This is a genomic window from Marinobacter sp., from assembly GCF_041690615.1.
In the GTDB taxonomy this organism is placed as follows: domain Bacteria; phylum Pseudomonadota; class Gammaproteobacteria; order Pseudomonadales; family Oleiphilaceae; genus Marinobacter.
In genome coordinates this window covers 57,672-99,800 of the sequence record NZ_JAWLGY010000015.1, presented here as the reverse complement: position 1 = coordinate 99,800, position 42,129 = coordinate 57,672, and the positions used below count along the sequence as shown (strand labels likewise).

General features: G+C 61.7%; 37 protein-coding genes (1 of these 37 cut by a window edge). 25 read left to right on the top strand and 12 right to left on the bottom strand.

Annotation, left to right across the window (positions count from 1 at the left end; translation table 11 throughout):
• Positions 1-424: 424 nt before the first annotated feature.
• Complete coding sequence (locus ACESMZ_RS11990; protein ID WP_372956720.1) at positions 425-988, top strand: cytochrome b; 564 nt, start codon at positions 425-427, stop codon at positions 986-988.
• Between the two features lie 53 nt (positions 989-1,041).
• Complete coding sequence (locus ACESMZ_RS11985) at positions 1,042-1,626, top strand: YceI family protein (protein WP_372956721.1); 585 nt, start codon at positions 1,042-1,044, stop codon at positions 1,624-1,626.
• A gap of 52 nt (positions 1,627-1,678) precedes the next feature.
• Here the strand turns inward: ACESMZ_RS11985 and ACESMZ_RS11980 are convergent, their stop codons facing one another.
• A complete protein-coding gene (locus ACESMZ_RS11980) occupies positions 1,679-1,915 on the bottom strand; it encodes a hypothetical protein (RefSeq protein WP_372956722.1) in 237 nt (78 codons plus the stop codon).
• A 314-nt stretch (positions 1,916-2,229) separates the two neighbouring features.
• Here ACESMZ_RS11980 and parC point away from each other — a divergent pair, with 314 nt between their 5' ends.
• Positions 2,230-4,527, top strand: a complete 2,298-nt coding sequence (gene parC, locus ACESMZ_RS11975) for a DNA topoisomerase IV subunit A (protein WP_372956723.1) — start codon at positions 2,230-2,232, stop codon at positions 4,525-4,527.
• Positions 4,520-5,743, top strand: a complete 1,224-nt coding sequence (gene serB, locus ACESMZ_RS11970; RefSeq protein ID WP_372956724.1) for a phosphoserine phosphatase SerB — start codon at positions 4,520-4,522, stop codon at positions 5,741-5,743. Before parC ends, serB begins: the two co-directional genes overlap by 8 nt.
• A gap of 69 nt (positions 5,744-5,812) precedes the next feature.
• Here the strand turns inward: serB and ACESMZ_RS11965 are convergent, their stop codons facing one another.
• The 3 genes from ACESMZ_RS11965 to epmB form a co-directional block, all read right to left on the bottom strand.
• Positions 5,813-7,897 (bottom strand): EAL domain-containing protein, encoded by a 2,085-nt coding sequence (locus ACESMZ_RS11965; protein WP_372956725.1) that lies wholly within the window; start codon positions 7,895-7,897, stop codon positions 5,813-5,815.
• Between the two features lie 218 nt (positions 7,898-8,115).
• Positions 8,116-9,945, bottom strand: a complete 1,830-nt coding sequence (locus ACESMZ_RS11960; RefSeq protein WP_372972679.1) for a GTPase — start codon at positions 9,943-9,945, stop codon at positions 8,116-8,118.
• 195 nt (positions 9,946-10,140) lie between these two features.
• Positions 10,141-11,199: an EF-P beta-lysylation protein EpmB gene (gene epmB, locus ACESMZ_RS11955; RefSeq protein ID WP_372956727.1), complete on the bottom strand. Its 1,059-nt coding sequence runs from the start codon at positions 11,197-11,199 to the stop codon at positions 10,141-10,143.
• A 45-nt stretch (positions 11,200-11,244) separates the two neighbouring features.
• Between epmB and efp the strand changes: the two genes are divergently transcribed.
• The gene (gene efp, locus ACESMZ_RS11950; RefSeq protein ID WP_372956728.1) at positions 11,245-11,817 is read left to right on the top strand and encodes an elongation factor P; all 573 of its coding nucleotides are present in this window, start codon (positions 11,245-11,247) and stop codon (positions 11,815-11,817) included.
• A gap of 19 nt (positions 11,818-11,836) precedes the next feature.
• On the top strand, positions 11,837-12,832 hold the full coding sequence (epmA, locus tag ACESMZ_RS11945) for an EF-P lysine aminoacylase EpmA (protein WP_372956729.1): 996 nt from the start codon (positions 11,837-11,839) through the stop codon (positions 12,830-12,832).
• Here the strand turns inward: epmA and asd are convergent.
• Positions 12,795-13,688: an archaetidylserine decarboxylase gene (asd, locus tag ACESMZ_RS11940; RefSeq protein WP_372956730.1), complete on the bottom strand. Its 894-nt coding sequence runs from the start codon at positions 13,686-13,688 to the stop codon at positions 12,795-12,797. The two genes, epmA and asd, sit on opposite strands and share 38 nt — an antisense overlap.
• A gap of 251 nt (positions 13,689-13,939) precedes the next feature.
• Here asd and motA point away from each other — a divergent pair, with 251 nt between their 5' ends.
• Both motA and motB read left to right on the top strand, forming a co-directional pair.
• Entirely contained in the window at positions 13,940-14,791 is an 852-nt protein-coding gene (motA, locus tag ACESMZ_RS11935) for a flagellar motor stator protein MotA (RefSeq protein ID WP_372956731.1), read from the top strand.
• 36 nt (positions 14,792-14,827) lie between these two features.
• On the top strand, positions 14,828-15,787 hold the full coding sequence (gene motB, locus ACESMZ_RS11930) for a flagellar motor protein MotB (RefSeq protein ID WP_372956732.1): 960 nt from the start codon (positions 14,828-14,830) through the stop codon (positions 15,785-15,787).
• Positions 15,788-15,818: 31 nt separating this feature from the next.
• On the opposite strand, the gene rsgA is transcribed toward motB, so the two are convergent.
• Positions 15,819-16,871, bottom strand: a complete 1,053-nt coding sequence (rsgA, locus tag ACESMZ_RS11925; protein WP_372956733.1) for a small ribosomal subunit biogenesis GTPase RsgA — start codon at positions 16,869-16,871, stop codon at positions 15,819-15,821.
• Positions 16,872-16,957: 86 nt separating this feature from the next.
• Here rsgA and orn point away from each other — a divergent pair, with 86 nt between their 5' ends.
• From orn to ung, 4 genes are all read left to right on the top strand, one after another.
• Positions 16,958-17,512 (top strand): oligoribonuclease, encoded by a 555-nt coding sequence (gene orn / locus ACESMZ_RS11920; protein WP_372956734.1) that lies wholly within the window; start codon positions 16,958-16,960, stop codon positions 17,510-17,512.
• A 321-nt stretch (positions 17,513-17,833) separates the two neighbouring features.
• A protein-coding gene (gene prfB, locus ACESMZ_RS11915; RefSeq protein WP_372956735.1) for a peptide chain release factor 2 occupies positions 17,834-18,929 on the top strand; the annotation gives its coding sequence in 2 pieces (ribosomal slippage) (positions 17,834-17,905 and positions 17,907-18,929; 1,095 coding nt in all).
• A 56-nt stretch (positions 18,930-18,985) separates the two neighbouring features.
• A complete protein-coding gene (gene lysS / locus ACESMZ_RS11910; protein WP_372972678.1) occupies positions 18,986-20,524 on the top strand; it encodes a lysine--tRNA ligase in 1,539 nt (512 codons plus the stop codon).
• A gap of 4 nt (positions 20,525-20,528) precedes the next feature.
• Entirely contained in the window at positions 20,529-21,272 is a 744-nt protein-coding gene (gene ung, locus ACESMZ_RS11905; protein ID WP_372972677.1) for a uracil-DNA glycosylase, read from the top strand.
• 38 nt (positions 21,273-21,310) lie between these two features.
• Here the strand turns inward: ung and ACESMZ_RS11900 are convergent, their stop codons facing one another.
• From ACESMZ_RS11900 to nadB, 5 genes are all read right to left on the bottom strand, one after another.
• A complete protein-coding gene (locus ACESMZ_RS11900; protein WP_372972676.1) occupies positions 21,311-22,144 on the bottom strand; it encodes an HDOD domain-containing protein in 834 nt (277 codons plus the stop codon).
• A gap of 81 nt (positions 22,145-22,225) precedes the next feature.
• Positions 22,226-23,215: a YgfZ/GcvT domain-containing protein gene (locus ACESMZ_RS11895; RefSeq protein WP_372972675.1), complete on the bottom strand. Its 990-nt coding sequence runs from the start codon at positions 23,213-23,215 to the stop codon at positions 22,226-22,228.
• Positions 23,196-23,723: a hypothetical protein gene (locus ACESMZ_RS11890; protein WP_372972674.1), complete on the bottom strand. Its 528-nt coding sequence runs from the start codon at positions 23,721-23,723 to the stop codon at positions 23,196-23,198. The genes ACESMZ_RS11895 and ACESMZ_RS11890 overlap by 20 nt, the downstream gene beginning before the upstream one ends.
• Positions 23,707-23,967, bottom strand: a complete 261-nt coding sequence (locus ACESMZ_RS11885; protein ID WP_372972673.1) for a succinate dehydrogenase assembly factor 2 — start codon at positions 23,965-23,967, stop codon at positions 23,707-23,709. The genes ACESMZ_RS11890 and ACESMZ_RS11885 overlap by 17 nt, the downstream gene beginning before the upstream one ends.
• Before the next feature lie 49 nt (positions 23,968-24,016).
• Positions 24,017-25,621: an L-aspartate oxidase gene (gene nadB, locus ACESMZ_RS11880; protein ID WP_372972672.1), complete on the bottom strand. Its 1,605-nt coding sequence runs from the start codon at positions 25,619-25,621 to the stop codon at positions 24,017-24,019.
• A gap of 211 nt (positions 25,622-25,832) precedes the next feature.
• Between nadB and rpoE the strand changes: the two genes are divergently transcribed.
• The 13 genes from rpoE (at position 25,833) to pdxJ (ending at position 39,568) form a co-directional block, all read left to right on the top strand.
• Entirely contained in the window at positions 25,833-26,444 is a 612-nt protein-coding gene (gene rpoE / locus ACESMZ_RS11875) for an RNA polymerase sigma factor RpoE (protein WP_372972671.1), read from the top strand.
• A 27-nt stretch (positions 26,445-26,471) separates the two neighbouring features.
• Positions 26,472-27,032: a sigma-E factor negative regulatory protein gene (locus tag ACESMZ_RS11870; RefSeq protein WP_372956744.1), complete on the top strand. Its 561-nt coding sequence runs from the start codon at positions 26,472-26,474 to the stop codon at positions 27,030-27,032.
• A gap of 155 nt (positions 27,033-27,187) precedes the next feature.
• The gene (locus tag ACESMZ_RS11865) at positions 27,188-28,168 is read left to right on the top strand and encodes a MucB/RseB C-terminal domain-containing protein (RefSeq protein ID WP_372956745.1); all 981 of its coding nucleotides are present in this window, start codon (positions 27,188-27,190) and stop codon (positions 28,166-28,168) included.
• Between the two features lie 11 nt (positions 28,169-28,179).
• Positions 28,180-28,623, top strand: coding sequence for a SoxR reducing system RseC family protein (locus tag ACESMZ_RS11860; protein ID WP_372956746.1), 444 nt, complete (start codon positions 28,180-28,182; stop codon positions 28,621-28,623).
• Between the two features lie 149 nt (positions 28,624-28,772).
• A complete protein-coding gene (locus tag ACESMZ_RS11855; protein WP_372956747.1) occupies positions 28,773-30,221 on the top strand; it encodes a DegQ family serine endoprotease in 1,449 nt (482 codons plus the stop codon).
• Between the two features lie 241 nt (positions 30,222-30,462).
• Positions 30,463-33,189 carry an EAL domain-containing protein gene (locus ACESMZ_RS11850; protein ID WP_372972670.1) on the top strand — a complete coding sequence of 909 codons (2,727 nt, stop codon included), beginning with the start codon at positions 30,463-30,465 and terminating at the stop codon, positions 33,187-33,189.
• A gap of 203 nt (positions 33,190-33,392) precedes the next feature.
• A complete protein-coding gene (gene lepA, locus ACESMZ_RS11845) occupies positions 33,393-35,195 on the top strand; it encodes a translation elongation factor 4 (RefSeq protein WP_372956749.1) in 1,803 nt (600 codons plus the stop codon).
• Positions 35,196-35,206: 11 nt separating this feature from the next.
• The gene (lepB, locus tag ACESMZ_RS11840; RefSeq protein ID WP_372956750.1) at positions 35,207-36,028 is read left to right on the top strand and encodes a signal peptidase I; all 822 of its coding nucleotides are present in this window, start codon (positions 35,207-35,209) and stop codon (positions 36,026-36,028) included.
• A 49-nt stretch (positions 36,029-36,077) separates the two neighbouring features.
• Entirely contained in the window at positions 36,078-36,452 is a 375-nt protein-coding gene (locus tag ACESMZ_RS11835) for a DUF4845 domain-containing protein (protein ID WP_372956751.1), read from the top strand.
• Entirely contained in the window at positions 36,449-37,138 is a 690-nt protein-coding gene (gene rnc / locus ACESMZ_RS11830) for a ribonuclease III (protein ID WP_372972669.1), read from the top strand. The genes ACESMZ_RS11835 and rnc overlap by 4 nt, the downstream gene beginning before the upstream one ends.
• Entirely contained in the window at positions 37,138-38,055 is a 918-nt protein-coding gene (era, locus tag ACESMZ_RS11825; RefSeq protein WP_372956753.1) for a GTPase Era, read from the top strand. The genes rnc and era overlap by 1 nt, the downstream gene beginning before the upstream one ends.
• Positions 38,056-38,062: 7 nt before the next feature.
• A complete protein-coding gene (recO, locus tag ACESMZ_RS11820) occupies positions 38,063-38,785 on the top strand; it encodes a DNA repair protein RecO (protein WP_372972668.1) in 723 nt (240 codons plus the stop codon).
• Between the two features lie 48 nt (positions 38,786-38,833).
• Positions 38,834-39,568: a pyridoxine 5'-phosphate synthase gene (gene pdxJ, locus ACESMZ_RS11815; protein WP_372956755.1), complete on the top strand. Its 735-nt coding sequence runs from the start codon at positions 38,834-38,836 to the stop codon at positions 39,566-39,568.
• A 187-nt stretch (positions 39,569-39,755) separates the two neighbouring features.
• Here pdxJ and ACESMZ_RS11810 read toward each other — a convergent pair whose 3' ends face one another.
• A protein-coding gene (locus ACESMZ_RS11810) for an ATP-binding protein (RefSeq protein WP_372956756.1) crosses the window boundary here: on the bottom strand, positions 39,756-42,129 show its 3' portion. The gene runs 503 nt beyond the window's last position; the window shows 2,374 of its 2,877 coding nt (coding positions 504-2,877); its start codon lies beyond the right edge, outside the window — the gene reads right to left on this strand; the stop codon is at positions 39,756-39,758.

The window sequence follows — 42,129 nt, the reverse complement described above, 5'->3', positions numbered from 1 at the left end:
TTCGGCTTCAGAGCCAATCATGAACCGCCGTGGTACGGAACCGTATGCCCGGTGGTGTGAGAGGACGGGGGAGGCAACTCCCCCTCCTACTCGATTCAGTTGTTGCTCGGCACAACGACAGATTCGTCGAATTCGAGTTCCATGGTCTTCTCCCTGTGCATTCGGGCGTTCCGCCCTGTGAAAGTGATAAATCCATTATATGGTTTCCATAGAGGTTCTGAATCCGTAAAACCCAATACGACCAAGGGGGTAAAGACGGTAGTCTGGAAAGTTATTCAGAAAAACTGAACAGTCCGGGCAGAAATTTGCGGTTGGCTTCCCGCTGCCAGCTTCCTATGCTTGTGATTATCAGGTCTGGTGTAGGGGCACGGTCACGTTTTGTGCTGGTGCCTGGCCCGGAAGCAGGTAAGGATACTCAAGAATCATGCAGTTGCTGAACTCATCCAGGCGCTTCGGCGCCGTCCACGCCACCCTCCACTGGCTGGTAGCCCTCGCCGTGTTCGGTCTCTTTGGTCTAGGTTATTACATGGTGGACCTGACCTACTACGACGAATTCTATCGGCTGGGGCCCCATATTCACCGAAGTATCGGCATTCTTCTGTTTGTGGTGGTTATTCTGCGCCTCATCTGGCGCCTGTTGGATACCACGCCCGCCGCCCTGGGCAGCCATTCTCCGGCGGAGGTCCTGTCGGCACGGCTGGCGCACGGGGTGCTGTATCTGCTGCTGTTTACCGCCATGGTCAGCGGCTATCTGATTTCCACTGCTGATGGTTCGTCGATCCGGGTGTTCAGCTGGTTTGAGGTGCCCTCTGTGACCGGGCGCATCAGGGGTATGGAAGACATCGCCGGCGACATTCATTACTGGGTCACCTGGGGTCTGGTCGTGCTGGCCTCGCTCCATGGCCTGGCGGCCATCAAGCATCATATCGTCGACCGGGACGATACCCTCAGGCGCATGCTGCCTGTGGCCCTGAAGGGCAGGGACTGACCGGTTTCCAAAGCCAACGGATCTCATCAGAGAACATCAAAGGAGAACATTCCATGAAAAAGACCCTTCTTGCCTCGGCAATGACGCTGGCCGTAGCCGGTACTGCCGTCGCCAACGAGCACAGCGGTACCTATGCTTTCGATACAGAAGGTGCACACCAGTTTATTACGTTCGAGGTGTCACACCTGGGCTTCAGCACCCTCTATGGTCGTTTCAATGACTTCGACGGGGAGTTCGTGTTTGATGCGGAGAACCCGGAAAACAGCAAGGTCAACGTAACCATCGACACCTCCAGCGTGGACTCCAATCACGGCGAACGGGACAAGCACCTGCGCAGTGAGGACTTCCTGTTCGTGGACGAGCATCCCGAAGCTACCTTTCGCAGCACCCGGGTCGAGGTGGGTGACGACGGCGAGGAAGCGGACGTAACCGGTGAGCTGACCCTTCGCGGCGTCACCCGGGAAGTCACCCTGGAGGTGGAACTCCAGGGCCATGGTGAAGACCCCTGGGGCGGCTATCGTATGGGCTTCGATGCGGAAACAGAAATCCGGCTGAAGGATTTCGGCATTCCCATGGACCTGGGCCCCGCTTCGGAAACGGTCAAGCTGGAAATCTCGGTTGAGGGTATTCGCCAGTAAGTACTGGTGATGCCGGCCGGGCAGGACCCCGGCAGACTGAAGAACGGGACCCTTACTTGGTAGGGGCCCCGTTTTCGTTCTGGTTGCAGCGGCAGAGTCTGAGTTGCCGGAAGAACTGGGCGACAAAGATCACCAGGGCAACCAGAAGGCCGGCGATCAGAAAGGGTCTTGTCAGTACCAGGCTGCCACTGAGCGAAAACTCCACCAGGAGCATCAATGCCAGGGCCAGTGCGCCGTTGATCATCGCGGTGAAAACCGCCTGACGGCATGCCTTGAGAGTCAGTTTCATAGTGTTCGCTCTGAGTAATGGGCCGGAGCAGGCAGCTGTTCCGGTGTTCAGATGTCGAATCCTTAATCCACAATCCTCGACGAGAATACGGTGACCCGTTGGCCGGAAACATGCGGGAATTCCGCTATTGGAAAAAAGCGCCGGGGATTTCCGACGCAAAATTGGTCTAATGCACCCCGCCTCCATATAATGAGCCTCGCTATACGGCACACCGCTGTGTAACGAGCAGTACAGTGACCTGCCAGCGCGGTACCCGGCGCAAAACTTGTGCAGGCCGGTCACAGGAGAATCCATTTCCGGAGCAAGGGGCATTCATGCCAGAGTTTCAGACCACCGACGAAGGTTTTGAGCGGGTTTCGTTAAGGGACTATACGGAAAAGGCCTACCTGGATTATTCCATGTACGTCATCCTCGACCGGGCCCTGCCCAATGTGGGTGACGGACTCAAACCCGTGCAGCGGCGCATTATCTACGCCATGTCGGAGCTGGGGCTCAAGTCCACCAGCAAGTACAAGAAGTCCGCCCGTACGGTTGGTGATGTGCTCGGTAAATTCCACCCCCACGGTGACAGTGCCTGTTACGAGGCCATGGTGCTGATGGCACAGCCATTCTCCTACCGTTACCCGCTGGTGGATGGTCAGGGCAACTGGGGCTCGCCGGATGACCCCAAGTCCTTCGCCGCCATGCGGTACACGGAATCCCGCCTGTCGAAATTCTCGGAAGTGCTGCTCAGCGAGCTGGGCCAGGGCACGGTGGACTGGGTGCCCAACTTTGACGGCACAATGGACGAGCCCTCCACCTTGCCGGCCCGTCTGCCCCATGTGTTGCTCAACGGCACCACCGGCATTGCGGTAGGCATGGCCACCGATATTCCGCCTCACAATGTGCGGGAAGTGACAGCGGCCTGTGTTCGCCTGCTGGACAAGCCTGACGCGGATGTGGACGAACTGTGCGAGCACATCAAGGGACCGGACTTTCCCACCGGCGCCGAAATTATCACCCCCCGCAGGGACCTCCGCCAGATGTACCACACCGGCCGGGGCAGTCTGCGGATGCGGGCCCGCTGGATCCGGGAGAACGGCGAGGTGGTCATTACCGACCTGCCACACCAGGTGTCCGGCAACCGGGTGCTGGAGCAGATTGCCCAGCAGATGCAGACCCGCAAGCTGCCCATGGTGGCAGACCTGAGGGACGAATCCGACCACGAAAACCCCACCCGCCTGGTGATCGTGCCGCGCTCGTCCCGGGTCGACGTGGAAGGCCTGATGGCCCACCTGTTTGCCAGTACGGATCTGGAGAAGACCTACCGGGTCAACCTGAACGTTATCGGCAACGACGGCCGGCCGGCAGTGAAGAACCTGCACACCATGCTCACCGAGTGGCTGGCCTACCGCAAGACCACGGTGACCCGCCGCCTGCAGTATCGCCTGGACAAGGTACTGGCCCGGCTGCACATCCTCGAAGGCCTGCTGATTGCCTACCTGAACATCGACGAGGTCATCAATATCATCCGCTATGAGGACGAACCCAAGGCGGAACTGATCAAGCGCTTCGGGCTGTCCGCGGAGCAGGCTGAAGCCATCCTCGAGCTGAAATTGCGGCACCTGGCCAAGCTGGAGGAAATGAAGATCCGCGGTGAACAGGATGAGCTTGCCTCCGAAAGGGACGAGCTTCAGGCCATCCTCGGCTCCGAGGACCGCATGCGGGAGCTGATCAAGGACGAATTGCTGGCGGATGCGGAAACCTACGGCGACGACCGGCGCTCCCCCATTGTCGAGCGGGAAGAGGCCCGGGCCTTCTCCGAGGCGGACCTGGTCTCCAATGACCCGGTAACGGTTGTGCTGTCAGAGAAAGGCTGGGTGCGAGCCGCCAAGGGGCACGACATCGATCCCGCCGGCCTCAGTTACAAGTCCGGCGACAGGTTCGCACTGGCGGCGAAGGGACGAAACAACCAGAACGCCGTATTCCTGGACTCCACCGGCCGGGCCTATTCCCTGATGGCCCACAGTCTGCCCTCAGCCCGGGGGCAGGGGGAGCCACTCACCGGTCGCATCAATCCGCCGTCCGGGGCGAGCTTTGCGGGCCTGCTGGTGGCCAATGCCAATGAAAAGTTCCTGCTGGCCACCGATGCGGGTTACGGGTTCGTGGCCAGTGCCGCCGACCTGATCAGCAAGAACCGCAATGGCAAGTCGGTGGTGTCTATCCCGAAGGGGGCGAAGCTGATGGAGCCGGTGGCGGTTCCGCGCCGGGAACAGCCCCTTTACCTGGCGGCCATTTCCAATGAGGGCCGGATGCTGGTGTTCCCGCTGGAACAGCTGCCGGAACTGGCCCGGGGCAAGGGTAACAAGATCATCAGCATCCCCTCGGCCCGGGTCCAGAACCGGGAGGAGTTCGTGGTTGCCCTGACCGTGTTCGGGGAAGATGACCAGCTGGAGATCCGCGCCGGCAAACGCAAGCTCGGCCTTCGCTTCAGCGACCTGGAGCATTACCTGGGTGAGCGCGGCCGCCGTGGTCACAAGTTGCCCCGGGGGCTGCAGCGGGTGGATGGTATTGACGTCATTGCCGCCGCCGGCAGCGACGAGGTGGCGACCGGAGAAGAAGACAGTGAGTGAACTGGTCCTGATCAATGTGTCCGGCCGCGACAAGCCGGGCCTGACTTCTGAAATCACCGGCATCATGGGCCGGTATGATGTGCGCATTCTCGACATCGGCCAGGCGGTGATCCATGACTACCTGACCTGGGGCATCCTGGCTGAAATCCCCGATGAGACCCAGGCATCCCCGGTGATCCGGGAGCTGTTGTTCCGGCTCCATGCGCTGGATCTGCAGGTACGCTTCGCCCCCATCACCGAGGCGGAGTACCAGCAGTGGGCGGAAGGCCGAAACAGGGCGTGCTACATGATTACCTTGTTGTCCCGTGACATCAAGGCGGAGCAGATTGCCCGGGTGTCCGAGATTACCGCCCGTCACGGCCTGAACATCGACAATATCACCCGTCTGTCGGCCAGGCCGTCGCTGGCGCCGAGTGATAACCGGATTGCCTGTGTGGAATTTTCCGTACGGGGTACCCCGGAGGACCTGGAGGCCCTGCGCTCGGACTTTCTGAAAATTGCCGGTGACATGAATGTGGACATCGCTTTCCAGGAAGACTCCATTTTCCGCCGTAACCGTCGCCTGGTGGTATTTGACATGGACTCCACGCTGATAGACGCGGAGGTCATCGACGAGCTGGCCCTGGAGGCCGGCGTGGGTGATCAGGTCTCGGAAATCACCGAGCGGGCCATGCGTGGCGAGCTGGATTTCAGTGCGAGCTTTGCGGAGCGCCTGGCCCTGCTCAAGGGGCTGGACGAGTCGGTGCTGGAGCGCATTGCGGCCCGGCTGACCATGACCGAGGGGGCCGAGTACCTGATCCGTACCCTGCGTTCTCTGGGCTATCGCACGGCCATCCTGTCAGGTGGCTTCAGTTACTTCGCCCGCCACCTGCAGGAACGGCTGGGTATCGACTACGTCTACGCCAATGAGCTGGAAATTGTCGATGGCAAGGTCACCGGCCGGGTGGCTGGCCCCATCGTGGACGGCGCCCGCAAGGCACAGCTGCTGCTGGAAATCGCCGAGCGGGAGAAGATTTCCCGGGAGCAGGTGATTGCTGTCGGGGACGGGGCCAATGATCTGCCCATGCTGAGCCAGGCAGGACTGGGTGTGGCCTTCCGGGCCAAGCCGGTGGTGAAAGAGTCTGCCCGCCACGCCATTTCCACGCTGGGGCTGGATGCCATTCTGTACCTGCTGGGTTACCGTGAGTCCGAAACCCGGCTGGCATCGCCCCGCTGAGTAACGGGCGCCTGCCCCGATGACCGTGCAGGCGCCGGGGCAGATCAGTAAACGCTCGCAGGGCGGCGGTTACTGGTCGCCAAAGTCGTAGTTCATCTCCGGCACTGGCGCCTGCAGGTAGTACCCCTGGATGTAGTTCACCCCGGCCTGCCAGAGTGTTGCCAGCACGGAAGCACTTTCCACCAGGGGAATGATGGTGAGCTTGCCGCTGCTCTGCAGCGACTGGATCATCTCTTTTATCTTCTCCCGCGCCTCGTCGCTCTTCTGAATCTCCTCGGTGAAGGAACCGTCGATCTTCACGTAGTCCACATCCACATGCTTGAGGGTGTTGAAGGGGTTCAGGGCGCAGCCGAACTGGGACAGGGCTATCTTGCAGTGCAGTTCACGCAGGGACTTGCTGAAATCCCTCGCCTGCTTGAGGTAACTGTTGGCGTCGCCTTCCCGCATCTGGAAGATCAGTGAGTCGCCGGGCAGGCGGGCGGCCTTGAGGGCCACACTCAGCCATTGGCTGAAGGTCTGGTCCTGCAGGGTTTCTGCGGTCACGTTCAGGAACAGGCGGGTGTCATGGCCATGGCTGCGATGCTGTGACAGCTGTTTGATGGTCTGCAGCACCACCCAGCGGTCAATCCGGGTGGCCATGTCTGAGGGTCCCGCTGGTGGCAGGAAGTCATAGGGAGAGACTTCCTTGCCGTCCTTGTCCAGCATCCGCACCAGCGCCTCGTAGTGTTCCTCGCCTTCTCCCCGCAGATTGATGATGGGCTGGAACAGCAGGCGGAAACGGTTTTCTTCCAGCGCCTTGGTAATAGCGTCAAGGGAGTTGGAGTCATCGAGCTTTTCATAGCTGGCCGGGTTGTACACCACCACGCCATTGCCGTTTTCATGGCCCGGTTCCTTGCGTACGGCGCCATGGGCAATGTGGGCCCTGCCAAGAAGGTCAGCGGCCTTGGGGGCGTTCTCGGTGATGGCGGCCACGCCGATGGAAACGGTTACCTGGGCGGACCGGCCCTGAATGTCGAACAGGTGGTCATCCACGGCCTTTCGGATCGTTTCGCAGCGCTCGGCCATGACCTGTTCTTCACAGGGCTGGCACAGCAGGCAGAAGGCGTCATCGCTGATCCGCGCCAGCACCATATCGTCGCCGGCGTGTTTTTCCAGCAGGGCGGCAAAATCCCGCAGTAGCAGGTCGGTGCCGGCAATGCCCAGGTCGTTCTTGAAACTGACAAACCGGTCAATGCCAATATAGGCCAGGGCGCCGGTCTGATTCTTCTCGCCGGCGGTGGCCACGGCACGGTTCAGTTGTTCCATCAGGTACTGGCGGTTGTAGAGCCCGGTCAGCAGGTCCTGGTTACTGATCTCACGGATCTTTTCCTGCAGCTCCGCATCATTGTGCTCAGGCTGGATCACCACCTGGACGCAGGCTTCACCATCGAAGGTAGCGGCCGACAGGGTCATGGTGATGCTGATGTCCTGGTCGTCACTGCGACGGGCCAAGGCATTGAGATTCATGCCGTCTTCCCGGGTTTCCGCGAAGGCTTTCATGAACTTGCGCAGGTCGTCCTGACTTTCCGGGGCCAGGGTATCCAGCAGCGGAATGCACATGAGTTCATCCAGGTCGTCGTAGCCAAGGAAGTCCATATAGGCATGGTTGGCATAGACGTGCATGCCGTCGTTGACGTAGGCAATGGCATCCTTGGAGCTTTCCAGCAGCAGCTGGCAGCGTGCCTCGGCTTCCCGCAGGTGGGACTCAAGCACCCGGCGACGGCGGCGCTCATCCAGGTTGGTCAGCTCACGGCGGATCACCAGCATCAGTCGTTCGGTCTCGCTCACGGGACAGGCGTCCTGGGCGCCGGCTCTCATGATTGCCAGTGTGCGTTCCCGGTCTTCGGATTCGGTCAGCAGGACAAAGGGAATGTCCTTGTCGAGCCGGCGGATAGTGGCGAGGGCATCGTCCGGAATGAAATCCGACTGGGTGTCCCTGGCCAGGAACAGGTCCCATTGGCCGGTACGGACCGCCTCGTCCAGGTCTTCCTCGGAAGTGACACGATGGGCGCGGGTGGCCCGGCCGGAATTGCGCAGCAGGCTGACCAGTGACTCCGCATCGTTCTGGGACGGGTCCATGATCAGCAGGTGGACGGTGGTCTTTTGCTTCTGCATTCGCTGGCGGTCTCGCTGTCTGTCTGATGCCCTGAAGTACGGGCAGCTGATGCTTCCTTACACGGGGCCGTCCGTGCCAGTGCTCTGATCCTTGTCGACGGGCCCCGGAGGCGGGTGTCGGACAATAACCCCGAATGATGCAGGGGATAACCGGCAATAACAAGCCTCAGCTGGTCATAGCGGGAGCTGGCACGCAGTTTTGCCGGTCAGGGGGAGGGTCAGAGATCCGGCCAGAGGGAGTCGAAGTCGCTGTCGCTGGTGCCGAAGGAGCTTTTCCGGTTGGTGGCTTCGGTGCCCGGCTCGTCCGGGCGGTTGTACAGGCGCAGCTCGAACTGGCTGATGCTGCCGGTGGCAGCGATCTTGCGGCCCAGCAGGCCCTGGTCCTGGACACCCTGGTGCAGCAGGGTGATGCGGCTGCCGCTCTGGAAGGGCAGCTTCGGGGTCACCAGGCTTTCCGGGAGATGAGCGCCGGGAATTTCCGGAAGCAGCAAACCCCGCAGAAATTCACTACTGTTGCCGGTTTTCTGGATCAGCTGCACGCCACAGGGCGTTGCGCCGGGGGCGATTACCTCAATGCCGATGCGGGTGCCTTCGCCCCGATTCTGTCGCAGCCAGCGGACCAGGGCGATGCTCCAGGGGTGGTTGCGGTGCTCCCGCACCCCCAGAATTTCCCCGGCCTGCAGGGTTGGGGGTATGTTCGCGCTCCAGATCACGCAATAGCCACCAGGGCTGGTGTTGACCACCCGGGTCAGGTATGACCGGGGCTGGTTCCGGGTCTGGGCAGTGTCGCTTTCTACGCCGGGCTTCGGGTAGTTGATCGGTGCGTCGGCCAGCGGGCGAATCCGTTCGTCGGAAATGCCGGCGTCAAAGGCCTCGGACCAGGCATCCTTCCGTGCCGGTTTCATGAACCGGTTATCCCGGTCGGACGGGCCACCACTGGCGTTGCCGACCACAAACTCGGCAAAGGGTTTCTGGCCGGCCACGAAATAGTGCACGGCGGTCAGGCCGGCGCAGATCTCCAGTTGGCCGTCTGTTTCCAGCCGGTTGAAGTTGCGCTGGGCAAGCAGGGCCAGGGCCTGTCCCAGATGGGTCAGCAGTGCTTCGCTGACGCGCGGTATCAGTGGCAGTCCGGGGGCCTGGGTATCTGCCTTGCCAGCCGTCTGCCTGCCGGGCGCTGGCTGGGGCGACTGGCGCAGGTGCTGCTGGATCTGCTCTGCCATGGGACCGGTATCGAATCCCCACCACTGCTCGCTGTCAGCCGTCGGCGCCAGTGAGCGATAGCATGGGGGTTTGTCGCTGTCTGTATCCACGACGAATACCGCTGTTGCAGCCAGTTCCGGTGCGCAGCGGACCCTGGGGGCCCAGAGTTCAAACAGTTCGCTGACCTGTTCCAGTTCATTCTGACGTAGCTGGTTGGCCCGGGCGCAGCCCAGCAACAGGCTTCGGGAATAGGCATCCGCCACCGTGGATCCGGTTCGGTGAGCACGCTGGTCGTCCTGCACTTCAATGTCGTGCAGATTGTTATGCCGGGCAAAACGGAATAACTGGTGGCTTTCATGCCAGCTACCAGAGGGGCTTGTGGTGTAAAGCTGCTGGGCCCGCAGGATGGTGGCACCCAGCTCCGTCAGTGCCCGATGGCAGGCCTGGGCCAGCGGTTTGCGCTGCCGGTCGGCATTACCGGCGTCGAGCATCTCGACGATGGTCAGCTTGTAGCCGGATGCCAGGTGCAGCTGCAAGGCCTGGGACAGGTTGGCGATCTTGCGCTGCTTCTCGGGAAGGGCAATGGCCATGCCCAGATAGTGCCGTGACAGCTCGGCACAGACAAAGTGAATCCGTGGCCGCATCAGCTCCAGAAACTGGAGCCGCTGGGCGGGAGGGCAGAACAGCTGGTTGACTTCGATGATGGCGTGGTAGAGCTGCCGGGACAGTTCCCCGAGGTTCGCCATGGGCAGATGGTCCACCCAGTAGCGGAAGGCCCTGGGAGTCGCCTCGCAAAACGACAGGTGGGCAATCCTGGGCTCGGGTACGGTCAGTTCGGGTTTCTGCATCGTCTTACCAGTGGAACCTGTCGCTCATGCTGCGAATCCTCTCTGCACGCCAGCAGAGTAACAAGGGAGAGTGCCCGAAAGAAATCTCACGGAATTACAAATCGTTATCGGAAGCTCCGGGTAACCATAAAATAGCAAAAACACAGGGGAAAGCCAGAAAACTGTAACATGACAATGTTTGACAGTTGCCTGGCATTACCCACCGGCAGGGCTTTCCATGCCAACATCCAGCAGGGTCTTTCCGGGGCGCTCGGGCACTTCCCGCACCAGCCGTGGTACCAGGTAGCCGGGCAGTCTGGCCTGCAGTTCGCGTACCAGGGCCCTGGCCTCATCGTCTTGGACGTCGAAGTGGTGGGCACCGGCGACCGGATCAAAGGCATGGAGGTAATAGGGCAGCACGCCGGCCCCGAACAGGCATTCACTCAGCTCCGCCAGGGTGTCCGCATGGTCGTTGACCCCCCTCAGTACCACGCTCTGGTTGAGCAGGGTCACGCCCACGCGGGCGAGTTTTGCCAGGGCCTGGCGGACATCGTCGTCAATCTCCCGGGGGTGGTTCACATGTACGACCAGCACCAGTTTCAGGGGACACTCGCTGATCCATTCAAGCAGGGCATCATCGACCCGCTGGGGGATAACTACCGGCAGGCGGCTGTGGATGCGCAACCGGGTCAGTGAAGGCACCGTTGCGAGGGCCCTTGCCCAGCCCGACAGCAGGCGGTCATTGACGGCCAGCGGATCACCCCCGCTGAGTATGACCTCGTTGATCTCCGGGCTGGCCCGGAGCGTGGTGATCACCTGGTCCCGCTGTTCGGGTGAAAGCCGGTGGTCCGGGTAGGGAAAGTGTCGCCGGAAACAGTAACGACAGTTGATGGCACACTGGCCGGTCACCATCAGCAACGCCCGGCTGCGGTATTTGCGGATCAGGCCCGGCGTCGGGCTGGCGTCATTTTCCTGCAGGGGGTCGCGCACATAGCCGTTCTGCTCATCGCCTTCGGCAGCCAGCGGGAGCACCTGGCGCAGCAGCGGGTCGTCCGGATCGCCGGGCCGTATGCGGGCCAGCCAGGGTTCGGGCACCCGCACCGGGAACGCATGGTGGCCGGCTTCCGCCCCCCGCTCGAGTTGTGAGTGGTCCAGCCCCAGGCGGCGCAGCAGCACCCCGGGGCTGGTGACAGACCGTGCCAGCAGGCTTTGCCAGGTAGGCAGGGGGTTATCCGGGTCGTGGGCTTCTATACGGGCGGCGGTTCGCTGTATCATAGCGGACTTTCACATTCCAACAGCGTCATTTCAGGTGAGTGTTTCATGGCTTCTTATTCTACCAACGAATTCCGCGGCGGTCTTAAGGTTTTGCTGGATGGCGACCCCTGCGTCATTCTCGAGAACGAGTTCGTCAAGCCTGGCAAGGGCCAGGCGTTCAACCGCGTCAAGCTCCGCAACCTGATGACCAACCGGGTCTGGGAGCGTACCTTCAAGTCCGGCGAGAGCCTGGAAGCAGCTGACGTCATGGATCAGGACATGGAGTACCTGTACACAGACGGTGAGTTCTGGCACTTCATGAAAACCGACGGTTCCTTTGAGCAGTACCCGGCCGATGCCAAGGCGGTGGGTGATACTGTGAAGTGGCTCAAGGAACAGGATGTGTACACGGTCACCCTGTATAACGGGGCGCCACTGTCGGTAACGCCGCCGAACTTCGTCGAACTGGAAGTGGTGGAAACCGACCCGGGCATGAAAGGTGACACCGCCCAGGGTGGCTCCAAGCCGGCCACCCTCTCCACTGGAGCGGTGGTTCAGGTGCCGCTGTTTATCTCCATCGGAGAGGTGCTGAAAGTCGATACCCGTACCGGCGAGTACGTCAACCGGGTAAAGAGCTGATCAGGGGTTGATGATGGGCATGGACCAGTCGCTGTCAGAAACAGCGTCGTCCTGGCAGCCCACTGCCACCCGGCAGACTCTCGAAAACCGCGCACGCCAGCTGGGCTGGGTGCGCGGTTTTTTTGCGCAAAGGGGTGTGCTGGAAGTGGAAACCCCGGTGCTGGGACAGTGCGGCGTTACCGATGTGAATATCGGCAGCATTGCCGCCACCCCGCATCCGGTGGCTGGCTGGCCGCATCCGACCGGCTGGCTGCAGACATCACCGGAATACCACATGAAACGCCTGCTGGCTGCGGGCAGCGGCAGTATCTACCAGGTCAGCCGTGTGTTCCGGGACGGCGAGCGGGGGCGCCGTCATAATCCTGAATTCTCACTGCTGGAGTGGTATCGCCCCGGCTGGGATGACGGCCAGCTGATGGGTGAAGTGTCCGACCTGGTGAGTGGCTGGCTGGGTACTCCGGAACCTGAACGGATTCCCTACCGGTCATTGCTGCAGGAGTACGCCGGACTGGACCCGATGACCGCCGGCATCGCAGAGCTGCGTGAAGCCTGTTATCCGCTGGCCGGTGATGCGGACATGGTTGATCAGCTGGACCGGGACAGCTGCCTCGATCTGATCATGAGCTTCAGGGTTGAACCGGCCCTTGGCTTTGATCGCCCGGTCTTCGTGACCCGCTACCCCGCCAGCCAGGCGGCACTGGCCCGTATCAGCGAAGAGGGGGGGCACCCGGTCGCCCATCGTTTCGAGCTGTACGTGCGGGGTATCGAGTTGTGCAACGGCTATTGGGAGCTGACGGATGCCGGCGAGCAGCGCCGCCGGTTCGAGGCGGATAACGCCCGCCGTCGTGAGCTGGGCAGGCCGGCAATGCCAGTGGACGAGCGGCTGCTGGCGGCACTGGAATCCGGCCTGCCGGAGTGTGCCGGCGTCGCCCTGGGGCTGGACCGGCTGTTGATGCTCAGGTGCGGGGTGGACGATATCAGTGAGGTGCTGGCGTTTCCGGCTGAGCGGTCGTAACGGAGCCGAGCGCCTGGCCCAGGCGCACCCGTTCCCGGGACTGCAGGGTGTCCTGCCAGTGGGCGGCCCCTTTCGGGAACACCAGGATGACGGTGGAGCCAAGTCGGAAGCGACCCATTTCGTCACCACGGTCGTACCGGACGCCAGGTGACTGATGGCGATAGTCGGAAGTGGTCACTTCCCGTTTGCCGCCGGACGGCGCGATAACCCCGCCCCAGCGGGTTTCCACGCTGCCGACAATCATCGCACCGACCAGTACCATGGCCATGGGGCCGGCGTCTGTGTCGAAGATGGTTACAACCCGCTCGTTGCGGGCGAACAGCCCCGGCACGGCTTCCGCCGTCACCGGGTTGACCGAAAACAGTCTGCCCGGCACGTAGGCCATCTCCTGCAGTTTGCCCGCCACCGGCATATGGATGCGGTGGTAGTCGTTGGGGGCCAGGTAGATGGTGGCGAATTCGCCGCCTTCAAACGGCTTTGCCCGGTCAGTGTCGCCGCCGAGCAGTTCGGTGAGGCTGAAAGACTGGCCCTTGGCCTGGAAGATGCGGTCGCTGCTGACTTGACCGAGCTGGCTGATGGTGCCATCCACGGGACTGATCAAGGTTTCGTTGCCGCCGGCAAGGGGGCGCATGCCGGGTTTCAGCTCACGGGTGAAAAAGGCGTTGAAGGTGGGGTAGCTGGCCGGGTTTTCGTCCGCTGCTTCGCTCATGTTTACGCCATAGCGGCCGATAAACCAGCGTATCACCGCGGTCAGTATGGATCTGGGCGGCCGGGTGTCGGCCAGTTTCCCGGCCAGCCGGGAAATCAGAAGCTGCGGCAGAATGTATTGTACCAGGACAAAAAGCCGGTCAAGCATAGGTCAGGGGCCTTCGCAAAAACGAGGCGTGAGTTTACCAAAATCCGGCTTATTGGTAGAAATCATTTATTGGTTTTCCGGTTACAAAATGTCATTGCTATCGTGACTGGCTAACGAATAACCTGCCAGTCCTGGTGTCCCGTTTGGTTAATTCGCCGCAGGTCAACGCATTAACCGGGCTGCGCACGAGTGGTACTGCTCACCGGCAGTGTTCGACAGGTTACTAATAACAGGCAGATGGTCAGGAATCCATGGGTCTAATAATCGGTAGTATCATCGTTGTGGTCTGTGTACTGGCAGGCTACGTGCTTCACGGCGGCAACCTGATGGTGTTGTGGCAACCAACGGAGGTACTGATAATCGGCGGTGCGGCCGTCGGCTCCTTTATCATTGCCAACCCGTTCCACACCATCAAGGAGGTCTTTGCCGGGGTCATGCGGCTGATTACCGGGTCCCCGTACAACAAGGCGTTCTACATGGACCTGCTGAGCCTGTTGTATGACATCTTCGACAAGTCCCGCAAACAGGGTGTGATGGCTATCGAGGAAGATATCGATAACCCGGAACAGAGCCAGATCTTCACCCGCTACCCGGCGGTGATGAAGTCAAAGCACCTCACCGCGTTTGTCACCGACTACCTGCGTATCATCAGCTCCGGCAACATGGCCCCCCACGAACTGGAAGGCCTGATGGACCAGGAGCTGGATACCCGGCAGCACGAGCTGGAAGAGCCGTCCCACGCCGTCAACAAGATCGCTGACGCCTTGCCGGGTCTGGGTATCGTGGCCGCGGTACTGGGTATCGTCATCACTATGAACTTCATGACCGAGGGCCCTGAGAAAATCGGCCTGAGTGTCGCCGCCGCCCTGGTGGGTACCTTCCTGGGTATCTGGCTGGGTTACGGGTTTGTGGGGCCGACATCCATCGCCCTGGAACATCACGCCAAGTATGAGCTGCGGGCCTATGAATGTGCCAAGGCCTCCATCATTGCCACGGTGTCCGGCCAGGCCCCCCAGATGGCCATCGAGTTCGGCCGCAAGGCCCTGCCCAGTGACAAGCGGCCCAGCTTCCAGGAACTCAACGACCATGTCCGTTCCAAGTAACGCCCGGCAGAAAACCGGCCTTGCGCAGGTGTTGTAGTGGCTGACGAACCGATTATTGTAAAGCGCGTCAAGAAAAGGGCTGCCGGCCACCATGGTGGCTCCTGGAAAGTCGCGTTTGCTGACTTTGCCACCGCCATGATGGCATTCTTTCTGGTGCTGTGGCTCACCACCAACGCCACGCCCGAGCAGAAACTGGCCGTTGAGGGTTACTTCAAGGACCCGGTGGGCTACACCGAGGGCGGCAGCCAGAATCCGGTGGACCTGGGTGGCAGTGCCTCGGTAATGGAAGCCAGTGATGCGGACCAGGCCGACAGCACCATCTCCGTGGATGAGCAGCGTATCGAAAGCCTGGCGGATCAGCTGGAGCAGCGTCAGATGGAAGAGCTGTTCCAGGACCTCAGGGAGCAGATCGAGAACAGTGACACCCTGAGCGAGTTCAGGGACCAGCTGCTGATCGACATCACCGACGAGGGGTTGCGCATCCAGATCGTGGACCGCTCCCAGCGGCCCATGTTCGACAGCGGCAGCGCCCAGCTCAAGACCTATTCCCAGGACATTCTCTATGAACTGGCCAAGCCCCTGAGTTCCGTCAGCAACAAGCTCTCCATCACCGGCCATACTGACGCCACGCCGTTCAGTGGCCGCCCCGGCTATACCAACTGGGAGCTGTCCGCTGACCGCGCCAATACGGCACGCAGGGCCCTGGTGACCGGCGGCGTCCGGCCGGCCCAGATTGGCCGGGTAGTGGGTCTCAGTGACTCGGTATTGTTCGACAAGGAAAACCCCACCGCACCGGTGAACCGCCGGATCTCCATCATTGTCCTCAACAAGAAAGCCGCCGGTGAGATTGAAGGCCGGGCAGGGCGGTCCGGTGAACCGCTGATTGACCTGACCCGGCCGTCAGAGGCGGAGCAGGAGGCGGCCCGGGAGCAGCTGGAAAGCGGTGACTGGGCCGAAGGTGAAGAACCCGTTCGCCCGGATGAACTGAACTGGTAAGAGCGCACTCCCGTGCGAGCAGCGCGCTGGATCAACTGAGCTTCAGGCCCCTTGCCTGTTGCTCCTCCATGGCCTGCAGGATGCGCCGGAAACTGTGCAGCCGTTCCGGCGTGATGCTTCCGTCTGCCACCGCAGCGTCCAGGGCGCAGCCCGGCTCCCCCTGGTGGCGGCAATCCCGGAACCGGCAGTGACCAATCACCTCCCGGATTTCCCGGAACCCGAACTCGATTTCCGCAGTGGTCATGTGCCACAGACCGAACTCCCGGATACCGGGTGAGTCAATCAGGTCGCCGCCGCAATCCAGGTGGAACAGCCGGGCGGTCGTGGTGGTATGGGTGCCTTTGCCGGTGCTCTCCGACAAGGCTCCCACCTTCAGCTCCCGGTCCGGTACCAGGGTCTGGATAATGGATGACTTGCCCACACCGGACTGTCCCACAAACACGCTGGTGCGGTCCTTCACCAGGGCGGTTATCGCGCCGCCATGGGCATCCGGATGGTGGGCGGAGGCCTCTACAACCTCATAGCCCAGGGCCCGGTAGCGGTCCAGCATGGCCCCGATACGCCCCCGGTTCTCATCCGTCAGCAGGTCAGCCTTGTTCAGCAGCAGTACGGCAGGAATGTCAGTGTTCTCCGCCGCCACCAGGTACCGATCAATCAGGTTGTCATGGGGTTCCGGCTCTGGCGCAATCACCAGCACAATATGGTCGATATTTGCCGCCACCGGCTTCAGCTGCCCGAAGTTATCCGGCCGTTGCAGCAGCGAATGACGCTCCTGCCGGGCCACAATCACCCCGGTATTGTCGGCACCCTCGCACCAGGTCACCCGGTCGCCGGTCACCAGGCTGTCAATATTGGCCCGTACAAAACAGCGGAACAACCTGCCCCGGTGGTCACCCTCCAGCGCCTCCACATCCAGCTGCTGGCCGTAATGGGCAATCACCAGCCCGGACTGTTCAGGCCCCAGCTCCCCGGCTTCCCGCTGGGCATCAATGGCCTGCTCCCGCTTGCCGGCACGGCGGGTGCGCTCGGCCTGGATCTTCTGGATACGGTGTTGCTGCTGCTTGCTGAGGCGGCGTTTCGCCATGGGAATCCTGATTGTTCTGGAAGTTGGGATGCTTCATCATATCAGACCTTGCCTCACACTCTGTAAAACACTGGAGACACGCCGCCATGGCCGAAGAAAGCAACGACCGCCTGGTCTGGATAGACCTGGAAATGACCGGCCTGGACCCGGACAAGGAACGGATCATCGAAATCGCCACCATCGTCACCGACTCTAACCTGAAGGTCATCGCCGAAGGCCCGGTACTGGCCATTCACCAGAGTGACGAGGTGCTCGACGCCATGGACGAATGGTGCACCCGCACCCACGGTAACAGCGGCCTGACCCAGCGGGTAAAAGAAAGCCCCATCACCGAATCCGCCGCCGAGGAACAAACCCTCAACTTCCTCGCCCAGCACCTGGAACCGGGTACCTCCCCGTTGTGCGGCAACAGCATCGGCCAGGACCGACGTTTCCTGGTCAAATACATGCCCCGCCTGGAAGCCTTCTTCCACTACCGCAACCTGGACGTCAGCACCGTCAAGGAGCTGGCCCGCCGCTGGCGCCCGGACGTACTGGACAGCGTCCGCAAGAAAGGCTCCCACCTGGCCCTGGATGACATCCGGGACTCGATTGCGGAACTGCAACATTACCGGGAGACGTTTTTTCGGTTGGAGAAGTAGGGCTGCAATCTATAGCTGCTTATGAAATTTGACCTGTCACGGCCAAGCCAGGGTGTAGGGTCATGGGGTAGTCCAATTACCGGAGCGGCAAGCACGGCGTCTCAGCGAGTGGACGGGTAAGGCTTTCCGGGATCGTGAGGAGCCATGGATGGCGGAGCCCGAGCGTACAGGGATGTATTCACAGCGTATCCCGGAAAGCCTTACCCGGCCGCTTGCCTTTGCCCAAAGTTCGAACGCCTGCAATGGCTGAACTAAAAAAGGAATTCCGGTAGAATTCCGCCTCTGTTTTCAGCCATCGACCAACATGAGCAAAAGGGTCCCATGGAAATCAATCCCATAGTTACGAAGATCAAGGAACTTCGTGAGCGCACTGAAGCGCTCAGGGGGTATCTTTGACTACGATCAGCGCAGTGAACGCCTGACCGAAGTCGAACGCGAACTCGAACAACCCACCGTCTGGGACGACCCCGACCGGGCCCAGGCCCTGGGCAAGGAACGCGCCGACCTCGAACTGATCGTACGCACCATCGACAACCTCACCACCGGCCTCGACGACGCCGACAGCCTGCTGGAAATGGCCGCTGAAGAAGAGGACGAAGATACCGTCGCAGACATCGAGAATGACCTCGAGAGTCTCGACAAGGAACTCGAAAAACTCGAATTCCGCCGCATGTTCTCCGGCGAAATGGACGCCAACAACGCCTACCTGGACATCCAGGCCGGCTCCGGTGGTACCGAAGCCCAGGACTGGGCCAACATGCTCCTGCGCATGTACCTGCGCTGGGCCGAGCGCCGTGGCTTCAAGGCCGAGATCGTTGAACTCCAGGAAGGAGAAGTGGCCGGCATCAAGAGTGCCACCATCCACGTCCAGGGCGACTATGCCTACGGCTGGCTGCGCACCGAAACCGGCGTCCACCGCCTGGTGCGGAAATCCCCGTTTGATTCCGGCAACCGTCGCCACACCTCCTTCTCGTCGGTGTTCGTATCACCGGAAGTGGACGACAGCTTCGAAATTGAAATCAACCCCGCCGACCTGCGGGTGGACGTATACCGGGCCTCTGGCGCCGGCGGTCAGCACGTCAACCGGACCGAGTCCGCTGTGCGACTGACCCACAACCCCACCGGTATCGTCGTGGCCTGCCAGGCTGGCCGCAGCCAGCACCAGAACAAGGACCAGGCCATGAAACAGCTCAAGGCCAAGCTGTTCGAGCGGGAAATGCAGCTGCGTAACGCCGAGAAGCAGAAGCAGGAAGATGCCAAGTCCGACATCGGCTGGGGCAGCCAGATTCGCTCCTATGTGCTCGATGACAGCCGCATCAAGGACCTGCGTACCAAGGTGGAAACCAGCAACACCCAGAACGTACTGGACGGTGACATCGACAAGTTCATCGAAGCCAGTCTCAAGATGGCGCTGTAACGGCGCCATCCGCCATCGCTCTAACCCGGAAACTCCGACCTATTCTGTGAGCCAAGATGACTGACCACAACCCGAACGCCACACACACCGAGGACAACAAGCTGATTGCCGAGCGCCGCGCCAAGCTGGCCGAGCTGCGCGAACAGGGCAATCCCTTCCCCAACGATTTTCGCCGCGACGCCACGGCTGCCGAGCTGCAGGAGAAATACGGCGACAAATCCAAGGAAGAGCTGGAGTCCCTGGGCATCAGGGTGGCCATTGCCGGCCGCATGATGCTCGATCGCAAGGCGTTCAAGGTGGTCCAGGACATGACCGGCCGCATCCAGGTCTATGCCTCCAAGGACGTTCAGAAAGACACCAAACACTGGGATCTGGGCGATATTATCGGCGTGCGTGGCACCCTGTCCAAGTCTGGCAAGGGCGATCTCTATGTCACCATGGATGAGTACGTGCTGCTCACCAAGTCCCTGCGGCCGCTGCCCGAGAAGCACAAGGGCCTGACCGACACCGAGGCCCGCTACCGTCACCGGTACGTGGACCTGATGATGAACGAGGAAAGCCGCCGGGTGTTCCACGCCCGCTCGAAGATCATCAACGTCATGCGCCAATACTTCGCCGAGCGGGATTACATGGAAGTGGAAACCCCCATGCTGCAGGTGATCCCTGGTGGTGCCACTGCCAAGCCTTTTGTCACCCACCACAACGCCCTTGGTATCGACATGTACCTGCGGATTGCGCCGGAGCTGTTCCTCAAGCGCCTGGTGGTGGGCGGTTTTGAACGGGTCTTCGAGATTAACCGCAACTTCCGAAACGAAGGGCTCTCCACCCGGCATAACCCCGAGTTCACCATGGTGGAGTTCTACCAGGCCTACGCGGACTATAACGACCTGATGGACCTCACCGAGGACATGCTGCGTACCATTGCGCAAAAGGTGCTGGGAACCACCACGGTCACCAACACCCGTACCCTGGGGGACGGCACGGAAGAGACCTTCGCCTACGATTTCGGCAAGCCCTTCGAGCGCCTGACCGTGGTGGATGCGATTCTGCGCCATAACCCGGATATCACCCGGGAGCAGCTGGCTGACGACATGCAGGCCCGCCAGGTGGCCCAGGATCTGGGTATCCAGGTCAAGGCCGGCTGGGGGCTGGGCAAGGTGCAGATCGAGTTATTCGAGGCCACCGCCGAGCACCGGCTGATGCAGCCCACGTTCATCACCGAGTATCCAAAGGAAGTCTCGCCCCTGGCCCGTTGCAAGGACAGTGACCCGTTCGTCACCGAGCGTTTTGAATTCTTCGTGGGTGGTCGGGAGATTGCCAACGGCTTCTCCGAGCTTAACGATGCCGAGGACCAGGCGGAGCGGTTCCACGCCCAGGTGGCCGAGAAGGACGCCGGCGACGACGAGGCCATGTTCTACGATGAGGATTACGTGATGGCGCTGGAATACGGCCTGCCGCCCACGGCCGGTGAGGGCATCGGTATTGACCGGCTGGCCATGCTGCTGACCGATTCCCCGTCCATCCGTGACGTCATCCTGTTCCCGGCCATGCGCCCGGAGCACCGGCACGAACACAAGCACGACGAGGCCGAGTAACGCCATGCATCCCGCCGAGATCCTGGCCCGGGAGCTCAAGCCCGGGCGCGGCTGGGACCAGTGGCTGGCGGACGAATTCCGTCAGCCCTACATGCAGCAACTGGCGGAATTCCTGGCGGCGGAGGAAGCTGCCGGCAAGGTGCTGTTCCCGGAACGCCGCCATTGCTTCAACGCCCTGAACAGCACCCCGCTGGACCAGGTGAAAGTCGTCATCATCGGCCAGGATCCCTACCACGGCCCGGGCCAGGCCCACGGCCTCTGCTTCTCGGTGCGCCCGGGTGTTGCCGTGCCGCCATCACTGGTCAATATCTTCAAGGAAATCCGCGACGACCTGGGTATCGAGCCCCCGGACCATGGCTGCCTGCAGCCCTGGGCGGAGCAGGGCGTTCTGCTGATCAATGCGGTGCTCACGGTTCAGCAGGGCAACGCTGGCGCCCATCAGGGCAAAGGCTGGGAGCATTTTACCGACAAGGTTATCGAGACCATCAATGAGCACCGGGAAGGGGTGGTTTTCCTGCTATGGGGCAGTTATGCCCGCAAGAAAGGCCGCATCATCGACCGCAGCCGCCACCTGGTGCTGGAAGGCCCGCACCCGTCACCGCTGAGCGCCTACCGGGGATTCTTCGGTTGCAAGCACTTCTCCAAAGCCAACCAGTGGTTGGAGGAGAACGGCCAGACGCCCATCGACTGGTCGCTACCCAGCAAGACTGAACTGCTGGAAAGGTACACAAAGAGATCAGCGGGGTAGAAGGCCCCACCACAGCCAGGCACCCAAAGCTGAAGTAGCTACTTCAACAAAGCCATAGCGGCTTCCATCTGAGCGTTCAGGTCTTCCTCTTCGTTCAGGTTGGCGTTGGGGTCCAGCCCCAGCCGGTCAAAGGCACTGATCGTGCTCCAGTCCATCTCGTTAACCGGATTGTCAGTGCCCGCCAGCAGTTGCAGGTTGGCGACCATGACCAGGTCGGCGTAGTCCGCCGACGCCACTTGGCGTCTGTAGTTCTGGTATTCCAGCGGCACCAACTGCAGGTCTTCCGGGAAGTCCCAGCGCTTGAGGATGCTCGCGCCAATGCGCGGGTGCAGCTCATCGATGACATTGTCCAGCATGATACTGCTGATCTGTACGTCCTGGTCCTCCACATAGCGCAGAATGGGCAGTACGCCGATCATGTGTACCAGCCCGGCCAGGGTGGCCTGGTCCGGCTTCAGGCGGGTGTACTGCTGGGCCAGCACGTGGCAGATTCCGGCCACCTCGGTACTGGTCTGCCAGTTCGCCCGCAGGCGTTTGTCGATCATGTCGGAGGTGGCCTGGAACATCTGCTCCATGGCCAGGCCCATGGCCAGGTTACTGGTATAGGCCATCCCCAGCCGGCTCACTGCCATGTTCAGATTCTCGATGGCGCGGCTGCCGCGGAACAGCGGGCTGTTGCAGACGCGTATCAGTCTTGCCGACAGGGCGGTATCGTTGCTGATGACTTTCACCAGGTCCATGATGGACGAATCTTCCGCCTCGGCGATGTCACGAACCTGGAGGGCAACCTCCGGCAGGGTAGGCAGGATCAGCTTGTCGCTCTCGATAGCCGACAGGATATCGTCACGAATGGTGTCAACAATGGTGGACATAATGCGTTCAGGTCCCTGATCGTTCGGTTAACGTGCCAGATGGCACCGTTATAGCAGATCCGGAGGTGATTTCCTGTCACCTTATGTATCTGACGGCGCTACCTCACGTTCCGGGACCGTGTAGGGCAGTGACAGGATCTGCAGGGGCTGGTCCGCGTCCGGCAGGTGCAGGTCCTTTTCGGCGTCAGCGTGACGCAACACGGCCAGTAACTGGACGGAACCATCGTCGAAGGTAACGGCCCGTACCACCTCGCCGGCGGATTTGTCACCGGCCATCACCGGAGATCCCGGTGCCGGTTGGTTCCCTGATTTCGCACCAAGGCGATAGAGGCTCTTCTTGAGTTGCCCCAGGAAATGCATCCTGGCGATGACTTCCTGACCGGTATAGCACCCCTTTTTGAAGTGAATGCCTTCCAGGTGCTGGAGGTTCAGCATCTGAGGCACCCAGCTTTCCCGGGTTTCCGGGGTCAGTTCGGGTACCCCAGCGGCGATCTCGCTGGCCTCCCACTCGGTCACCGAGGCCCGGTGTAGCCTGTCAATCTTGTCCCGAAGCTTCTTATCCAGTCCTTCCGTCAGCCAGAACTCGAACCGGGGAATGCCCTCGGCGGTACCATTGGTTCGGACAAGGTAACCATCTTCCGTTACCAGGGTGTCGTTAACCCCCTGGGGCAGGGGCAGGTCATCGCCGGCGAGGATCCCCGCAGCGGCTTCACCGACAAGACCGACAATCCGGCCGTTGTTGAGCCGTTCCATGGTCGTGCCTCGGAACAGCATCAGGTACTTGTTCAAGTGGGCAGCCACGTCATCCGCGAGGCTGGCGGGCATGGTCAGCAGGATATCCTCGCCATCGCGGACCAGCCGCGTCAGCAGGTAGGCGCGCCCTTTGGGGGTGCTGGCCGCTGCCCGGGGCGAATGGTCCGCCACCACGTCGGCCAGGTTCTGGCTCAGCTGGCCCTGCAGGAAGTCGTCCGTGCCGGGTCCACTGACCCGGAACAGTATGCGGTCATCCAGCAGTGCAGCAGCCGGGAGCTCCGGGTGACGACGGGCGATATTACTGGTATCGGTGGTCATGGGTCTTGTCTCCGGGCCAGATGCGTTGCGAAAAATTCTTGTACCACGGGGTGTTATCAATGGGGGCAGGGGGCTCCGGCATCAACCTCAGCCACACCCGCAGCCGCCGCAGGGGCGCCCCGGGTGCATTACCCAGGGGCATGGGCAGCAGGATCAGCGGATAGCGCCGGCCGCTACTCTGTCCCCTCAGGTCCAGCACCAGGTAACGTCCGGAAATGCGGCTGCCTGCGGACGGCACCGCCTCTTCTTCGTGGCCGTTGGCCAATCGTACATACAGCCGTTGCCCCCGGGTAGTCATCCTCACTACCGCGCCCGGGGAGGTCAGCGACCCGTTGTGACGCCAGCGACTCAGTCCCGTTCCCAGCAGCAGGACCGGTGTGGGTGCCAGTAGCCAGTGCCCGGTGACGGTAAGGCCCAGGGCGACCATGGCCAGAAAGGCCCAGGGGCCGGCGGCAAGCACGCCCGCCAGCGTGGACCGGCCGAGGGTCAGATCAATCCGGTTGTACACGATCCAGGATCAGCCGGACAATGCGGCGCAGGTCCGTATCATCCGGCTCACTGCGCTGCATGAACCATTCGAACATGTCCGCGTCTTCGCATTCGATCAGCTTGTGGTAACGCTGCTGATCCTCTTCCGGCAGCGACGGATAGGCTTCCTCCAGGAAGGGAATCAGCAGCACATCCAGTTCCAGCATGCCGCGACGGCTGTGCCACCAGAGGCGATTGAACTCGGCTTGGGATTTTTCGGACATCGATTCAGGGCTCACTTGAGAATGGGGTGCCTTGGGGGTATTCCGGCACTCAGGGTGATGCAATACGGTACGTGGTGGGTACCAGTATGGTGTCTTCCGGGTCGTTCTGCAGGCCGGGGTAATCCAGGGTGAAGTGCAGCCCCCGGCTTTCCTTCCGTTGCATGGCCGAGCAGATGATCAGGTCAGACACGGTAACCAGGTTACGCAGTTCCAGCAGGTCGTTGGTGACCCGGTAATTGCTGTAGAACTCGCTGATCTCCCGGGCCAGCAGGTCGACCCGGTGCTTGGCGCGCTGCAGTCGCTTGGTGGTGCGCACAATGCCCACATAGTCCCACATGAAGTGGCGGAGTTCATCCCAGTTGTGGGAAATCACCACATCCTCGTCGGAGTCACGGACCTGGGACTCGTCCCAGTCCGGCGCCTTCGGCGGAGCCGGAATATCGTTCTCCCGCCGGGTAATATCCGCTGCGGCCGCCCGGCCATACACCAGGCACTCCAGCAATGAATTGCTGGCCATGCGGTTGGCGCCGTGCAGGCCGGTAAAGGCCGCTTCGCCCACCACATACAGCTGGTTGATATCAGTGCGGGCCCGTTCGTCGGAGATAATCCCGCCACAGGTATAGTGGGCCGCCGGCACCACCGGGATGGGTTCCCGGGTGATATCGATACCGAAGCCCAGGCACTTCTCATAAATGGTGGGGAAGTGCTCGCGGATAAACTCCGCCGGCTTGTGGCTGATGTCCAGGTACAGGTGGTCGGCCCCCAGGCGTTTCATCTCGTGGTCGATGGCCCGGGCCACAATATCCCGCGGCGCCAGCTCACCCCGGCTGTCGAAGCGATCCATAAAGCGACTGCCGTCAGGCAGTTTCAGTACGCCGCCTTCGCCCCGCACCGCTTCACTGATAAGGAACGACTTGGCATGGGGGTGGTAAAGACAGGTGGGGTGGAACTGGTTGAATTCCATGTTCGCCACCCGGCACCCGGCTCGCCAGGCCATGGCAATACCGTCACCGGAGGCACCGTCCGGGTTGGTGGTATAACGGTAGGCCTTGCTGGCCCCGCCGGTGGCAATCACCGTGAACCTGGCCCGGAACAGCTCCACGTGGCTGGTTTCCAGATTCAGGATATAGGCGCCCACACAACGGTTGCCGGGCAGGGCCAGCTTGCGGTTGGTAATCAGGTCCACCGCTACCCGGTTGGACAGCAGGTCAACATTTTCACGCCTGGCGGCCTGTTCACTGAGGGTGGTGGAGACCGCATTGCCCGTGGCATCCGCGGCGTGGATGATGCGCCGGTGACTGTGGCCGCCTTCCCGGGTCAGGTGCAGCTGTTCGTTCTCGTCGCGGGTGAACTGGACACCGTTGTCGATCAGCCAGCGGATACTCTCGGCGGCGTTCTCCACTGTGTGTCGAACCGCGTCCTCGTGACACAGGCCGCCGCCGGCACTGAGGGTATCGTTGATGTGAGCCTCGACGGAATCATCGCTGTCGAGTACCGCCGCAATGCCGCCCTGCGCCCAAAGTGTGGCGCCACTGGTGATAGCGGCCTTGCTGATCACGGCGACCCGCAAATGGGGTGGCAGGTTCAGGGCGACGGTCAGTCCGGCAGCGCCGCTGCCAATAATGAGAACATCGTATTCGTGAGACTGTGGCATGTGATCGTTATCGCGGGCCATAATGTGGCGAGTATTGAACTAAACTTTCTGCCTGCTGTCTATTTGCCCACAACGGAACGGAGTGGTTTCCCGGCCTGATGGAGGTCGGATCTGCCACCGCCAATATGTGGAACCAGCGCCTATGATCATGAGCGAACGACGGCAGTCAGGTCCAGCGGTCCAGTTAAAGGAGGCACCCGCCGGCCCCATCATGAAACCGGATGCAGAACAGACCCGGCCCACCGCACCCGATGGCCAGACGGACCTGCAACTGGTTCGCAAGGCCCGTCAGGGCGACCGGTCCGCCTTTGACCTGCTGGTGCTCAAGTACCAGTCCAGGGTCGCCTCCATTATCAGCCGGTACATCTACGACAGCCAGGAAGTGCTGGATCTGACCCAGGAAACCTTCGTGAAGGCCTACCGGGCCATCGAGCGGTTCCGCGGAGACAGCGCGTTCTATACCTGGCTGTACCGGATTGCGGTGAACACGGCCAAAAATTTCCTCGAGGCCCGCGGGCGTCGTCCCCAGGGCGTGGCTGATGCGGCCGACGCAGAAAGCTTTGAAGATGGCGGGCGCCTCCGGGAGGTGGCTTCGCCGGAAGGGTTCCTGCAGAGGGACCAGTTGCGGGAAGCCATTGAAAAGGCTCTGGGGGCCCTGCCGGAAGAACTTCGCTCGGCGTTTCTGCTTCGCGAGTACGAAGGCCTGTCCTACGAGGACATCGCCCGTATCCTCGAGTGTCCCATTGGTACCGTTCGTTCCAGGATCTTCAGGGCCAGGGACGCCATTGATCGCCAGCTCGGACCGATGCTGGACAACTCATGATTACTGCTTATCAGCGAGGTACAGGCAATGGATGATCGGCTCAGAGAGACCTTGTCTGCCATGATGGATGACCAGGCCGACGAGCTGGCCGTGCGCCGGGTCCTGTCCCACCATGACCAGCAGGCGGTGCGGGACCAGTGGCAACGCTGGCAGCGCATCCGCGATGTCATACATGAAGCGCCGCACGGCGACGTCGGTGTCGACGTGCGGGCGGCGGTCCGTGCCAGCCTGGACCAGACGGCGGACGCCGAGGTTGAGCATCGCCGGACCGTTCGCCGTCGCCACGCCCCCTGGCGGTGGTCTGCAGTGGCAATGATCGCCCTGGGGGTGGCCATTGGATTCGGTGCCGGCAGCGGCTGGGATGTGATGTCCGGAAGCGGCCCGGATGACCTGGTGCCGGTACAGGCCCAGGTGCCGGCAGCGGCCAGTGGTACTGTGCCAGAGGTGGCGCTGCAGGGCCTGAACGAGCGGCAGCGTGAACAGATCAGTCGCTACCTTCTTGAGCACGCCCAGTACAACAGTATGGGCGCGGGCCACGGGGCGCTGGGTTATGCACGGGTGACCAGCGTTTCCGGTCAGGGATACTGACGGGACCGCTGGACGGTTGGGAGTTGCCGGTCCCGAACGGACCGGCTACGGGTTACTGACGGGTTGAGGGTGTTTGTTTGATCCGATTGAATGGGGTTTCCACAAGTCTGGCCATGCCTGCGGCGCAAAGGTGTCCATGTGCACGGGGCGTAACCATGGCCTGCCTGTTTGCGCTCATGGTCCTGGCCATGGCGCCCGGTCATGCTGCCGCCCGGGAAACCGCCGAGTCGTGGCTGCTGAAACTTGGTCCGGCCCTGAACATGACCACCTACCGGGGGATCTTTGTCTATTCCCGGGGCGATCAGGTGAACTCCATGATGATTGCCCACCGTTATCGGAACGGGCAGGTGGATGAACGGCTGGTGGTGCAGGATGGCGCCAACGGGGAAATACTCCGGCGGGGCAGTCGGGTGGTGTGTGTGCTGCCGGAGCATGGCCGCATCCACCTGGACCAGGTCATACCTTCCGGTCCCTTCGCGGAAGCCTTCGCCAGTCAACAGGTGCCCGTGGGCGCCTGGTACCAGCCGGAGCTGCTGGGCGAGGACCGGGTCGCCGGCTACCCGGCCGTGGTAATTGCACTACAACCCCGGGATGATCACCGCTATGGCTACCGGCTGTGGATGGAAAAGAGCACCGGGTTGCTGCTCAAGAGCCATGTACGCCACCAGGACGAAGTGCTGGAACGGTTCCAGTTCACCATGCTCGAGATTACCGACGATCTTCCCGACTCCGAGTTTGAAGTTGATGCCGGGGTCGAGGTGAAAGACATCACACCGGTACTGCCCCTGTCCGGAGAGCCCGGCGGCATGGATGGCTGGGACCTGGGCTGGCGCCCGGACGGCTTCATGCCGGCGGCCGCGCCACAGGCAGGTGGTGGCCAGGCGGTGGCATTTTCCGATGGCCTTGCCACCTTCTCGGTCTTCGTGGAGCCGGCCGGGACACCGGAGATGCCCCAGGGGGCGTCCCGCGTGGGAGCCACCACCCTTTACATGCACTACACCGAAGCCGGCGAGACCGGGCAGGAGCGTTTCCTGGTCACGGTAGTGGGGGAAATTCCGCCACAAACGGCCATGCAGGTGGCCCAGTCGGTCACCGTCGATGACCGCAATGCCCTGGCCCGGGCCCTGGCTGACTGACGGGAATATTCATGATTCACGAAACCGGCACCGTTATCTCCGTCAGTGGCGACGACGCCTGGGTGCAGACTGTCCGGGAGAGTGCCTGCCAGTCCTGCAAGGCCCGTCACGGCTGCGGCCAGAAGGCCCTGGCCGGGTTGTCGTCCGGCCAGTCCCGGCAAATCCGTGTGGCCAATACCCTGCGGGCCAGGCCCGGGGACCAGGTTACCGTGGCCATCGAGGAGTCCGCGCTGCTGAAAGCCTCCCTGCTGGTTTACGCGGTTCCATTGCTGTTGATGGTGGTGGCGACGGCTCTGGCGGGGGTATTGCTGCCGGGCAATGATCTTGCCGCCATGCTCTGCGCTGCGGCAGGGCTTGCCTCCGGGCTTTGGTGGGCCGGGCGTCAGTCCCGTGCCGGAACAGCTCGCTGGCAGCCGGTTATGGGGCGGCTGGTGCCCCGGGTCGGGGAGCCTTGATCAAAACAGTTCCCACCCGGTAAGACGTTGAAAATCCCCGGCATGACCACCACATCTGAGTTGGTTTCACTGACAGTGCCCACCCAAAGGGGCAGGGCACCCGAACAACGACAAGGGTTCAAAAAAAGTACGTCACAGGGAGCGATTACATGACAAGATTCTTCCAGTCTGCTTTACCGGCCCGGCAAACGCACCTGCCATCCTGGTTTGCGTTGTTGGTTGCTTCGTTTCTTCCGTTTCTGCTCATACAGTCCGCGAACGCCCAGTCGCTGCCGGACTTCACCGGCCTGGTGGAGGAGAATTCCGCCGCGGTGGTCAATATCAGCACGGTGTCAGAGCCGGACCCCCGCACGCAGCGGTCACCGTTCAGCGAGCGGGAGCTGGAGCAGATGCCGGAGTTTTTCCGTCATTTCTTTGGCGGCCCCCAGTCACCCTTCGGCGGAGGTTCTTCCCAGCCCAGGCGCTCCATGGGCTCGGGCTTTATCGTGAGCGAGGACGGCTACGTCCTTACCAATAACCACGTCATCGAAGGTGCAGACGAGGTCATGGTGCGCCTTAATGACCGTCGTGAACTGCAGGCCCGGGTGGTGGGCACTGACCCACGCTCCGATATGGCCGTTCTCAAGATCGAGGATGACGAGCCCCTGCCAGTGGTCCGGATCGGGCGTTCGTCTGAGTTGAAGCCCGGTCAGTGGGTCTTCGCCATCGGGTCACCGTTCGGCTTTGATTACACGGTAACCTCCGGAATTGTGAGTGCCACCGGGCGCTCCCTGCCCAGCGAGAACTACGTCCCGTTCATCCAGACGGACGTGGCCATCAACCCGGGTAACTCCGGCGGGCCCCTGTTCAATCTGGATGGCGAAGTGGTCGGCATCAACTCGCAGATCTACACCCGTTCGGGCGGTTTCATGGGCGTGTCTTTTGCCATTCCCATCGATGACGCCATGAATGTGTTCCGCCAGCTTCGTGATGAGGGTTCCGTGGCCAGGGGCTGGCTGGGGGTTCTGATCCAGGAGGTTAACCGTGACCTGGCGGAATCTTTCGGTCTGAGCCGTCCCCGTGGTGCACTGGTTGCCGAGGTGATGCCGGACTCTCCAGCGGCGAAAGCGGGGCTGCAGGCCGGTGACATCGTGCTGGCCTACGAAGGCGAGGACATCGAACGCTCTGCCGACCTGCCGCCGAAGGTCGGCCGCACCCCCGTTGGTGACGAGGTGGCCCTGACTGTATTGCGCCAGGGCAAGGAGCGCACCGTGGAGGTGGAAATCGGCCGCCTGCCTGAGGAAGAAGACGCATCGGCCGCGCCAGGTGCTCCCTCGGGGCCTGCCAACGGTCCGCTGGGCATGCGGGTTGAGCCGCTGCCCGACCAACTGGCCAACCGGCTGGATATCCCCGGCGGCGTGGTGGTTACCGAGGTAGGGCGTGGCCCTGCCTTCCAGGCAGGCATTCGCCGCAACGATGTCATCACCGAACTGAACCGACAGACCATCAACAATGTCGAGGATTTCCGGGAGGCAGTGAGTAACCTGCCGTCAGACCGGGCCGTTTCGGTTCGCATTATCCGTGAGGGAAGGGCCACCTACCTGGTCATGAAGCCCTGATGCCTGTCCGCAACCGCCAACTGTGACAGGGTTGGCGGTCCGCTCATCTGCCGTCCGCTATGCCGTCGGGCGGCTTTCTGGTATTTTTACCTGTTAACGAATGCGACACTCGGCGCCCTATTGATGCATGGCGCCGGGTTTCTGGCATTCCGGCCATTATTTGGCCAGACTGGCAATACGGAACGCGTCCTGGTCATTGCGGTCGCGGCAGGCGTTGAATTTCCAGGGAACGGACTCGGACATGATCAACAAAAAAGATATAACCCTCAGGGACCTTCTCCGCCCCCATTATGGCCGCATGGCCTGGCTGGTCCTGGGGATCGCCCTCTGCGTTACCGCGGCCCTCTGGGTGCTCTCCCTCCGCCTCGTCGAAGACCGCACTGAAAGTCGTTTCAACACCCAGTCCCTTCAGCTCAAGACTGCCATTGAGGAACGTCTGCTAAACTATGAGCAGGTGCTGGCGGGCAGTGCGGGTCTGTTTTCCGTCGCCGGAGAGGTGTCCCGGGACGAGTGGCGCACCTACATCGAAAAGGTCAATATCGACCGTTACTACCCGGGTATACAGGGCATCGGCTATACCCGGCGTCTTATGATCAATGAACTCCACGGCCATCTGCAGGAGCTTGAAGCCGAGGGCTTTGAGGGTTATGTGGTGCGCCCGAGGGGATTGCGGGCTGAATACCATCCCATTGTCTATCTGGAGCCCGCCACGGAACGCAACCGGCGAGCCTTCGGCTACGACGCCTACCAGGATTCCATCCACCGCCAGGCCATTGAAAGGGCCAGGGATACCGCCCGCCCCGTGGTGACCGGCAAGGTAGTGCTGGTGCAGGAGGAAGTGGCGGAAGACCAGGCCGGCTTCCTGATGTACTACCCGGTTTACCACGGCGGTGTGGTGCCCCAGTCCCTGGGGGAGCGTCGCATGCTGCTCAAGGGCTTTGTGTTCAGTGCGTTCCGTACCAACAATTTGTTGGACGGTATCGTCGGACTGATCTCGCCCTTTCTCGATGTCCGCATCTATGACGGCAGCAGCCTGGGCCGGGAAACCCTGATGTACGGCTCCAACCTCGGCTCCCTGGACGAGGAATTCAGCTTTGAGAAAACCCAGCAGATCGAGTACGGCGGCCGTACCTGGGTCATCCAGACCCGTTCGACACCGGCCTTTGACTTCCTTGCGTCCGATCCGCGTCCGGCCATCGTCCTGGGTTCGGGTATCCTGGTCAGTCTGCTGCTGTTTGCGTTCGCGCTGGCGCTGATCCGCTCCCGGGTACTGGCCCAGATGAGCGCCGGCCGTTACCGCGCCATCACCGAGGGAGCCTGCAATATTACGGTCGTCATGAACCGTCATGGCCGGGCCACCTATGTCAGTCCCTCCTGCAACACCATTCTTGGCTATGACCCTGACGACGCCCGGGATGTGCCCTCGGAAACCCGGGTGCACAGTGATGACTGGCCGCGCCTGCAGGACGGCTTCCGGGAGGCGCTGCGCAAGCCGGGCGAGCAGATGCCGGTGATGCGGGCGCGAATCCGGGATGCTTCCGGCGAGTGGCGTGAAATGGAGGGGTCCTTTACTTCCATGCTGGACGTGCCGGGGGTTGAAGGGGTGGTGCTCAGCCTGCGGGACCTGACCCAGTTGCGGGCGGCCCAGTCGGAACTGCACCGCCTTGCCTTCTACGACCCGCTCACCGGACTGGCCAACCGCCAGCTGTTCCGTGACCGGCTGGCCCATGTGGTACGCCGCAGCCGTCGCAGTCAGGAGCCGGCCGCGCTGATGTTCCTGGACCTGGATGGCTTCAAGCGCATCAACGACACCCTGGGCCATGACGCCGGCGATCAGTTGCTGGAGCACGTGGCCCGATGGCTCACCGGCTGTGTGCGCGAGGAAGACTCGGTGGCCCGCCTGGGCGGCGACGAGTTCGTGGTGTTGTTGTCCCGCATCAGCGGGCCGGAGGCCACGGCAAAGGTGGCCGAAACCATTCTGCGTCGTCTGTGTCAGCGGGTACGGCTGAACGAACATGAGGTGGGCATCACTGTCAGTATCGGTGTCACCATGATTCCCCATGACAGTGAAGACCCGGGCGTGCTGATGAAGTACGCGGACCTTGCCATGTACCGGGCCAAGGAGCGGGGGCGCAACAATTATCAGTTCTTTACCCCCGCCATGAACCTGCAGGCGGCCCGCCGCCTGCTGCAGCAGGAAGAACTGGCCAACGCCCTGGACGAAGACCGGTTTGTGCTGCACTACCAGCCGAAGGTGGACCTCGACGCCCGGCAGGTGATCGGTGTGGAAGCCTTCCTGCGCTGGCAGCACCCGGAGCGGGGAGTGATCTCGGCGCATCAGTTCATTTCGCTGGCCGAAGAGTCCGGGCTGATCATTCGCCTGGGTGAGATGGCGTTGCGCCAGGCCTGTATACAGATCCAGGCCCTGGAGCGGGCCGGCTTCGAGCGCCTGCGGGTGGCGGTCAACCTGTCCGTGGGCCAGGCCACTGATCCGGGCTTCCTGGACCTGTTCCGGCGCGTCATCACGGAAACCGGTGTGATGCCGGACCGGCTGGAGCTTGAGCTGCCGGCGGCACTGCTCAATGAAGACCCCCGTACCCTGCGGGTGCTACTGAACGCCCTCCGCGATACCGGTGCCCGGCTGATCCTGGATGACTTCGGCAGTGGCGCCTGCTCGCTCGCCGCCCTGCAGCAGCTGCCCCTGGATGCGGTGAAGATCGATGATCGCTTTATCCGCGACATTCCGTACAACTCCAACGCCACCGATGTGGCGTCGGCGGTGATTGCCCTGGCCCGCAAACTGCGCCTGACCGTGGTGGCGGAAGGTGTGGAGACGCCCCATCAGCTGCAGTTCCTGCAGCAGGCCGGCTGCGCCCAGTGTCAGGGGAATCTGTTCAGCCATCCGCTGGACGAGGACTCACTGATCAGTTACCTGGTCAACCAGTACGAGCGGGCCCTGATTCCGTGATCTGTGCGCATAATTCCGGAGTCGCCGACAGGGCAGGTCGATGGTAATGAGGCTGGACAACCGGTAAAATCCCGCCCTTGCAGGCGCCTGGCATTTTCTCGACTGCCGGCCCTGAAATTCTCCACCGTGAGGGCAGTGCCTTTCAGGTGCCCGAGGGCACCCACTGTCCGGTGAACACGTCTGCTACGGGTAACCATTTGTCTGTGACTGAACTGAGCCGCATTCGTAACTTCTCGATCATCGCCCACATTGACCATGGCAAGTCCACGCTGGCGGACCGGTTTATACAGGTCTGCGGGGGGCTGACCGACCGCGAGATGGCGGAACAGGTGCTTGATTCCATGGACCTGGAGCGGGAGCGGGGCATCACCATCAAGGCCCAGAGCGTCACCCTCAACTACAAGGCCCGGGACGGCATCGAGTACAAACTCAATTTTATCGATACCCCGGGCCACGTGGATTTCTCCTATGAGGTATCCCGCTCCCTCTATGCCTGTGAGGGGGCTTTGCTGGTGGTGGACGCAGGCCAGGGCGTGGAGGCCCAGTCCGTAGCCAACTGCTACACCGCCATCGAGCAGGGACTTGAGGTAGTGCCGGTACTGAACAAGATGGACCTGCCCCAGGCCGAGCCGGAGCGGGTCGCCCAGGAGATCGAGGACATCATCGGCATTGAAGCCCAGGACGCTGTTCGCTGCAGTGCCAAGAGCGGCATGGGCGTTGAGGATGTGCTGGAAGACCTGATCAGGCGCATTCCGCCGCCTGTAGGCGATGCCAAGGCTCCGCTGCAGGCGCTGATCATCGACTCCTGGTTCGATAACTACCTTGGCGTGGTGTCACTGGTGCGTATCCGCCAGGGCGTGATGCGCAAGGGCGACAAGATCCAGATCAAGTCCACCGGCAAGGCCTGGTCGGCTGACCGGGTGGGCATTTTCACCCCGAAGCTGAAGGATACCGGCGAACTGAGCACCGGCGATGTGGGCTTTGTGGTGGCTGGAATCAAGGACATACACGGGGCGCCGGTGGGTGACACCATCGTGCACCAGAAGTATGCCGATGAAACGCCGATGATTCCCGGTTTCCAGAAGGTTAAACCCCAGGTCTACGCCGGCCTGTTCCCGGTCAGTGCGGACGACTACGAAGACTTCCGGGACGCCCTTGAGAAGCTTACCCTCAATGATGCCTCACTGTTCTACGAGCCCGAGAACTCCGATGCCCTGGGCTTCGGTTTCCGCTGTGGTTTCCTGGGCATGCTTCACATGGAAATTATCCAGGAGCGGCTGGAGCGGGAATACGACATCGACCTGATTACCACCGCCCCCACGGTTATCTACGAGGTGGTGACCCGCAATGGTGAGGTCATGGCGGTGGACAATCCCTCCCGCCTGCCGGATATCGGCTCCATCGAGGAAATGCGCGAGCCCATTGTCGAGGCCAGTATCCTGGTGCCCCAGGAACACCTGGGCAACGTCATCGCCCTGTGTGAGGAAAAACGCGGCGTACAGAAGAACATGCTGTTCCTGGCCAACCAGGTGCAGCTTTCCTACGAACTGCCGATGGCCGAAGTGGTGCTGGACTTCTTTGACCGCATCAAGTCTGCCAGCCGGGGCTTTGCCTCCCTGGACTACCACTTTGTGCGCTTCCAGCCAGCCAACCTGGTGCGGCTGGACGTCATGATCAACGGTGACCGGGTGGATGCCCTGGCGTTGATCGTGCACCGGGAACAGGCTCATCACCGGGGCCGTGCGCTGATCGAGAAAATGAAGGAACTGATTCCCCGGCAGATGTTCGATATCGCCATTCAGGCGGCTATCGGCAACCAGGTGGTTGCGCGGGTTACGGTCAAGGCCCTGCGCAAGAACGTGACCGCCAAGTGTTACGGCGGTGACGTCAGTCGTAAAAAGAAGCTGCTGCAGAAGCAAAAGGAAGGCAAGAAGCGGATGAAGCAGCTGGGTAACGTCGAGGTGCCCCAGGAAGCCTTCCTGGCGGTACTGAAAGTGGATAACTAGGGCTTTACTGAATGGACATCAATTTTCCGCTGATCCTGGTCGTGCTGACCTTTGCCACGGGCATTATCTGGCTGGGTGACCGGCTGTTCCTCCGGCCGAAACGGGAAGCCGCATGGGAGTCTTCCGGGGGTGCCGCGGTAGCCAGTGGCAGTGGCGGTTCAGCGGACGCCAAAGATGAACAGGCCGGCCCGCCAGAACCCTACCTGGTAGACCTGAGCCGGTCATTTTTTCCGGTACTGGCCATCGTGCTGGTACTGAGGTCGTTCCTGATCGAACCCTTCCAGATTCCCTCCGGTTCCATGTTGCCAACCCTCGAAGTGGGGGATTTCATCCTGGTGAACAAGTACGCCTATGGCCTGCGCCTGCCGGTGGCCGGCACCAAGGTGGTGGATATTGGCGACCCCGAGCGGGGCGATATCATGGTCTTCCGTTACCCGGAAGACGGCACCACCAATTACATCAAGCGGGTGGTGGGTCTGCCGGGGGACCGGATCGGCTATCGTAACAAGGAACTGTTCGTCAACGGTGAGCGTGTGTCGACCCGTTTCGTGGCGAACCTGCCTCCCTATGAAATGCTGGAAGAACAGCTGGGGGATGTGGAACACCTGATCTATCGTGACCTGGGCGCTCGTACAGGTGTGGGCGAAGGGGAATGGATTGTTCCGGATGGGCACTACTTCATGATGGGAGACAACCGGGATAACAGTAATGACAGCCGCTTCTGGGGTATGGTTCCGGATGAGATGGTCGTCGGCAAGGCATTCCTGATCTGGATGCAGTGGCCCTCCATCACCAGCCTGCCCTCGTTTGACCGGGTAGGCTCCATCGACTGATTTTACGAACGTTTGTCGGCGTAATGCCGCTAGCATGAGGTACGTGCGTATGAACCAACACTTCCAGCAGCGTGGTGCTTCCACCCTGGGTATCCTGATTGCGGTACTGTTCTTCGCCAGCCTGCTGACGCTGGTGATCAAGCTGGGCCCGGCCTACCTTGATGACTACACTGTTCAGGGGGCCCTGGAAGGCCTTGATGGCGAAGAAGGGCTGGCACAGATGACCCCGGCGGATGTGCGTCGCCTGGTGACCAAGCGCCTGAGCGTCAACAATGTGGATGGCTTCAATGCCAAGGATATCCAGATCGAAAAGGATGGTGACACTGTGGTCATCAGCCTGGATTACGAAGTTCGTACCCACGTGGTATCCAACGTGGATGCGGTAATCAGTTTCAGTCATTTCTACGAGCTGACAGGACAGTGACGAACCAACCCGACCTGGACAGACTGCAGCGCCGCATCGGCTACCAGTTCAAAGACCCGGAACTGCTGTTGCTGGCGGTGACCCACCGCAGCTTCGGCAACCAGAACAACGAGCGCCTGGAGTTCCTGGGTGACTCGCTGGTCAACATGATCATTGCCGAGCACCTGTACCATCACTTCGAGCGGGCCCGGGAGGGTCAGCTCAGCCGCCTGCGGGCGCGGATGGTCAAAGGGGTCACCCTGGCGGAAATCGGCCGTGAGTTCGAGCTGGGGCAGTACCTGCGTCTGGGGTCGGGTGAAATGAAAAGTGGTGGTTTCCGTCGGGACTCGATCCTGGCGGATGCCGTGGAATCCATTATTGGCGCCATCTACCTGGACAGTAGTTTCGACACCTGCCGGGAGCAGGTGCTGTCCTGGTTCGACAAGCGCTTGGAGCGCCTGGATCTCCAGGATACCCAGAAAGACCCCAAGACCCGCCTGCAGGAATACCTGCAGTCGCGGCAATTTCCGCTGCCCCGCTATGAGGTGATCTCGGTGGATGGTGAGGCCCATGCCCAGACCTTCCATGTGTCCTGCGCCATGCCGTCCCTGGACCGCAAGACCACCGGCGTCGGCAGCAGCCGGCGCATTGCCGAGCAGCAGGCCGCCCGCGCTGCCCTCAGGCAGCTGGGCGTGGAGAACAGCTGATGAATGACACTACCCGGCCCGACAATACCGACAGCCGCTGCGGTTTCGTGGCTATCGTGGGCCGTCCCAACGTGGGCAAGTCCACCCTGCTGAACCATATCCTGGGCCAGAAGCTCAGTATTACCTCTCGCAAGCCCCAGACGACCCGGCACCAGATCCTTGGCATCAAGACCGAAGGGCCGGTACAGGCCATCTACGTGGATACTCCGGGTATGCACGAGGAAGAGCCCCGGGCCCTTAACCGCTATATGAACCGGGCTGCATCGGCGGCACTCAAGCATGTGGACGTGGTGGTATTCGTGGTGGACCGCCACCACTGGACACCCGCGGACGAGATGGTACTGAACAAGCTTACCCACCTGACCTGCCCGGTAATCCTGGCTGTGAACAAGGTGGACAAGCTGGAGAAGCGGGAAACCCTGCTGCCGGTTCTGGAGGAGCTGGCGTCGAAGCGGGACTTTGCCGAGATTATCCCCATGTCGGCCCTGAAGGACCAGAATATTGAACCCCTGGAGGAGGCGGTCTCCCGCTTCCTGCCGGAGAGCGTTCACTTCTACCCGGACGACCAGATCACTGATCGCAGCGAACGGTTTGTGGCCTCCGAAATTGTGCGGGAGAAGATCACCCGTCAGCTGGGTGCCGAGTTGCCCTATTCGGTGGCCGTGGAAATCGAGGAATTCCGCCACGATGGCAAGACCCTCCACATCTCAGCGCTGATCCTGGTGGAACGCGAAGGGCAGAAGAAAATCGTCATCGGTGACAAGGGGGAGCGCCTGCGCCGCATCGGCCAGGAGGCACGGGCGGACATGGAGCGCATGTTTGACGGCAAGGTCATGCTGCGGCTCTGGGTCAAGGTGAAACGCGGCTGGGCCGACAGCGACCGGGCACTGAAAAGCCTGGGCATGTACGACAGCTGAGGCCGGCATGGCAGGGCACGTACAACAGGAGCCCGCCTACGTGCTGCACCGGCGACCCTTCCGGGAAACCAGCCTGCTCGTGGACCTGCTGACCCTCAACCACGGCAAGGTGGGGGTGGTGGCCCGGGGCGCCAACAGCACCCGCAGCGCCCTCAAGGCCCAGTTGCAGCCATTCCAGCCGCTGCTGGTGGACTGGACCGGCCGTGCCGACCTCAAGACCCTGACCCATACCGATATCCGCCCGGGCATTCACCTTGGCCATGGCAAGGCCCTGTACAGCGGCTTTTACCTCAATGAGCTATTACAAAAGCTGCTGTCACCCTTTGACCCGGCCCAGGAACTGTTTGCGGCCTACATCGAGGCCCTCGGCCAGCTTGCATCAGCTGAGGGTGACGTGGAACCGGTTCTGCGCCAGTTCGAAATGGCCCTGGCTCAAAGCCTCGGGTACGGCTTCGCCTGGGACGAAGTGACCGATCTGGGGCAACCGGTTCAGGCCGGTCAGCGGTACTGTTACGATCCCCAGCGGGGCATACTGGCCAACCCGGCGGAACATACCCGGTTGCGCGGGCTGCCCGGCGAGGCGCTGCTGGCATTGGCTTCCGGTGATCTGCACAAGCCGGAGGCCCGCCGGCTGGCAAAACAGGTCATGCGGGCACTGACGGATTTTCTGTTGCAGGGAAAACCCCTCAACAGCCGCGAGCTTTTTATCGGGCGGTCGGGCGCTAACTGATTCCCGGCCATAGCACTCTCTCTTGATTACCAACACAGGACGGCAGCCATGAAAGATCGTGTATTGCTCGGCGTGAATGTCGACCACGTGGCCACCCTCAGGCAGGCGCGGGGTACCCGATTTCCGGACCCGGTGCAGGCGGCCATGGTGGCTGAAGAAGCCGGTGCTGACAGCATTACCATCCATCCCCGGGAGGACCGCCGTCATATCCAGGACCGGGACGTGTTGCTGATGCGTCAGACACTGAATACCCGGATGAACCTGGAGATGGCCGTTACTGACGCCATGCTCAGCTTCGCAGAGAACGTCCGACCGCAATGCGTGTGCCTGGTGCCGGAAAAACGGGAAGAGCTGACCACCGAGGGCGGCCTGGATGTGGACGGCAACGAGGAGCGGGTGGCCCGGGCCTGTGACCGGCTCGCGCGCATCGGGGCGGAGGTTTCCCTGTTCATCGACCCGGACCCGGTTCAGATCGACGCGGCGGTACGTTGCGGCGCCCCGGTGATCGAACTCCACACTGGTGAGTACGCCGAGGCGGACACGCCGGCGGAACAGGCCCATACCCTGGCGAACCTGAAGCAGGCGGTGGAGTATGCCAGGCGCAAGGGGCTGGTGGTGAACGCCGGCCACGGACTGAATTACCACAATACGCTGGCGGTGGCGGCCATACCTGGCATCAATGAACTCAACATCGGCCATGCGATTATCGCCCGGGCGGTGTTTACCGGCCTGAAGGAGGCGGTCCGGGATATGCGGGCGATTCTGGATCAGGCTCGGGCCTGAGATTTTTTGTGGTGGATTCTGGCCGGTTGGCTTGGGTGGAGAGGCCAAGGCCATGGGGGTGCTTTTTCTCCGGCAAAATTTAAACTCGCTTCGCTCAGACAGATTTTACCTGCGAAAAAGCACCCCCATACCCTCGTCCTCCAGACTCCTGGCCGGCCTGGAAGTCACGAGCACCAGAACTCGAGGCCTATACTGGGTTCACCTCATCACTACGCCGAAACAAAGCCTGCCAGTCCGTCTGATCCCCCCATATATCCAGTCGCTCCATGGCGGCCAGAAGGTTCTCCCGTAGCGAATCCAAATCCTCGCTGCGGCGCTTGAGGGCGGTTTCGAACTGTTCCGAGGCCTCCCGCAGCTCGGGAACACCGCAGTACCGGGTGGCACCGTGCAGCTTGTGCACGCATTCCAGTACCGCTTCGTGGTCATCGGCAGACCAGCGATGGCGGATGGTTTCCTGGTCCGGGCGCAGCTGCTCCAGCAACATACTGAACAGCTCCTCTGCCAGGTCCACCTTGCCGGCGGCCAGGCGGATACTCTCGGCAATATCCACCACCGGCTTCTGCCTCCGCCGGGTGGAAGGTCGAAGCGGGCGGCGGGTGTCCCGGAACTCGGCGATGTTGCCCTGACTGCGTTGAGTGTCAGGGGGCTGGTAGCCGGTGAAGTCCGCCAGGGTATCCATCAACTGCCGGGTGTTCACCGGCTTGGCCAGGTAACCGTCGAACCCCTGCTGCATCAGGCGCTCCTGCTCGTCCGCCAGGGCGTGGGCGGTGAGGGCGATAATGGCCGTGCGGTGGTGGGCATCGTCCAGTCCCCGCAGGCGGGCGGTGGTCTCGACCCCGTCCATGCCCGGCATCTGCAGGTCCATGAAAATCAGGTCAAAGCTCTGGTTGCGGGCCTTGCTCAGGGCCTCGAATCCGCTGGCGGCGCCCTCGGCGGGAATACCGCAGTCCTTCAGCAGGGTGAGTACCAGTTTCAGATTCGCTTCATTGTCGTCCACCGCCATTATTCTGGGCAGGTGAGGCGTGCTGCGTGGTGCTGGCAGGGCATCACGGACTCCGGTCTGCTCCACCTGGCGCTGGCGGGAATCAATACCATGGACCAGCATCAGCAGTTCGTCGTACAGGGGCTCCCTGCAGACCGGTTTGGTGAGGTGGCCGCTGGTCAGCCCGGAGAGGGCGGTGTCGTGGGTTTCCAGTGTTGGCGTCAGCAGCAGGGTGCGGCAGTCCCGGTCCACTTCCAGGTTGCGGAGCAGCTCCCGGTACTGGCTGGAATTGAGCAGGTGGCGGGTGATGCCGATAACCGCCAGGGCAAAGCCGGACTGGTTCTGCTGGGCTTCTTCCACCCGCTCCAGCAGGTCAGCCGGTGACTGGGCCCGCACCACCTGCATACCCCAGTCCCGCAGGATATGTTCCACCGCCAGGCCGGTAGTCTTCTGCTGTTCCAGGTAAACCACACGCTCGCCCCGCAGGGCATCGTGGGGCAGGGGGGCGTCGGTACGGGTGGATAGTTCCGTGGTGAGGGTGAACCAGAAGGTGGAACCCTTGCCAAGCTCACTTTCCAGGCTGATGGTGCCGCCCATCTCTTCCACCAGGCGCTTGGAGATTACCAGGCCCAGGCCGGTGCCGCCGTACTGGCGGGCAGTGGAGGCGTCGGCCTGACTGAAGGCATTGAACAGGGACTGTTGCTGGGCACGGGACAGGCCCACGCCGGAGTCGGTGATGCTGATGCGCAGGGTGACCTGATTGGTTTCCGGGTCGTCCGCTTCCAGGCTGGCCCGCAGGACCACTTCGCCGGTCTGGGTGAACTTGATGGCGTTGTTCACCAGGTTGGTGATCACCTGCTTGACCCGCAACGGGTCGCCCATGATGTTGTCCGGTACGTCGGCGTACACCAGGTGTACCAGGTCCAGGTTCTTGCTGTGGGCCGCCGGCGCCAGCATTACCATGACTTCCTCGATGATCTCCCGCAGGTGGAAGGGCACCCGGTCGAGAATCAGTTTTCCGGCTTCAATCTTCGAGAAGTCCAGGATGTCGTTGATAATGGTGAGCAGGATTTCCGACGACTTGCGGATGGTGTTCAGGTGCTCCGCCTGTTGCTTTTGCAGCGGGCTTTTCAGCAGCAGTTCGGTGAAGCCGATGATGCCGTTCAGGGGAGTGCGGATTTCATGGGACATGTTGGCCAGGAACTCCGACTTGATGCGACTGGCTTCCAGGGCGTCCTTGCGGGCAAAGTCCAGTTCGATGTTCTGGATCTCGATGGTTTCCAGGGTTTCCCGCAGGTCTTCGGTGGCCTGGTCGATGTTCTGCTGCATCTCCGCCTGGGCCTTGCTGAGTTCTTCCGCCATGGCGTTGAGGCCCGACTCAAGCTGCTCGAACTCGGGGCCGGCACCGGTGTGAACCCGGGTGTCCAGGTGGCCCTCCTTCAGGCGGGCGACGGCGCGGTTGAGTTCGAATACCGGGTCGGTGAATGACCGGCTCAGTCGCAGGGCAATGGCCAGACTGAGCAGGACGCCGGCCACAATCACCAGCAGTGAGATAAACAGGGCCTTCCAGGTTTCCTTC

Excerpts from the sequence above, each read along its gene's own strand:
- efp (WP_372956728.1), top strand. The coding sequence starts at position 11,245 with ATGGCTTCTTATTCTACCAACGAATTCCGCGGCGGTCTTAAGGTTTTG.
- parC (WP_372956723.1), top strand. The coding sequence starts at position 2,230 with ATGCCAGAGTTTCAGACCACCGACGAAGGTTTTGAGCGGGTTTCGTTA.
- ACESMZ_RS11860 (WP_372956746.1), top strand. The coding sequence starts at position 28,180 with ATGATTCACGAAACCGGCACCGTTATCTCCGTCAGTGGCGACGACGCC.
- lepB (WP_372956750.1), top strand. The coding sequence starts at position 35,207 with ATGGACATCAATTTTCCGCTGATCCTGGTCGTGCTGACCTTTGCCACG.
- rpoE (WP_372972671.1), top strand. The coding sequence starts at position 25,833 with ATGAAACCGGATGCAGAACAGACCCGGCCCACCGCACCCGATGGCCAG.
- ACESMZ_RS11895 (WP_372972675.1), bottom strand. The coding sequence starts at position 23,215 with ATGACCACCGATACCAGTAATATCGCCCGTCGTCACCCGGAGCTCCCG.
- ACESMZ_RS11990 (WP_372956720.1), top strand. The coding sequence starts at position 425 with ATGCAGTTGCTGAACTCATCCAGGCGCTTCGGCGCCGTCCACGCCACC.
- epmA (WP_372956729.1), top strand. The coding sequence starts at position 11,837 with ATGGACCAGTCGCTGTCAGAAACAGCGTCGTCCTGGCAGCCCACTGCC.
- orn (WP_372956734.1), top strand. The coding sequence starts at position 16,958 with ATGGCCGAAGAAAGCAACGACCGCCTGGTCTGGATAGACCTGGAAATG.
- lysS (WP_372972678.1), top strand. The coding sequence starts at position 18,986 with ATGACTGACCACAACCCGAACGCCACACACACCGAGGACAACAAGCTG.
- ACESMZ_RS11900 (WP_372972676.1), bottom strand. The coding sequence starts at position 22,144 with ATGTCCACCATTGTTGACACCATTCGTGACGATATCCTGTCGGCTATC.
- recO (WP_372972668.1), top strand. The coding sequence starts at position 38,063 with ATGGCAGGGCACGTACAACAGGAGCCCGCCTACGTGCTGCACCGGCGA.
- ACESMZ_RS11980 (WP_372956722.1), bottom strand. The coding sequence starts at position 1,915 with ATGAAACTGACTCTCAAGGCATGCCGTCAGGCGGTTTTCACCGCGATG.
- ung (WP_372972677.1), top strand. The coding sequence starts at position 20,529 with ATGCATCCCGCCGAGATCCTGGCCCGGGAGCTCAAGCCCGGGCGCGGC.
- motA (WP_372956731.1), top strand. The coding sequence starts at position 13,940 with ATGGGTCTAATAATCGGTAGTATCATCGTTGTGGTCTGTGTACTGGCA.
- ACESMZ_RS11850 (WP_372972670.1), top strand. The coding sequence starts at position 30,463 with ATGATCAACAAAAAAGATATAACCCTCAGGGACCTTCTCCGCCCCCAT.
- pdxJ (WP_372956755.1), top strand. The coding sequence starts at position 38,834 with ATGAAAGATCGTGTATTGCTCGGCGTGAATGTCGACCACGTGGCCACC.
- ACESMZ_RS11855 (WP_372956747.1), top strand. The coding sequence starts at position 28,773 with ATGACAAGATTCTTCCAGTCTGCTTTACCGGCCCGGCAAACGCACCTG.
- asd (WP_372956730.1), bottom strand. The coding sequence starts at position 13,688 with ATGCTTGACCGGCTTTTTGTCCTGGTACAATACATTCTGCCGCAGCTT.
- ACESMZ_RS11865 (WP_372956745.1), top strand. The coding sequence starts at position 27,188 with ATGGCCTGCCTGTTTGCGCTCATGGTCCTGGCCATGGCGCCCGGTCAT.
- ACESMZ_RS11870 (WP_372956744.1), top strand. The coding sequence starts at position 26,472 with ATGGATGATCGGCTCAGAGAGACCTTGTCTGCCATGATGGATGACCAG.
- ACESMZ_RS11985 (WP_372956721.1), top strand. The coding sequence starts at position 1,042 with ATGAAAAAGACCCTTCTTGCCTCGGCAATGACGCTGGCCGTAGCCGGT.
- ACESMZ_RS11960 (WP_372972679.1), bottom strand. The coding sequence starts at position 9,945 with ATGCAGAAACCCGAACTGACCGTACCCGAGCCCAGGATTGCCCACCTG.
- ACESMZ_RS11885 (WP_372972673.1), bottom strand. The coding sequence starts at position 23,967 with ATGTCCGAAAAATCCCAAGCCGAGTTCAATCGCCTCTGGTGGCACAGC.
- era (WP_372956753.1), top strand. The coding sequence starts at position 37,138 with ATGAATGACACTACCCGGCCCGACAATACCGACAGCCGCTGCGGTTTC.
- ACESMZ_RS11965 (WP_372956725.1), bottom strand. The coding sequence starts at position 7,897 with ATGCAGAAGCAAAAGACCACCGTCCACCTGCTGATCATGGACCCGTCC.
- epmB (WP_372956727.1), bottom strand. The coding sequence starts at position 11,199 with ATGATACAGCGAACCGCCGCCCGTATAGAAGCCCACGACCCGGATAAC.
- ACESMZ_RS11835 (WP_372956751.1), top strand. The coding sequence starts at position 36,078 with ATGAACCAACACTTCCAGCAGCGTGGTGCTTCCACCCTGGGTATCCTG.
- rsgA (WP_372956733.1), bottom strand. The coding sequence starts at position 16,871 with ATGGCGAAACGCCGCCTCAGCAAGCAGCAGCAACACCGTATCCAGAAG.
- nadB (WP_372972672.1), bottom strand. The coding sequence starts at position 25,621 with ATGCCACAGTCTCACGAATACGATGTTCTCATTATTGGCAGCGGCGCT.